Origin of the sequence: Cryobacterium sp. TMT2-17-1, from assembly GCF_004402765.1 — a bacterium.
GTDB classification, from domain to species: Bacteria; Actinomycetota; Actinomycetes; order Actinomycetales; family Microbacteriaceae; genus Cryobacterium; species Cryobacterium sandaracinum.
In genome coordinates, this window is record NZ_SOGC01000009.1 from 227,752 (window position 1) to 277,394 (window position 49,643).

General features: G+C 68.2%; 47 protein-coding genes and 2 pseudogenes. 22 read left to right on the forward strand and 27 right to left on the reverse strand.

Annotated elements, in window-relative coordinates; translation table 11 throughout:
• Positions 1-133: 133 nt before the first annotated feature.
• From E3O47_RS02455 to E3O47_RS02475, 5 genes and pseudogenes are all read right to left on the reverse strand, one after another.
• Positions 134-742, reverse strand: coding sequence for a hypothetical protein (locus E3O47_RS02455; protein WP_241986050.1), 609 nt, complete (start codon positions 740-742; stop codon positions 134-136).
• Between the two features lie 91 nt (positions 743-833).
• Complete coding sequence (locus E3O47_RS02460) at positions 834-1,523, reverse strand: CoA transferase subunit B (RefSeq protein ID WP_104101388.1); 690 nt, start codon at positions 1,521-1,523, stop codon at positions 834-836.
• A gap of 2 nt (positions 1,524-1,525) precedes the next feature.
• Entirely contained in the window at positions 1,526-2,344 is an 819-nt protein-coding gene (locus tag E3O47_RS02465) for a CoA transferase subunit A (RefSeq protein ID WP_134419433.1), read from the reverse strand.
• Between the two features lie 99 nt (positions 2,345-2,443).
• Positions 2,444-2,692 (reverse strand): annotated as a pseudogene (locus E3O47_RS16760) (carboxymuconolactone decarboxylase family protein); the annotation flags it as partial.
• Between the two features lie 164 nt (positions 2,693-2,856).
• On the reverse strand, positions 2,857-3,186 hold the full coding sequence (locus E3O47_RS02475) for a hypothetical protein (RefSeq protein ID WP_206750120.1): 330 nt from the start codon (positions 3,184-3,186) through the stop codon (positions 2,857-2,859).
• 213 nt (positions 3,187-3,399) lie between these two features.
• Between E3O47_RS02475 and E3O47_RS16845 the strand changes: the two genes are divergently transcribed.
• Positions 3,400-5,649 (forward strand): 3-hydroxyisobutyryl-CoA hydrolase, encoded by a 2,250-nt coding sequence (locus E3O47_RS16845; RefSeq protein ID WP_347232575.1) that lies wholly within the window; start codon positions 3,400-3,402, stop codon positions 5,647-5,649.
• 124 nt (positions 5,650-5,773) lie between these two features.
• Here E3O47_RS16845 and E3O47_RS02490 read toward each other — a convergent pair whose 3' ends face one another.
• Positions 5,774-6,889: an AI-2E family transporter gene (locus tag E3O47_RS02490; RefSeq protein WP_134342360.1), complete on the reverse strand. Its 1,116-nt coding sequence runs from the start codon at positions 6,887-6,889 to the stop codon at positions 5,774-5,776.
• Between the two features lie 162 nt (positions 6,890-7,051).
• Between E3O47_RS02490 and dnaE the strand changes: the two genes are divergently transcribed.
• Both dnaE and E3O47_RS02500 read left to right on the forward strand, forming a co-directional pair.
• Positions 7,052-10,456, forward strand: a complete 3,405-nt coding sequence (dnaE, locus tag E3O47_RS02495) for a DNA polymerase III subunit alpha (RefSeq protein ID WP_134419436.1) — start codon at positions 7,052-7,054, stop codon at positions 10,454-10,456.
• A 21-nt stretch (positions 10,457-10,477) separates the two neighbouring features.
• Positions 10,478-11,020, forward strand: a complete 543-nt coding sequence (locus E3O47_RS02500) for a heme-binding protein (RefSeq protein WP_104101402.1) — start codon at positions 10,478-10,480, stop codon at positions 11,018-11,020.
• Positions 11,021-11,134: 114 nt separating this feature from the next.
• Here the strand turns inward: E3O47_RS02500 and E3O47_RS02505 are convergent, their stop codons facing one another.
• From E3O47_RS02505 to pflB, 3 genes are all read right to left on the reverse strand, one after another.
• Positions 11,135-12,013: a transglycosylase domain-containing protein gene (locus tag E3O47_RS02505; protein WP_166785307.1), complete on the reverse strand. Its 879-nt coding sequence runs from the start codon at positions 12,011-12,013 to the stop codon at positions 11,135-11,137.
• Between the two features lie 107 nt (positions 12,014-12,120).
• Complete coding sequence (gene pflA, locus E3O47_RS02510) at positions 12,121-12,978, reverse strand: pyruvate formate-lyase-activating protein (RefSeq protein WP_104101408.1); 858 nt, start codon at positions 12,976-12,978, stop codon at positions 12,121-12,123.
• Between the two features lie 40 nt (positions 12,979-13,018).
• Positions 13,019-15,277 carry a formate C-acetyltransferase gene (pflB, locus tag E3O47_RS02515; protein ID WP_134342363.1) on the reverse strand — a complete coding sequence of 753 codons (2,259 nt, stop codon included), beginning with the start codon at positions 15,275-15,277 and terminating at the stop codon, positions 13,019-13,021.
• Positions 15,278-15,503: 226 nt separating this feature from the next.
• Here pflB and E3O47_RS02520 point away from each other — a divergent pair, with 226 nt between their 5' ends.
• From E3O47_RS02520 to E3O47_RS02535, 4 genes are read left to right on the forward strand one after another with little or no spacing between them, the layout of a single operon-like run.
• Complete coding sequence (locus E3O47_RS02520; protein WP_104101413.1) at positions 15,504-16,187, forward strand: GntR family transcriptional regulator; 684 nt, start codon at positions 15,504-15,506, stop codon at positions 16,185-16,187.
• Between the two features lie 41 nt (positions 16,188-16,228).
• Complete coding sequence (locus E3O47_RS02525; RefSeq protein ID WP_134419438.1) at positions 16,229-17,431, forward strand: MFS transporter; 1,203 nt, start codon at positions 16,229-16,231, stop codon at positions 17,429-17,431.
• A 25-nt stretch (positions 17,432-17,456) separates the two neighbouring features.
• Positions 17,457-17,972 (forward strand): GNAT family N-acetyltransferase, encoded by a 516-nt coding sequence (locus E3O47_RS02530; RefSeq protein ID WP_134419439.1) that lies wholly within the window; start codon positions 17,457-17,459, stop codon positions 17,970-17,972.
• A gap of 4 nt (positions 17,973-17,976) precedes the next feature.
• The gene (locus E3O47_RS02535; protein WP_104101420.1) at positions 17,977-19,404 is read left to right on the forward strand and encodes a phosphotransferase; all 1,428 of its coding nucleotides are present in this window, start codon (positions 17,977-17,979) and stop codon (positions 19,402-19,404) included.
• A gap of 17 nt (positions 19,405-19,421) precedes the next feature.
• On the opposite strand, the gene E3O47_RS02540 is transcribed toward E3O47_RS02535, so the two are convergent.
• The 4 genes from E3O47_RS02540 to E3O47_RS02555 form a co-directional block, all read right to left on the reverse strand.
• Positions 19,422-21,134, reverse strand: coding sequence for an AMP-binding protein (locus E3O47_RS02540; RefSeq protein ID WP_277613279.1), 1,713 nt, complete (start codon positions 21,132-21,134; stop codon positions 19,422-19,424).
• A 129-nt stretch (positions 21,135-21,263) separates the two neighbouring features.
• A complete protein-coding gene (gene malQ / locus E3O47_RS02545) occupies positions 21,264-23,411 on the reverse strand; it encodes a 4-alpha-glucanotransferase (protein ID WP_134419440.1) in 2,148 nt (715 codons plus the stop codon).
• Between the two features lie 54 nt (positions 23,412-23,465).
• The gene (locus E3O47_RS02550; RefSeq protein WP_104101427.1) at positions 23,466-24,197 is read right to left on the reverse strand and encodes a glutamine amidotransferase; all 732 of its coding nucleotides are present in this window, start codon (positions 24,195-24,197) and stop codon (positions 23,466-23,468) included.
• A gap of 139 nt (positions 24,198-24,336) precedes the next feature.
• On the reverse strand, positions 24,337-24,753 hold the full coding sequence (locus tag E3O47_RS02555) for a VOC family protein (protein WP_134419441.1): 417 nt from the start codon (positions 24,751-24,753) through the stop codon (positions 24,337-24,339).
• Between the two features lie 96 nt (positions 24,754-24,849).
• On the opposite strand from E3O47_RS02555, the gene E3O47_RS02560 reads away from it, so the two are divergent.
• From E3O47_RS02560 to E3O47_RS02570, 3 genes are read left to right on the forward strand one after another with little or no spacing between them, the layout of a single operon-like run.
• Entirely contained in the window at positions 24,850-25,809 is a 960-nt protein-coding gene (locus E3O47_RS02560; protein WP_174721871.1) for a 1-phosphofructokinase family hexose kinase, read from the forward strand.
• On the forward strand, positions 25,806-26,114 hold the full coding sequence (locus E3O47_RS02565; protein WP_104101432.1) for a hypothetical protein: 309 nt from the start codon (positions 25,806-25,808) through the stop codon (positions 26,112-26,114). Before E3O47_RS02560 ends, E3O47_RS02565 begins: the two co-directional genes overlap by 4 nt.
• Positions 26,111-26,557: a hypothetical protein gene (locus tag E3O47_RS02570; protein ID WP_134342369.1), complete on the forward strand. Its 447-nt coding sequence runs from the start codon at positions 26,111-26,113 to the stop codon at positions 26,555-26,557. Before E3O47_RS02565 ends, E3O47_RS02570 begins: the two co-directional genes overlap by 4 nt.
• 230 nt (positions 26,558-26,787) lie before the next feature.
• Here E3O47_RS02570 and E3O47_RS02575 read toward each other — a convergent pair whose 3' ends face one another.
• From E3O47_RS02575 to E3O47_RS02590, 4 genes are all read right to left on the reverse strand, one after another.
• Positions 26,788-27,345: a hypothetical protein gene (locus tag E3O47_RS02575; protein WP_134342370.1), complete on the reverse strand. Its 558-nt coding sequence runs from the start codon at positions 27,343-27,345 to the stop codon at positions 26,788-26,790.
• A 72-nt stretch (positions 27,346-27,417) separates the two neighbouring features.
• A complete protein-coding gene (locus E3O47_RS02580) occupies positions 27,418-30,798 on the reverse strand; it encodes an SbcC/MukB-like Walker B domain-containing protein (protein WP_134419443.1) in 3,381 nt (1,126 codons plus the stop codon).
• Positions 30,795-31,496, reverse strand: a complete 702-nt coding sequence (locus E3O47_RS02585; protein ID WP_104101444.1) for a DUF4194 domain-containing protein — start codon at positions 31,494-31,496, stop codon at positions 30,795-30,797. Before E3O47_RS02585 ends, E3O47_RS02580 begins: the two co-directional genes overlap by 4 nt.
• A complete protein-coding gene (locus E3O47_RS02590) occupies positions 31,489-32,991 on the reverse strand; it encodes a DUF3375 domain-containing protein (protein ID WP_104101447.1) in 1,503 nt (500 codons plus the stop codon). The genes E3O47_RS02585 and E3O47_RS02590 overlap by 8 nt, the downstream gene beginning before the upstream one ends.
• 115 nt (positions 32,992-33,106) lie before the next feature.
• Between E3O47_RS02590 and E3O47_RS02595 the strand changes: the two genes are divergently transcribed.
• A complete protein-coding gene (locus E3O47_RS02595; protein ID WP_134342372.1) occupies positions 33,107-33,412 on the forward strand; it encodes a hypothetical protein in 306 nt (101 codons plus the stop codon).
• A gap of 187 nt (positions 33,413-33,599) precedes the next feature.
• Here E3O47_RS02595 and E3O47_RS02600 read toward each other — a convergent pair whose 3' ends face one another.
• The 4 genes from E3O47_RS02600 to E3O47_RS02610 all read right to left on the reverse strand — a co-directional run bounded on the left by E3O47_RS02600 (position 33,600) and on the right by E3O47_RS02610 (position 36,684).
• Complete coding sequence (locus E3O47_RS02600) at positions 33,600-34,064, reverse strand: isoprenylcysteine carboxylmethyltransferase family protein (RefSeq protein WP_134401466.1); 465 nt, start codon at positions 34,062-34,064, stop codon at positions 33,600-33,602.
• Between the two features lie 9 nt (positions 34,065-34,073).
• Complete coding sequence (locus E3O47_RS15810) at positions 34,074-34,232, reverse strand: hypothetical protein (protein ID WP_166784718.1); 159 nt, start codon at positions 34,230-34,232, stop codon at positions 34,074-34,076.
• 42 nt (positions 34,233-34,274) lie between these two features.
• Positions 34,275-35,729: an HNH endonuclease signature motif containing protein gene (locus E3O47_RS02605; protein WP_134419444.1), complete on the reverse strand. Its 1,455-nt coding sequence runs from the start codon at positions 35,727-35,729 to the stop codon at positions 34,275-34,277.
• A 79-nt stretch (positions 35,730-35,808) separates the two neighbouring features.
• The gene (locus E3O47_RS02610) at positions 35,809-36,684 is read right to left on the reverse strand and encodes a transglycosylase SLT domain-containing protein (RefSeq protein ID WP_241986051.1); all 876 of its coding nucleotides are present in this window, start codon (positions 36,682-36,684) and stop codon (positions 35,809-35,811) included.
• A gap of 379 nt (positions 36,685-37,063) precedes the next feature.
• Here E3O47_RS02610 and E3O47_RS02615 point away from each other — a divergent pair, with 379 nt between their 5' ends.
• The 5 genes from E3O47_RS02615 (at position 37,064) to E3O47_RS02625 (ending at position 39,345) form a co-directional block, all read left to right on the forward strand.
• Complete coding sequence (locus tag E3O47_RS02615; protein WP_241976840.1) at positions 37,064-37,879, forward strand: alpha/beta fold hydrolase; 816 nt, start codon at positions 37,064-37,066, stop codon at positions 37,877-37,879.
• A 119-nt stretch (positions 37,880-37,998) separates the two neighbouring features.
• A complete protein-coding gene (locus E3O47_RS16370) occupies positions 37,999-38,574 on the forward strand; it encodes a glycosyltransferase family 2 protein (RefSeq protein ID WP_241986052.1) in 576 nt (191 codons plus the stop codon).
• Positions 38,534-38,947 (forward strand): glycosyltransferase family 2 protein, encoded by a 414-nt coding sequence (locus E3O47_RS16375; RefSeq protein ID WP_241986053.1) that lies wholly within the window; start codon positions 38,534-38,536, stop codon positions 38,945-38,947. Before E3O47_RS16370 ends, E3O47_RS16375 begins: the two co-directional genes overlap by 41 nt.
• Positions 38,923-39,111 carry a hypothetical protein gene (locus E3O47_RS16380; protein WP_241986054.1) on the forward strand — a complete coding sequence of 63 codons (189 nt, stop codon included), beginning with the start codon at positions 38,923-38,925 and terminating at the stop codon, positions 39,109-39,111. Before E3O47_RS16375 ends, E3O47_RS16380 begins: the two co-directional genes overlap by 25 nt.
• A 6-nt stretch (positions 39,112-39,117) precedes the next feature.
• Positions 39,118-39,345 carry a hypothetical protein gene (locus tag E3O47_RS02625; protein WP_241986055.1) on the forward strand — a complete coding sequence of 76 codons (228 nt, stop codon included), beginning with the start codon at positions 39,118-39,120 and terminating at the stop codon, positions 39,343-39,345.
• An 18-nt stretch (positions 39,346-39,363) separates the two neighbouring features.
• On the opposite strand, the gene E3O47_RS02630 is transcribed toward E3O47_RS02625, so the two are convergent.
• Both E3O47_RS02630 and E3O47_RS02635 read right to left on the reverse strand, forming a co-directional pair.
• Positions 39,364-40,314, reverse strand: a complete 951-nt coding sequence (locus E3O47_RS02630) for an arginine deiminase-related protein (protein WP_198411465.1) — start codon at positions 40,312-40,314, stop codon at positions 39,364-39,366.
• 5 nt (positions 40,315-40,319) lie between these two features.
• Positions 40,320-41,351 carry an ornithine cyclodeaminase gene (locus E3O47_RS02635; RefSeq protein ID WP_104171237.1) on the reverse strand — a complete coding sequence of 344 codons (1,032 nt, stop codon included), beginning with the start codon at positions 41,349-41,351 and terminating at the stop codon, positions 40,320-40,322.
• Positions 41,352-41,476: 125 nt separating this feature from the next.
• On the opposite strand from E3O47_RS02635, the gene E3O47_RS02640 reads away from it, so the two are divergent.
• Both E3O47_RS02640 and E3O47_RS15815 read left to right on the forward strand, forming a co-directional pair.
• Complete coding sequence (locus E3O47_RS02640) at positions 41,477-41,944, forward strand: Lrp/AsnC family transcriptional regulator (RefSeq protein ID WP_134342377.1); 468 nt, start codon at positions 41,477-41,479, stop codon at positions 41,942-41,944.
• Positions 41,945-42,023: 79 nt separating this feature from the next.
• A complete protein-coding gene (locus E3O47_RS15815) occupies positions 42,024-42,179 on the forward strand; it encodes a hypothetical protein (RefSeq protein WP_166784717.1) in 156 nt (51 codons plus the stop codon).
• An 18-nt stretch (positions 42,180-42,197) separates the two neighbouring features.
• On the opposite strand, the gene E3O47_RS02645 is transcribed toward E3O47_RS15815, so the two are convergent.
• Positions 42,198-43,439 carry an alkaline phosphatase PhoX gene (locus E3O47_RS02645; RefSeq protein ID WP_241972981.1) on the reverse strand — a complete coding sequence of 414 codons (1,242 nt, stop codon included), beginning with the start codon at positions 43,437-43,439 and terminating at the stop codon, positions 42,198-42,200.
• A 173-nt stretch (positions 43,440-43,612) separates the two neighbouring features.
• Between E3O47_RS02645 and E3O47_RS15820 the strand changes: the two genes are divergently transcribed.
• Genes E3O47_RS15820 through E3O47_RS16385 form a run of 3 tightly spaced genes read left to right on the forward strand, consistent with a single transcriptional unit; the run spans position 43,613 to position 47,060 of the window.
• On the forward strand, positions 43,613-44,155 hold the full coding sequence (locus E3O47_RS15820; RefSeq protein WP_166784716.1) for a hypothetical protein: 543 nt from the start codon (positions 43,613-43,615) through the stop codon (positions 44,153-44,155).
• Positions 44,155-46,164, forward strand: coding sequence for an ATP-binding cassette domain-containing protein (locus E3O47_RS02655; protein WP_241986057.1), 2,010 nt, complete (start codon positions 44,155-44,157; stop codon positions 46,162-46,164). Before E3O47_RS15820 ends, E3O47_RS02655 begins: the two co-directional genes overlap by 1 nt.
• On the forward strand, positions 46,161-47,060 hold the full coding sequence (locus E3O47_RS16385; protein ID WP_241986059.1) for an ECF transporter S component: 900 nt from the start codon (positions 46,161-46,163) through the stop codon (positions 47,058-47,060). Before E3O47_RS02655 ends, E3O47_RS16385 begins: the two co-directional genes overlap by 4 nt.
• Here E3O47_RS16385 and E3O47_RS02660 read toward each other — a convergent pair.
• The 3 genes and pseudogenes from E3O47_RS02660 to E3O47_RS02665 form a co-directional block, all read right to left on the reverse strand.
• Positions 46,978-48,081, reverse strand: a pseudogene (locus tag E3O47_RS02660) (vitamin B12 dependent-methionine synthase activation domain-containing protein); the annotation flags it as partial. The gene E3O47_RS16385 and the pseudogene E3O47_RS02660 overlap by 83 nt on opposite strands.
• Positions 48,075-48,203, reverse strand: coding sequence for a hypothetical protein (locus E3O47_RS16765; RefSeq protein ID WP_255409034.1), 129 nt, complete (start codon positions 48,201-48,203; stop codon positions 48,075-48,077). The pseudogene E3O47_RS02660 and the gene E3O47_RS16765, both read right to left, overlap by 7 nt.
• An 82-nt stretch (positions 48,204-48,285) precedes the next feature.
• Complete coding sequence (locus E3O47_RS02665; RefSeq protein ID WP_134342381.1) at positions 48,286-48,612, reverse strand: antibiotic biosynthesis monooxygenase; 327 nt, start codon at positions 48,610-48,612, stop codon at positions 48,286-48,288.
• A gap of 114 nt (positions 48,613-48,726) precedes the next feature.
• Here E3O47_RS02665 and E3O47_RS02670 point away from each other — a divergent pair, with 114 nt between their 5' ends.
• Complete coding sequence (locus tag E3O47_RS02670; protein WP_134342382.1) at positions 48,727-49,368, forward strand: histidine phosphatase family protein; 642 nt, start codon at positions 48,727-48,729, stop codon at positions 49,366-49,368.
• The last annotated feature ends 275 nt before the right edge of the window (positions 49,369-49,643 follow it).

A 49,643-nucleotide genomic window follows, 5' to 3' on the forward strand; every position in this document is an offset into this window, starting at 1 on the left:
AACCCGTGCGCGAGACAGGCTCCCTACACCCGCTCGAAGATGGCGGCGAGCCCCTGGCCGCTGGCGTTTCCGGCGGTGACGGTGGCGTCGGCGTCCGTCTCCAGCAGGATCGGGCGGAGGCCGGCCAGAGCCGTCAGGCTGCTGTCGGCCCGCGGAGTTTCGTCGGCGGAGTTTCGTCGGCGGAGACCACGACCGGGCCCGTGCGGCCCGGCACCGTGACCGGCACGATCTCGTCGTCGAACCGGCCCTCGGCCACGGCGACGCATGCCCGCGCCTGCGACCGGAGAGCCAGGTCGTCCTGTTCGGTGCGGCCCATGCCGTACTCGCGGCGCAGGTTCTCGGCGGTTTCGAGCATGCCGCCGGGTACCGGGTAGCGGCGCCCGCCGGCGGTCTCGCGGCCGCGGCTGAGCGCGTCCCGGAGCAGGATTCCGGCGACGCCGCCCACACCGAAGCGGGAGTCGACGGTGTAGAACGGGGCCTGGCTCATCGATTCGACCCCGCCGGCGACGACGACGTCGCTGACACCGGTCTGCACCTGCACAGCCGCGTCGAGGATGGCCTGTAGCCCTGAGCCGCATCGCCGGTCCACCTGCACGCCGCCGACCGTCACGGGCAGGCCGGCGTTCAGTGCGGCGACGCGCGCCACGGAGGCGGCCTCCGCGGTGGGATAGCCCTGGCCGAGGATCACGTCGTCGACCACGGCCCCGTCGATTCCGGTGCGTTCGATCAGCGCCGTGATCACGGCCGCGTCAGGTCGGCCGGCGCGACCGCCCCGAAGACGCCGCCGAACCGGCCGATCGGGGTGCGTAGCGGTTCGTAGATGACGACGTCTCTCACGATGCGGCCACCGTGTTCGGAGCGGAGAGGAGCGTGTGGATGACGGTCGGCGTCCCCGGCACGAGCAGCGGCACCTCGGTGGCGGCCTGCACCTCGGCCACGGTGAGTCCCGGCGCGATCTCGCGCAGCAGAAGACCCTCCGGCGTCACGTCGATCACGGCCAGGTCGGTGATGATGCGGGTCACGACGCGCTTGCCGGTCAGCGGCAGGCCGCACTCGTTCACAATCTTGAAGTCGCCGTTCTTCGCAGTGTGCTCCATCACGACGATCACGGTGTCGGCGCCGTGCACGAGATCCATCGCACCGCCCATACCCTTGATCATCTTGCCGGGCACGGCCCAGTTGGCGATGTCGCCGGTGGCGGAGACCTGCATCGCGCCAAGCACGGCCACATCGATCATTCCGCCGCGGATCATGCCGAAGCTCTGCGCGGAGTCGAAGTAGCTGGCACCGGGGTTGACCGTGATGGTCTCCTTGCCGGCGTTGATCAGCTTCGGGTCCTCCTCGCCCTCCCACGGGTACGGTCCCACCCCGAGCACCCCGTTCTCGGAATGCAGGATGACGTCCACCCCCTCCGGCAGGAAGTTGGGGATCAGCGTGGGCAGCCCGATCCCGAGGTTGACATAGCTGTCGGGGGTGAGCTCCTGCGCGGCGCGCGCGGCCATTTCATTGCGGGTCAACGGCATGATCAGCTGTCCTTTGCGACGGATGCGACGGATACGACGGATGCGACGGGCCGCGGCCGGGTGGTGGTCTTCTCGATCGGCAGGTCGGCGGCCTCGGCGCCGGAGAGCGCCACGATGCGGTGCACGTAGATACCGGCGAGGTGGATGGCCTCCGGATCGAGCTCCCCCGGCTCGACCAGCTCGTCGACCTCGGCGATGGTGATGCGGCCGGCCATGCCGGCGACCGGGTTGAAATTGCGGGCCGACTTCTCGAACACGAGGTTGCCGTGCCGGTCGCCCTTCGCCGCGCGAACGAGGGCGAAGTCGGTGACGATGGCCTCCTCGAGCACGTACTCCTTCTCCCCGCCGCGGAGCGACGCGAAGGTGCGGGTCTCCTTGGGCGGCGACGACACCGTCACCGACCCATCCGGCCCGTAGCGCCAGGGCAGCCCGCCCTCGGCGACCATGGTGCCGACGCCGCTGGCGGTGTAGAAGGCGGGGATTCCGCTGCCGCCGGCCCGGAGCCGCTCGGCCAGGGTGCCCTGCGGGGTCAGTTCCACCTCGATGTCACCGCCGAGATAGCGGCGGGCGAAGTCCTTGTTCTCGCCGATGTAGGAGGCGATCACCCGGCTGATCCGCCCTTCCCGCAGCAGTTCGCCGAGCCCCCAGCCGTCGACGCCGCAGTTGTTGGATGCGACCCGGAGGTCGGTGCTGCCCTGGGCCAGGAGCGCCCGGATCAGCAGGATCGGGACGCCGACCAGGCCGAAGCCGCCGACGGCGAGGGAGGCCCCATCCGGGATGTCGGCGACGGCAGCCGCGGCGGAGGAGTACGTCTTGTCCATGGAGTGGTCCTTCAGCTTCAGTTCGTGGTGCCGATGTCGATCGTCTTGAAGGTATCGCGTGCCACCGCCAGAGCGGAATTCGCCGCCGGCACCCCCCGCGTAGATCGCGGTGTGCAGGATGGCCTCGCTGATCTCCGCGCGGGTCAGCCCATGGGTCAGGGCCGCGCGCACGTGCATGCCCAGTTCATGTTCGTGGCCGCCGGTCACCAGGCAGGCCAGGGTCAGGAAGCTGCGGGTGCGCCGATCGCGGCCGGGCCTGGTCCAGATCTCCCCCCAGGCATAGCGGGTGATGAAGTCCTGGAAATCCGCCGTCTCCGGGGTGGTGCAGGGCCAGTTCGAGTCCGACAGCGCCGCCGAACGACACCCCGGCGTAGTGGAAGGCTCCCCCGCCGACCAAGTCGACCAGGGTGATCACAACGTCGGCGACCTCAGCGACGGTGACCGGTTGCCGGGCGGCGGGGCTGAGGCCGGTGCCGGTGCCGGCGTGACCGTGCCGCGGATAATGGGCTGGGTCATAGTGAGGTCCCCTTGCTCGCGGTGGATTCGAGGTACCGGGCGAGCACCCGGTCGATTCCGGCGCCCGTCTGCCTGAGGCTGAGGTCGTCATCGAACGCGGACCAGGCCCGCGATCGGAGCTCCTCGGGATGTCCCCCGGCGGTGATCAGGGCGGAGAACACCACCCGCAGCGGGCGGTTGGTGCGGTAGCACTTCTCCGACGCGCGCTGCACGAGGGCGAACGCGGCGGCCTTGCCGAGGGCCTCTGCGAGCAGGGTGGTCACCCGTTCGCTGAACACCAGGCCGTCGGTGAGGTCGAGGTTGCTGCGCATCCGTTCCAGGTCCACGTCGAGCCGGGCCGCCAGCGAGGCCGCGCCCGCGACGTCAACGCGAACGTGCTCACGATCAAACTCGCCATGGCCATCGCCCGGGCCGGCGCGCCACGGGGACCGTCACCGACGCCGAATTCGACGCCAACAAGGCGGAGCAGCTCGCCCGCTTCTGAGTCGCTGCGGAGTCGCTTCCGAACGATCTGAGTCTGTGCCGGTAGCGTGGGGTCCATGCTCGAGCTCATGGATGACCGGCCGGACATTCTGCTGCGCCGCGACGGGCGGCTCGCCCAGATCATCCTGAACCGCCCGGCGGCCCTGAACGCCCTGACCCACGCGATGATCCGACGGATGTCCGCGGTGCTGACCGACTGGGCCGTCGACGGTCAGGTCGAGACCGTTCTGCTGACCGGTAGCGGCGACCGGGGCCTCTGCGCCGGGGGCGACATCGTGGCGATCTACCGCAGTGCGGACGCGGGCGCGGACGATCGAGCGGACGCTGACGCCGAGGCCGCCCGGTTCTTCGCCGACGAGTACCATCTGAACGCGCAGATCCACCGGTTCGCCAAACCGTACCTGGCCGTGATGGACGGCGTCGTGCTCGGCGGCGGGGTCGGCGTCTCCGGCCATGCGAACACCCGGATCGTGACCGAGCGCACGCGGCTGGGGATGCCGGAGACCGCGATCGGCTTCGTACCCGACGTCGGCGGAAGCTGGCTGTTGTCCCATGCCCCCGGTGAGCTCGGCACCCACCTCGCCCTGACCGCCGCCCTGGTCTCCGGGTCCGACGCCATCGCACTGGGCCTGGCCGACCACTTCGTGCCGAGCGACCGGCTCCCTGCCCTGGTCCGCACCCTGGCCGAGACCGACGCGGCCGAGGCGGTGCGCGCCCTGGCCGAGACTCCCCCGCCCTCCGTCCTCCTCGCCCAGCGGCACTGGATCGACGAGTGCTACGCGTCCGATGACGTGGGCGAGATCGTCGCCGCCCTGCGGCGTTCCCCGGTGGAAGCCGCACGCGACGCCGCCGCCCTCATCCTCACGAGGTCGCCGACCGCACTCGCGGTCACCCTGGCCTCGCTGCGCCGGGCCCGGCGGCTCCCGAGCCTCGACGAGGCGCTCGATCAGGAGTACCGGGTGACGCTCCGTTTCCTGCAGCGGAGCGAGCTGCAGGAGGGCATCCGGGCCCAGGTGATCGACAAGGACCGCAGCCCCCGGTGGTCGCCGGCCGGCCTCGGCGAGGTGACGGAGGCATCCGTCGCCGCGTTCTTCGCGCCGCTCGGCGAGCAGGAGCTGGGGCTCGGAATGGGGCCCGGGCTGGGCGAGGTGCCCTACGTCGACGCCGACCTGATCTTCGTCACCGATCTGCTCACCACGGGTGAGCGCGCGCGGCTGGCCGCGGCGCGATCGTTCTATCAGGCCGAGGTGCGCCCTCTCGCCGTGGACTACTGGAACCGCGCCGCGTTCCCGTTCGAGCTGCTGCCCCGCCTCGCCGCGCAGAACCTCGCCGCGACCGGTGCTGCCGCGACCAGCCATCTGCTCACGGGGCTGCTGCAGATGGAGCTGACCCGGGCCGACACCTCGATCTCCACGTTCTACGGCGTGCACCACGAGCTGTTCGCCGCCGCCATCGACGAGCTCGGCTCACCCGAGCAGCGGGAACGTCTGCTGCCGGGCCTCCTGGCCCTGGATAAGATCGGGGCCTTCGCCCTGACGGAACCGGAACACGGCTCGGACATCTCCCGCATGATGGAGACCACGGCCACCCGCAGCGGCGACGAGTGGGTGCTCAACGGCACCAAACGCTGGATCGGCAACGGCGCCATGGCCGACTACGTGCTGGTCTGGGCCCGGGACACCGCGGACGGGCAGATCAAGGGATTCATCGTCGAGACGGAGCGGCCCGGGTTCACGGCCACCCCGATCGAGAACAAGATCGCGGTGCGGATCGTGCAGAACGCCGACATCACCCTCACGGAGGTGCGGATCCCGTACACGAACTGGCTGCCGGGCAGCCGGAGCTTTCAGGACACGAACGTGCTGCTCCGGAACTCGCGGATCTGGGTGTCGTGGCAGGCGGTCGGCCAGCAGCTCGCCGCCTTCGACGTGGCCCGCGCCTATGCGCTGGAGCGGCGCCAGTTCGGCATGCCCATCGCATCCTTCCAGCTGGTGCAGGAGCAGCTCTCCCGCATGATCGGCAACGCCACCTTGTCGCTGTCGCTGATGGTGCAGATGGCGCGACTGCAGGAGAGCGGGCGGCTCACGATGGACCAGGCGGCCCTCGCGAAGGCGACCTGCACGACCCGGATGCGCGAAACGGTGGCCCTGGGCCGCGGTCTGCTCGGCGGCAACGGCATCAGCACCCGGTACGAGATGGCCAAGATCTTCGCCGACGCCGAGGCGATCTACTCCTACGAGGGCAGCTACGAGATCAACGCGCTGTTGGTCGGCCGGGCCGTGACCGGCATCTCCGCCTTCAGCTGATCACCGCTCGCCCGAACGAATTCGACGGAGATTCTGCCCGAATCGGCCCTGAAAACTCCGAAAAGGCAGTTGTGAACGAGAATCTCCGTCGAATTGGTTCAACACCGAACCTGGCGCGCATCGGCTAGGGTGTCGCGCCGGCCGCCCCGAGCGGCGGGGCAGGCGGGGCCGATTCAACCGGCGCGACCGGAACTGGCGGCGTGGGAGCGTTCCAGGCCTTGATGACGGCCCAGCCCACGGCGGCGATCGGCACCGAGATGACCGCGCCGACGATGCCGCCCAGGATCGTGCCGGCCGTCAGTGCCAGCAGGATCACCAGGCCGTGCAGGCGCAGTGACTTGCCGAGCACCACCGGGGACAGGAAGTTGCCCTCGAGCTGGTTGACTGCGACCACGATCGTGACCACGATGATGGCGGTGGTCAGGTCGTTCGTGACGAGGGCCACCAGTGCGGCCAGGATGCCGGCGGCCGTCGCCCCGACGATGGGGATGAAGGCGCCGACGAAGACGATGACGGCGAGCGGCAGCGCCAGCGGAACCTGCAGGATCCACAGTCCGATCCCGATGAACAGGGCGTCGACGAACGCGACGATCGCCGTGCCGCGCACGTAGTTGCCGAATACCTCGACGCTGCTCACGCCGACGCGTACGGCCCGCTCGTGCCGCTTGCCGGCGAGCGGCTGGATGAGGAAGCTCCAAATGCGGGGGCCGTCCTTCAGGAAATAGAAGAGCACGACGAGGCCGAGCACCACACCGGCCACGATCTCGGCGGCCACGGAGACCCCGACCAGGGCCCCGGACCCGAACTGGCTGCTGGTGGCGAAGTCGATGACCGACTCGCGCACCGAATCGATCTGAGCGGAATCGATCGGCAGCGTGCCGCTGGTGAGCAGTTCCTGCAGGCTGTCGAGCCCCTCGCTGGCCGAGGTGAAGAGGGTGTCCCACTCGCCGCGGATGCCGAACACCACGAGGGTGACGACGCCACCGAAGACCGCGACGCTCAAGATCAGGGTGATCGCCGCAGCAAGGGATTCGTTCGCCCCGCGGGCCAGCAGGAACCGCATGAAGGGGCGCAGCGCCGACGCCACGATCAGGGCGATCAGGAGCGGGGTGAAGACCAGTTTGAGCTGCGTGATCCCGTAGATGGCCACCACCAGCAGGGCGAGGACCAGCAGGGCCTGACCGGAGCGGATGGCGGCCCGGCCGAGATAGTCCGTCCAGGACGAAGTGGGCGTGGTCATGGGGATCTCCAAACGAGGCGAACGACGGCTGAGCCACCAAGCCTAGCCAGACTGCCTCGCCAGACTGCCGGTAGCGCGTGTCGGCCGTGTGACGTACACTCCCTACATCGAACATTTGTTCTATCTATCACCCGTCGACCTGCCCGCCAGAGGAGTACACACATGTTCGCACACCTCCACGTCGCGAGCGCCTACTCCACGCACTTCGGGGTCACACTCCCCCAGGCGCTGGTGGAGCAGACGCAGGCGCAGAACGGCTCCTTCCTGGCCCTCACCGACCGGGACGGTCTCTACGGCGCGGTCAAGCACGTGCGCGCCTGCGCGGCCGCGGGTATCCGGCCGGGGCTGGGCGCCGACCTCGCGGTGCACGACGACGACGGGCATCCGTTGGGCCGGATCGTGGTGCTCGCCCATGGTGATCTGAACGGTCGTGGCTATGCGGCCCTCTGCCGCGCGGTCAGCGCCGCCCACAACAGCGCCGCGCACAGCGCGTCGGGGCGCCCCAGCATCGCCCGCTCGCACCTCGCCGAGCTGGCCGGACTGCGCTGCCTCACCGTGCTGCTCGGCCCTACCTCCGATGTGGGCCAATCGGTCGAGCGCCGCGACACCGACGCGGCCGGCGCCTGCCTCACCGCGTGGCTGCGCGCCCTGCCGCCGCAGTCGGTGGTGGGTGAAATCGTCTGCCATCTGGCGGCGCCGGGGACTCCCGGCAGCGTGACGCCGGCCACCCGCATGCTCGCCCTCTTCGAGCACGCCGCGCTGCCCGCCGTGCTCACCAACGCCGTGCGCTACGGCACCCCCGACGAGGCCGTCACCGCCGACCTGGCCGACGCGGCCCGCACCCTGACGGCGCTGGCGAACCTGGAGCAGCTGCAGACCAACGGCCAGGCCTGGCTGAAACCCGAAGTCGCCATGAGGCAGGTGGCGCGCATGGTCGTCGACGCCGGGCTGCACGACGACGGCGCCGTCGACCGACTGTTCCGCGACACCGAGCAGCTTGCCGAGCGGTGCAGCCTCGACCCGGACTCCGACATCGGCCTGGGTCGCCCGCGCATGCCGGAGGCACGCATCATCGGCGTCAGCGGCGACCCGCTGACCGAGCTGCACGCCCGGGCCCGGGCCGGCATCGACGACCGCTACCCCGTCACGTCGCCGGCGGGCCGGTCGCTGGCGGATGCTGCGCACGCACGTCTTGTGCATGAGCTGAAGACGGTGGAGCACCTCGGTTTCGCCGGCTACTTCCTCACCGTCGCCCGGGTGGCGGACATCATCCGGGAGATGGGCATCCGCATCCAGGCGCGCGGGTCCGGGGTGGGCTCGGTGCTCAACTACGCCCTGCACACCTCCTCCGTCGAGCCCATCTCCAACGGGCTGCTCTGGGAGCGATTCCTCTCCCCCGAGCGGCAGACCCTGCCCGACATCGACCTCGACGTCGAGTCCGCCAGAAGGCACGACGTCTATCGCACGCTCTTCGACACCTTCGGCAGCGATCGGGTGTCGCTGATGTCCATGACGAACGCCTACCGCGGCCGCGGAGCCGTGCGCGACGCCGGCCTGGCCCTCGGCATGAATCACGAGCAGGTGGCCGCGGTGGCCAAGCAGATGTGGCGCTTCAACGCGCGCGACTTCCGCCGCGCCCTGGCCGAGAAGCCCGAGCTCGAGCCGTTGGCCGCCGAGGTGCGCGCCTCCTCGCAGCTCGACCTGCTGGTCGACCTGACCGCCAAACTCGACCGGCTTCCCCGGCACATCTCCGTGCACCCCTGCGGCGTCATCCTCTCCGACGCCTCCCTGCTCGACCGCACCCCGGTGCAGGCGTCCGGCATGGGGCTGCCCATGTCCCAGTTCGACAAGCACGACATGGACCCGATGGGCCTGATCAAGCTGGACATCCTCGGTGTGCGCATGCAGTCGGCCATGGCCCACGCCGTCGAGGAACATCACCGATTGTCGGGCGAGACCATTGACCTCGACCGAATCCCACTGAACGACCCGGACACCTTCGAACTGATCCGCTCCACTCGCACCCTCGGCATCTTCCAGATCGAATCTCCCGGCCAGATGGAGCTGGTCGGCAAGCTGCAGCCCGAGGTGTTCAACGACCTCACCGTGGAGATCTCCCTGTTCCGGCCCGGGCCGATGCAGAACAACATGCCCCTGAAATACCTTCAGGCCCGGCATGGGGAGGTGATGCCCGACTACATCCACCCTCGGTTCGAGCCGTTCCTCCGGGAGACCCAGGGTGTGGTGATCTTCCACGAGCAGGTGATGCGACTGTTCGACGAACTCACCGGCTGCGGGCTCGGCCGAGCGGATGTCTTCCGCCGCCACCTTGGCAAACCGGAGCAGCTTGCCCGGATCGAGGAGTACGTGCGGATGCGTGCCCTCGAGCGCGGGTTCACCCCCGCCGTGATCGACCGCGCCTGGAGGGTGCTCGCCGGGTTCGGTAGTTTCGGTTTCGCCAAGGCGCACGGGGCGGCGTTCGCCCTGCCCACCTACCAGTCCGCCTGGCTCAAGACCCACCACCCCGCGGTGTTCCTGGCCGGACTCCTCACCCACGCCCCCGGTATGTGGCCGAAAGACCTGATCGTGGCCGAGGCTCGGCTGCTCGGCGTGCCGGTACTGGGCCTGGACGTGCAACACAGCGCCCTCGACTACCGGGTGGAGCAGATCGACGGCGAGCAGTCCGACGGCGGCCGGCGCGGCATCCGTCTCGCCCTGCCGGAACTCTCCGGCTGCACGGCCGCCGAACGCGCCCGCATCGTGCGCCACCAGCCGTTCACCTCGCTGCAGGACTTCCGGGACCGGGTGCGCCCGCGGCGCAGCACGTTCGAGGCGCTCGCCCGGGTGGGAGCGCTCGACAGCTTCATCGGGTACGACCGCACCCGTCGGCACGAGCTGCTCGCCCACATCCAGTCTCTCCGCGGCACAGCGGTCACCATCCACGACGACCAGCTCGCCTTCGACGTGCCTCTGCCGGTGCTCGAATACGAGGGGTCCCGGTTCAACGCGGTGACCTCGCTCGAGCTGCGCGGCCGCAGCCAGACCGACCTCGAACTCAGGGATCTGGGCCTGGCGGTGTCCGGGCACCAGATGGCCCGGTTCTACCCGCTGTTCACGGAGCTGGGCGTTACGCCGGCCTCCGAGCTGATCAACCTGCCCGGCGGCACCGAGGTGCTCCTGGCCGGGGTGCGCCGAGCCACGAACACGCCGCCGATGCGAAACGGGCGCCGGGTGGTCTTCGTCAGCCTCGACGACGGCACCGGACCGGTCTCGAACGTCGTGTTCTTCCACGACGCCCAGGAGCGCATCGGCGGCCCGGTGTTCCACACCGGCCAACTGCTGGTGCGCGGCCGCACCCGTCGGTCCGGCGCGAAGGGCGTCTCCGTCACGGGCGAGAACCTGTGGGATCTCACGGATGTCGCCCGCCGGGTCAAGCTGCGTCACGCGGGCGAGGCGGCCGCCCGGAACGCCGACCGCGCCCACGACCTGGCCGACGAACTGGCCGAGGACCTGGCGGCCATGGCGACCACGAATGTGCACCATCTATGGCCCCGACGCACCGCCTGACCCGCGCTTACACTGGTGTCCATGACCGAGAAACAGCGCTACGACGTGCTTCGTCAGTACGCCGACTTCGAACTGCGTCACTATCCCCGCACCGTGCTGGTGCAGGTGGAGGTGGCCGGGGACTTCTCCGCGGCCGGCAACCGCGGCTTCGGGCCGCTCTTCCAATACATCAGCGGCAACAACCAGACCTCGACACGCCTCGCGATGACCGCGCCCGTGATCCAGGAGACCACGACCCCGCAGAGCCACACCGTCAGCTTCGTCCTCCCCGACGGGATGCCGCCCGCGGAGGTGCCCGTGCCCCGCGACGCGCAGGTCAGCACGAAGGAGGTCCCCGAGCGCACGGTCGCCGCCCGCCGCTTCAACGGCGGCTGGAGCGAGGAAAGGTTCGCGCAGAACGGCACCCTCCTCGTCGACGCGGTGAGCCGCGAGGGTCTCCTGCTCGCAGGCCGACCCTATTTCGCCCGCTTCGACCCACCCTGGAAGCCGGGCTTCCTCAGGCACAACGAAGCGCTCATCGCCGTCACCGTCACCGGTTCCGGTTCCGGTTCCGGAATCTCCTAGTCGTCGGAATTGTCCGTCGAGCTGCCGTGTTGTCGGTCATCACCCGACGCGTCGCGTAGACCATGCCCGCGAAGGCACCGGCCATGGTCAGCGGAGCCACCTCATTCGTTCCGATCACGGCCGCCGCGGTCTGCACGAGCGGGCTGCCGTCGGCGCGATGCACTCCGAAAGCCGCGGCCGTCTGAAGGATGCCGCACAGGTCCAGTTTCTTCGCCATCCCGATGAAACCCGTATTGATCGAGCCGAGGGTGGACTCGAGCGCGCTGGAGTTTCCGCCGCTCTCCCCGGCGTCGTTTCTCGGGTTTCGGTTCTGAAAATCATAGTTCTGCGGCCCCGACAACTGTCGTTGAACGTGCCCTGGATGGCCGGTTGAACCGGTGTGGCCACGGCAGCCTGGAATTCCGCTGCGGTGATCTTCTCGTGCTCGACCATCTCGCGCGGGATGTAGTCCCGGCGTGCCTTGTTGACTGCGTAGCCGTTGGTCTCACTGCCGGGATTGTCGAGGCGGAACTTGGCCGGGTTGTCCACGATCTCCACCAGGTTTGCGGCCTGCGGCAGGGTGAGCTCTGCGGCCGTCGTGCCGAAGTAGTAGTTCGCCGCGGCCTCGATGCCGTAGACGGTGCCGCCGAAACCGGTGATGTTGAGGTACTGGCGCAGGATGTCGTTCTGGGGGAATTTCTTCTCCGCCCCGATTGCGAGGCGCATTTTCTTGATCTCGCGGGCGGGGGTGGCGGCGATGACGGCATCCCGGGCGTAGGGGCTGATCTCGTCCCAGTCGACCTCGATGCGGTTCTGATCGTAGAAAGAGGCCAGCAGCACGGACGTGCCGTCGTTCTGGGCGGCGTAGGTGTTGCTCTTCTGGGAGAGCGGTTCTATGTCCGGGTAGCCCGGCAGACTCTCGAACACGGTGATCGAAACCACGAGGCCCAGCCCTCCGATGAGCAGAAATGCGAGTCCGCCACCGAGCCCGCAAATGCCGATCAGTCGAACCACTCCGGCTTTTCCGCGGTTGGCAGGGGGCATCCTCTGGCTTACTGCGCAGAAAAGGCGTGGCACCGCTAGAGATGCCACGCCCCGTCTGGTTCGAGTGTGATTCGCGTCTAGAAGACCGTCAAGCCCCGCGCCTCGAACTGGGCCCTCACCCGCACCAGCAGTGCCTCATCCGGAGGATGAGAGCCGTGCAGCGGGTATGGAATGTTCAGCCGGTCCCATTTGTCCTCCCCCATCTGGTGGAAGGGCAGAACCTCGACGCGCTGCACGTTCGGCCAGCGCGACACGATCTCGGCGACGGCGTCGACGTTGTCGACGGCGTCGGTCAGACCCGGGACGAGAACGAAACGCGCCCAGACGGGAATGTTCCGCTCGCTCAGGCGGTCACCGAATGCGATCGTCGGAGCGAGGTCTCGGCCGGTCACCTCTTTGTACGTCTCGGGGATGCCGGACTTGACGTCGAGCAGCACGAGGTCGAGGTTGTCCAGCAGCGTGTCCGACGCGCTCTTGCCCAGGAACCCAGAGGTGTCCAGGGTGGTGTGCACGCCGAGCTTGTGGCACTCCTCGAAGAGTCGAGTCACAAAGGCAGGCTGCATGAGCGGTTCGCCACCGGAGATGGTCAGCCCTCCGCCGGTCGAGTCGAAGACGCCCTTATAGCGCTTGACCCTGGCGACGAGGTCGTCCAGCGTGGTGAGCAACCCATCCTTCATCTTCCAGGTGTCCGGGTTGTGGCAGTACTGGCAGCGCAGCAGACACCCGGAAAGGAAGAGTGTCATTCGCGTGCCGGGACCGTCAACGGCGGTGACCAGTTCCCATGAGTGGACACTGGCGACCGATCCGTTGTGAATCGCCTCCATTTCGAGGTGGTGGAGTTCAGCCAGTTCGGCTTGTTCACTGCTTACGGATGAACCGTCCACCAGGGCGATCGCCGCGCCGGCGCTGGGCAGACCGAGGTTTACTGCTGGCATTGTCTCGTCCTACTCAGCGTCGCCGCGTTGATATCAGTGATCAGTGCGAGTGGAACGTGCGGCTGATGACATCCATCTGCTGCTCGCGGGTCAGGCGGACGAAGTTCACCGCGTAGCCGGACACGCGAATCGTCAGCTGCGGGTAGTTCTCCGGGTGCGCCATGGCGTCTTCGAGAGTGTCGCGGTTGAGCACGTTCACGTTGATGTGGTAACCGGTTGCCGACGTGAACGCGTCGATGAGGCCGACCAGGCTGGTGATCTGCTCTTCCTTGGTGTGGCCGAGACCACTGGGAACCACCGTGTTGGTCAGCGAGATGCCGTCCTGCGCTTCACTGTAGGGGAGCTTGGCGACGCTGAGCGCCGACGCGAGCATCCCGTGGGTGTCGCGGCCGTTCATCGGGTTGGCACCCGGAGCGAACGACTCGCCCTTGCGGCGACCATCCGGCGTGTTGCCGGTGGCCTTGCCGTAGACCACGTTGGACGTGATCGTCAGGATCGACTGGGTGTGGATGGCGTCGCGGTAGGTCGGGTGCTTGCGGATCATTTTCATGAACCGCTCCATCACGTCGACGGCGATGGTGTCGACGCGGTCGTCATCGTTGCCGAACTGGGGGAACTCGCCCTCGATCGTGTAGTCGACGACCAGGCCGGTCTCGTCGCGCACCGGGCGGACCGTGGCGTACTTGATGGCCGACAGGGAGTCGGCGACCACACTCAGGCCGGCGATTCCGCAAGCCATCGTGCGGATGATCTCCTTGTCGTGCAGCGCCATTTCGAGACGCTCGTAGGCATACTTGTCGTGCATGTAGTGAATACAGTTCAAAGCCGTGACGTAGGTCTCGGCGAGCCACTCGAGCGTTTCCAGGTAGGCCGGGAAGACGGTGTCGTAGGAAAGCACCTCGTCGGCGTTCGGCGTGGTGGCCGGGGCAACCTGCTTGCCGGACACCTCGTCTTTTCCACCGTTAATCGAGTACAGCAACGCCTTGACGGCGTTGACGCGTGCACCGAAGAACTGCATCTGCTTGCCGACGCGCATGGGCGAGACGCAGCAGGCGATCGCGGCGTCGTCACCCATCTCGGCGCGGATGATCTCGTCGGACTCGAACTGGATGGCCGAGGTGTCGATCGACACCTGCGCACAGAAACGCTTGAAGCCCTCGGGCAGGGCGTCGCTCCAGAGAACGGTGAGGTTCGGCTCGGGCGCTGCGCCGATGTTGTAAAGCGTCTGCAGGAAACGGAACGTGGTCTTGGTGACGAGCGGGCGGCCGTCTTCACCGATGCCGGCGAGCGACTCGGTGACCCAGGTCGGGTCGCCGGCGAAAATCTCGTCGTATTCGGGGGTGCGCAGGAAGCGCACGATGCGCAGCTTGATGACGAGGTCGTCGATCAGCTCCTGGGCGCCCTCTTCGGTCAGGGTGCCGGCGACGAGTTCGCGCTCGATGTAGGTGTCGAGGAAGGCCGCGTTGCGGCCGAACGACATTGCAGCACCGTTTTGTTCCTTGACGGCGCCGAGGTAGGCGAAGTAGAGCCATTGCACGGCTTCGCGCGCGGTGGTGGCCGGCTTGGAGATGTCGGAGCCGTAGGAGGCCGCCATCTGGATGAGTTCCTTGAGGGCCCGGATCTGCTCCGAGTTTTCCTCGCGGGCGCGAATGATGTCCTCGGTCGAGGGCTCCATGTCGAGCTCGGCGCGGTCGTTCTTCTTGCCCGAGATGAGGGCATCGACGCCGTAGAGGGCGACACGGCGGTAGTCGCCGATGATACGGCCGCGGCCGTAGGCGTCGGGCAGTCCGGTGATCAGGTGGCTGTTTCGTGCACGACGGACCCCGGGAGGGTAGACGTCGAAGACGGCGGTGTTGTGGGTCTTGCGGTAATCGGTGAAGACTTTTTCAAGTTCGGGAGACACGGGGTAGCCGTAGGTCTCGAGCGAGGTGGCAACCATGCGCCACCCGCCGAAAGGCATAATGGCACGCTTGAGCGGAGCATCCGTCTGCAGTCCGACGATTACCTCGTTTGCCTGGTCGATGTAGCCCGGAGCGTGGGCCGTAATGGACGACGGCGTGGTGGCGTCGACGTCGTAGACGCCTTTACGGCGTTCCTCGGGGAACATCTCGGACAGCTTGGCCCAGATCCCCGTGGTGCGTGCGGTCGCTCCGACAAGGAAGCTCGAGTCACCCAGGTAGGGGGTGTAATTGCGCTGGATGAAGTCGCGCAGATCGATCGAATCCTGCCAGGGGCCGGAGGCGAAGTCAGTCCGACCGGCATCATCCGTTCCGCTGCGAACACCTTCAGTGATTGTCATGTAGATTGCTCTCCTCGTGGGATCGAGACACCCTCCGCGAAAGTGTCTCTCCCGCAGTCGGGCCGAGAGAGCAGGACCACGAGGCTCCGGCTAATGCAACGATGCACCGTGTGACTTGCCCTCTTTTCCAACACTACTCCCGTCAGACCCACCCGAACGCGAAATTTATAAGATTGCATCCATTGATGCATTTATAGATAGGTGCATGTGTGACTAAGGTTGAGGCATGAGCTTCCTCCCGATGTCCCGCGGAGCCGCCAGGCCCCCCGCCGCGGCCCCCTCCGCCGTCGACCGGATCTACACGACCGTCGCCGACGCCATCATCTCCGGCACCTTGGCCGCAAGCTCGCTGATCACCGAGGGCGAAATTGCCGAGGCCCTCTCCACCAGCCGCACCCCCGTGCGGGAGGCCTTCCTCGAACTCCAGGCCCACGGGCTCCTGACGCTCTTCCCCAAGAAGGGCGCGGTCGTCACAGCCCTGGGCGACACGGAGACGGCCGAGCTGCTGCAGGTGCGCGTCATGCTGGAGAACACGGCGGTGACCCTGCTCAGCGAGCGGCCGGACGACATCCCGGGCGTCGACGCCGAGTTGCAGGACCTTATTCGGGTCCAGTCCGACGCCGCCCTGGCCGGCGACCTGCTCACGTTCGCCCGCGCCGACCACCGGTTCCATGCCCGCATCGTCGACGAGACGCATAACCGGGTCATCGACGGGATCTACACCCGGCTCGGCCCCAGGCTTGAGCGCCTCGTGCACCGGGCAGCCCTGCGCGACCCGCGCAACCTCGACCGTCTGGTGGCCGAACACCGAATCCTTGCCCACCACCTGCGCGGCGGCGACACCCTCGCCTACGAGGTCGCTCTGCGCCAGCACGTCGAAGACGGTCATCACGCGCAGCTGGCGCCCTGACCGTCCCCCACCTTCCCGCACCTGCTTTTCAGAAAAGACCCATGACTTTCCGCCGCACCGTTCCCGCCTGGCAGCTCGCCGCTCCTGCCCTGTTCGTCATGGCTTGGGGTGGGAACCACTTCACGCCCCTCCTGCACATGTACGAATCGCTCGGCCACTATTCCGTCGTCATGACCGACCTCTTCCTCGGCTTCTACGTGGTGGGCCTGGTCCCCGGGCTGCTGCTCGCCGGCGCACTCTCGGACCGCTACGGGCGCAAACCCTTGACCTTGGCAGGCGTCGTCCTGGGAATTCTCGCCAGCATCCTGCTGGGTCTGGGATTCTCAAGCGGGATCATGCTCTCCGCCGGGCGCCTGCTGGCGGGGCTGAGCGTCGCCGTGGCGATGGCGGTGGGAACCGCGTGGCTCAAGGAACTGTCCAGCCCGCCGTTCGACAACCAGGCCGGCCGCACGGCAGGGGCACGGCGGCCTTCACTCACCCTCACGGTCGGGTTCGGGCTCGGGGCCGGGGTGGCCGGAGTGCTCGCGCAGTGGGGGCCGATGCCGACCCTCTCCCCTTATGTCGTGCACATCGTGCTCAGCCTGCTTGTGCTCCCCCGCCTGCTGAGGGCCCCGGAGACCGTGCCGCGCTACCGGGCACACCGGCCCTTCTGGCAGGACCTGGCGGTTCCGCTGGCCGGACACCGCCGCTTCGTGCGCGTGATCATTCCGTCAGCTCCCTGGGTCTTCGGCGCCGCCGGCATCGCCTACGCGATCATGCCCACTCTGGTCCAGGACCAACTCGGCAGCCTCAACCTCGCCTACGCGACCCTGCTCACGGTTGTGACCCTCGGCACCGGCGCGCTCGCGCAACCGCAGGTGGCTCGGATCAACCGGGTCACCGATGGGCGTGCACTCATGGTCGGGATGTCCGTGATGCTGCTGGGAGTGGGTCTCAGCGTGGCCACGGCGATCGTGCTGTCCCCGGTGCTCGCGTTCCTCACGGCCGTCGTGCTCGGCGCCGCCTACGGTGTGAGCATCGTGGCCGGGCTCGTGGAGATCCAGAAGATCTCCACGGCGGCCGACCTGGCGGGTATCACCGGGGTCTACTACAGCCTCACCTACATCGGCTTCCTGCTGCCGGTCGCCTTCGCCTGGCTCAATGCCGTGGCCGGTTACCCGGTGCTTCTGAGCATTCTGTTCGTGGTCTGCGCGCTCTGCCTGGCCCTGGTGGCGAACGGGATGCGCCGGCGCGTCACCGAGTAGGCGGCACCTGGATTATCGTCATCCCATGCCCTATTCGCTCCGCCATCTCCTTCCCGCCGACGCCGCACCGGTGCTCGGACTCAACAACGCCGCTGTGCCTGCCGTCAACGCCCATGACGAGGCGAGCCTCTCCGCCCTGCTCGCGGCCAGCAGCCACGCCCTCGCGGTCGTGCACGACGACGCGCCGGAAGAGGTGCTCGGCTTCGCCGTGCTGTTCGGGGCCGACGCCGACTACGCGAGCGAGAACTACCGATGGTTCTCCGCCCGGTCGGAGTCCTTCCTCTACGTGGACCGCATCGTGGTGTCGGACCAGGCCCGCAACCAGGGTCTCGGCGCCCTGCTCTACACCGCGATTTTCGCGGCGGCCCGCGCGGCCGAGGTCGGCCAGGTCTTCTGCGAAGTGAACATCGCACCTCCGAACCCTCGGTCGCTGGCGTTCCACTCCCGGCTCGGCTTCGAGCCGATCGGCGAGCAGTCGACGAAGGGTGGCACCGTCGTGGTGTCCCTGCTGTCGGCTCCCGTCGGCGCGGGCGTACGCTGAGGCCATGACTGTCGACGGTCGCGCAATCCCACTTCCGGATTACCTCAACCACTGGGTGGCGACGCAGCGATGGTTCGCCGACAAGGGCCGTGTGCCGAGACTGGTCAGCATCGGGCGCTGGGTGCTTCCGAGCGAGGAAGCCGAGGTGGACATCCGCACTGAGCTCGTCTTCGATGCCGCAGCCCCGACCCGCACCCTCTACCAGTTGCCCCTGACCCAGCGGACCACTCCCCTCCCCGCAGGCGGGCAGGGCCTCATCGTCACCCTCGCCGACGGCAGCGCGGTCTACGACGGCACCGCCGACCCGGCCTACGGGCGCGCTCTGCTGGGTTTCATCCTGCGCCAGGCCTCCTCACCTGAGCCCGAAAACCTCGGCGCGCGGGCTCGCGGCGAACTCCACTCGAGCGCAGATCCCGCCGAACGGCCGGCCCGGGTTGTCGCCGGCCGTCTGCTGCGCGGAGAACAGTCGAACACCTCGATCATCCTGGACTGCGTCGACGCCGCCGGGCGCCCGGCTCGTCCCGTCATCTGCAAGGTGTTCCGGATGCTGCATCCCGGCGAGAATCCGGACGTGTCCGTGCAATCGGCCCTGGCCCGGGCCGGCTCACACTTCGTGCCGGAACCGGTGGGCTGCGTGGTCGGCGAGTGGACCGAGCCGGAGCAACCGCGGGTCACCCTCACGGGCCATCTCGTCTTCGCCCAGGAGTTCCTGCCGGGCGCCCCGGATGCCTGGCGGGCCGCCCTGGCCTCGGCCGGGGCCGGGGAGGACTTTAGCGAACAGGCGCGGGCGCTGGGCGTGGCGACGGCAGCCGTGCACGCCGACCTGGCCGCCGTGATGCCCACTCACGACGCCACCCCCGCGGTCATCGCCGCCGAACTCGGCCGGATGCGCGAGCGCTATCGCAGCGCCGCCGCCGAGGTGCCCGCCCTGACCGGCTACGATACGGCCGTCGAGGCGATCTTCGAGCGGGCGGAGAGGGCTTGCTGGCCCCGGCTGCAGCGCATCCACGGCGATTTCCACCTCGGCCAGGCCCTCGAGGTCCCCGGCCGCGGCTGGGTGCTGGTGGATTTCGAGGGCGAACCGCTGCGCCCCCTCGACGATCGCACCCAGCCGGATGTGCCGTTGAAGGACATCGCCGGGATGCTGCGGTCCTTCTCCTATGTGGCCGGCACGGTGGAGCGGTCCTCGCCCGGCGACCAGACGGCGTCGGCCGAAGCGTGGGCCGCGGCGTGCCAGCACGCGTTCCTCGACGGCTACACGCTGCGATCCGGCCAGAGCCTGGCCGGTCAGGAGCCCCTGCTCGACGCGTTCGAGCTGGACAAGGCCCTCTACGAGGCCGTCTACGAGACCCGCAACCGACCCTCCTGGCTGCCGATCCCGCTCGCGGCCATCCGCGGCCTCGTCCTGGAGGTCTCCGCCGGATTGCCGTGAGCGGCCGGAACGGCCGGTCAGCGCTTGAGCTCGGGGAATTGGTCGTCGCGCCACTCACCGGGGAGCCGGGTGTTCTCGGCGGCCGCGGCATCCTCGCGCATGCGCAGTTCCACCCGGCGGATCTTGCCGGAACTGGTCTTGGGCAGCTCGTAGAACTCGACCCGCCGCACCCGCATGTACGGGGGCAGACCGGTGCGGGCGTGGCGCAGCACCGAGAGCGCCGTTTCGCCGTTGGACTCCCAGCCCGCCGCCAGGGCGATGTAGGCCTTGGCGATGTTCAGCCGGGTGTCGTCGGGCGCGGGCACGACGGCCGCCTCGGCCACGGCCGGGTGCTCCAGCAGCACGCTCTCGACCTCGAACGGGGAGACCTTGTAGTCGGAGGACTTGAAGATGTCGTCGGTGCGGCCGATGAACGTGATGTAGCCTTCGGCGTCGCGGCTGGCGACATCACCGGTGTGGAAGTAACCGTCCCGCACGGCCTCCCGCGTGCGTTCGGGATCCCCGTGGTAGCCGGCCATCAGGTTGACCGCGGTGCGGGACAGGTCGAGGCAGATCTCGCCCTCGTCGCTCTCCTCACCGGTGATGGGATCGAGCAGCGTGATCGCGACGCCCGGCAGGGGCATCCCCATCGAACCGGCCAGAAGTGCGGAACCCGGGGCGTTGCCCACGATCGCCGTGGTCTCGGTCTGGCCGTAGCCATCCCGGATGGTGAGTCCCCAGGAACGCTGGATCTGGTGGATGACCTCCGGGTTGAGCGGCTCGCCGGCCGAGATGATCTCGCGCAGGCCTACCGGCTTGGCGCCGACGTCGGATTGGATCAGCATGCGCCACACGGTCGGCGGGGCGCAGAAGGTGGTCACTTTCGCGCGGTGCAGCTGGTCGGCGAGGGCGAACGGGTCGAACCGGGCGTAGTTGTAGACGAAGACGGTGGCCTCGGCGATCCACGGGGCGAAGAAGCTGCTCCAGGCGTGCTTGCCCCAGCCGGGCGAGCTGATGGCCAGGTGCACGTCGTCCGGGCGGAGTCCGATCCAGTACATGGTGGTCAGGTGCCCCACGGGATAGGACGTCTGGGTGTGCACCACCATCTTCGGCTTGCTGGTGGTGCCCGAGGTGAAGTAGATCAGGGACGCGTCGTCGGAGGACACGACCACGGCGGGCTTCTCGGCCGCGACGAGCGCGGCATCCGCGTAGTCGGCCCAGCCGGGGGTGGCCGCACCGACGCAGACGCGCGAGAAGTCGCCGGGCACCGCGTCGAACTTGGCGGCGTCGCCGGCGTTGGCGATGACGTGCTGCACACCGCCGCGCAGAACCCGGTCGGCCAGGTCGCCGGTCGCAAGCACCGTGGACGTGGGCAGGATGACCGCGCCCACTTTCATGATGGCGAGCATCAGCTCCCAGAGCTCGACCTGGTTGCCCAGCATCAGCATGACGTGGTCGCCGTGCCCGACGCCCCGGGAGATCAGCCAGGTGGCCACCTGGTCGGAGCGCGCCGACATCTCACTGAAGGTCACCGTCAGTTCGCGACCATCTTCCTCCACGATCCACAGGGCGGTCTTGTCGTTGCCAGCGGCGATGACGTCGAACCAGTCGACGGCCCAGTTGAAGTTCGCCCCCACATCCGGCCACTCGAACTCGGCCTGGGCGCGCGCATGATCGTCTCGCAGCTGCAGAAGGTGGTCGCGCGCGCCTCGAAGGGCGGTGGTGCTCTGGGGGGTGGTCATCCGTCCCATCTTCCTCGGTTCAAATGCCCAAAACGGAATACGACACCCGGCCGCGGGGCCGGCAGGTCCCGCAGGTTCCGCAGCTCGGCGCCGTTCGGGCCGACAGCGCGAAGATCTTCCTCGGCGTGATAAAGCGCTTCAGGGAGTGGCGCGGATCGCGTCCACCAGGGCGGCGAAGCGGGCGTTGCCGGGCAGGTCGTCGATGAGCACGGACTTTCCGTCGGGGCCGGCCAGCGGGATGCGCCAGTTCGGGTACTCGTTCGAGGTCCCGGGCTGGTTCTGGGTCCGGCGCTCGCCGACCGCATCCACCAGAGCCACGCCAAGGAGCGACGAGGGCGTCAGTGCGGTGTACGCGTAGAGCGCCTCAACCGTTTCCTGCACGGTCGGGGCTGGCTCGGTGCCGAGCGGCGGCAGCAGGCCGCGTTCGCGAAGCGCGGCCAGCATGGCGGACTGCTCGGCAAGGTCCGCGGTGCGCTCTTCCTCGACCGATCGCCCGAGCAGACCGAGCGATTCGCGCAGGGCCACGTGGTCGCCGGCGAGATAGCCGGCCGTGGGAGGCAGATCGTGGGTGTTCACACTGGTCAGGCAGGCCTGGCGGTACCGTTCGGGGGCCAGCGGCACGCCGTTGTCTCGTTCGAACCAGAGGATCGAGGTTCCGAAGATGCCGCGTTCGGCGAGGTAGTCGCGCACCCAGGGCTCGAAGACGCCGAGGTCTTCGCCGATCACCACGGCGCCGGCGCGCTGGGCCTCGAGGGCCAGGATGCCGATGAGTGCCTCGTGGTCGTAGTGCACGTAGGTGCCCTCTCCCGGTCCGGCGCCGACCGGGATCCACCACAGGCGGAACAGACCCAGAATGTGGTCCACCCGGATGCCGCCGGCGTGGTGCAGGATGCTGCGGAGCATGTCCCGGTAGGCGACGTAGCCCGACTCGGCCAGCCGGCCGGGGTGCCACGGCGGCTGCGACCAGTTCTGGCCCTGCTGGTTGAACATGTCCGGCGGGGCGCCCACGGTCATGCCCGGGGCGAGAACGCCCTGCAGGGTCCAGGCGTCGGACCCGGTGAACTGCACCCCGACCGCGAGGTCGTGCACGATGCCGATGGCCATCCCGGCATCCGTCGCCGCGCGTTGAGCGGTCTCCAACTGCTGGTCGCAGAGCCACTGGAGCCAGCTGTGGAATTCTATGCGGTCCGCGAGCTGCTTCCGGTGCTCGGCGGCGAAGGGACCGCGGGGGCCGCGCGGCTCGATCGACCATTCCGGCGCATCCGCCGGGAACAACTCGGCCAGGGCGCACCAGAGCGCGAAGTCGACCAGACCCTGACCCTGCTCGGCGCAGAATTCCTCGAACCGGTGGGCACGGGAGGGGCTCGGCCGCACCTTGTGCACGGCTTCCAGCGCGGTCAGTTTGGCGGCATAGGCGCAGTCGCGGTCGAGGTGGTCCGCCTCCAGGTTGGCCGAGTGCTGCCGGTCAGCGAGGGACTCGACAACGGCTCGTGCCGCCGGGGCGAGGTAGGCGTATTCGGGCACGTCCTCGACCCGAATGTACAGCGGGTGGAAAAAGCGCCGGCTCGACGGCAGGTAGGGGGAGGGCTCGACCGGCGGGGCGGGCTCGGACGCGTGCAGCGGATTGACCAGGACGAAGTCGGCTCCGTACTGGGAGCCGGAGATGGCGGCCAGGTCGGCAAGGTCGGCGAAGTCGCCGATCCCCCAGCTCCGGGAGGAGCGCGCCGAGTAGAGCTGGGCCATCAAACCCCAGTCGCGATGCCCGGCCAGGTTGCGGGTGGTCTCGAGCCGGGGCGGGGTCACGACGAGGCCGCAGCGCGCCGTGTGGTCTCCGCTCTCTGCGTGCAGGGTATGCCAGCCCAGAGGCAGGCCGGCCGGAATTTGGAACATCGCCCGGCTCGTCGGCCGACCGTCGACGGTGCGGGGTTTCTCCCAGAGCCCGGTCTGCAACACCTCGTGCCGGGTGCCGTCCTCGGCGACGATCCAGACGAGGGCCGTCGAACCTGCGCCGGCGTGCACGGGCACCTCGGCCTCGCCGCCCGCGCGGAGCACCACGACGGGAGGCAGGAGCCGGCGCCAGGGCGCGAGGCTCTGCTCGGTCAGGGCCGCATCAACCTCGGCAGGCGTGCCGGCGGGAACGCCGAGGGCACCCAGGACCTTACGCAGGGTGCCGAAGTCGACCGCCCGTGAAGCACCGTCCCAGCCGGTGAAAGAGGTGTCAACCCCGAGTGATCGTGCCAGTTCCAGCAGCGCCGCCGCAGAACGGTCGGTTGGTTCGAGTTCCATGGGACCACTCTAGATCCGGGACCGGTTCCGGACCCGCGCCGGACCCCGCCGGCTCTACCTGCCGAAGCGCGAGACGAAGGCCTTCATCAGCTTGGCCGGCTCGGTGACGATGGATGCGTCGATCGCCGCGATGACGTCGTCCAGGGCGTCGGGATCGAAGTAGCCGGACTCGCGGTAGATGCGGATGCGGGTCAGGATGCCGGCATTGGTCAGTTCCGGATGGAATTGCGTCGCGTAGACGTTGTTGCCGACCCGGAACGCCTGCACGGGACAGTTCTGCCCGGTCGCCAGCAGGACGGCGCCGGGCGGCAGCTCTGAACAGGCCTCCTTGTGCCCGACGAAAGCCTGGAAGGTGGGCACGAGCGCGGCGAACAGCTGGTCGGCTGCGCCTGCCTCGGTGAGGGAGATCCAGGTCGGCCCGGCCTCCTCGGACCAGGTGCGGTCCAGCCTGCCGCTCAGATGGCTGGTGAGCAGTCCGACACCGTAGCAGGCACCGAGGAAGGGGAAGTCCCGGGCCAGCACCTGGTCGAGGAGGGCGGCCAACTCGGCCTCGACGCGGCGTTGCACGGACGACTTGATCTCGGCGGAATCGCTCGCGTTGAAGGGGCTGCCGCCCACGATGATGCCCGAGTATCCGTTCAGGTCGATCGGCGGCATCGGCGCAGCCTCGAGCCGCACCCGGTGGAGCTGGTCGGGTTCCAGATCGCCGGCCGCGAGGAAGCCGGCGTACTCGTCATCGGCGGCTTCGTCCTCAGAACGGGTGGCGAGCAGCAGGAAGGGCTTCACAGCATCATCGTAGTGGCGGGCCTCGGTAGACGCGGCTCCGGCTTCGACCTGGCTGTGAGCGCGTCGAAGACCTGGTCTCCCCCTGCACCAGGAGCTGCTGCATCTGCGCGGCGTCGAATGCGAACCCCCCACCACCGACCTATGCGGGTGCGCCGGCGATGTTGACCATCCAGCTCACGCCGAATCTATCGACGCACATGCCGAAGCTGTCGCCCCACGGCGACGGCTCGAGCGGCATGACGACGGTGCCCCCGGCCGCGAGCTTGTCCCAGTAGCCGCGCAGCACCGGTTCGTCGTCGCCGCTGAGCGACACGGAATAGTTGGTGCCCGGACGGTACTCCATCCGGTTCGGAGTGTCGGAAGCCATCAGCACCAGGCCGTCGTCGGTGGTCAGCATGGCGTGCATAATCTTGTCCTGCTCAGCCTTGTCGTCGCTCGCCTCGAACTCGTCGAACGTGCTCAGCGTCAGCTCGCCGCCGAACACCGTCCGGTAGAACTCCATCGCTTCCCGGGTCGTATCCCGGAACCCCAGGTAGGGATTGAGTTGGGTCGTCATGGTGGAGCCTCTTTCTGTCATGGGGCGAATGCTCCGATTATCGGCTCAACCCCGCGCCAGCACGAGGCGTGCGGGGAAGTCTCCTACGCTGGAACCATGGACTCCCCCAGGGCCGCCCTGCTGCGGCCGATTCTCACCCTCACCATCAACCCCGCTCTCGACGTGAGCACGTCAACCGAGCACGTGGTCAGCGAGCACAAGATGCGCTGCGGCCGGTCCCGCCTCGACCCGGGCGGCGGCGGCGTGAACGTGGCTCGGGTAGTGCAACGTCTCGGCGGGCAGGCCCTGGCCGTGTACACCGCGGGCGGCCCTACCGGGGAGGCCTTCCGCCGGCTGATCGAAGCCGAACGCATCCCGACCATCGCGGTGCCGATCCATGGCAGCACCCGCGAGAGCTTCACCGTCGACGAGACTGGCACCGGCAAGCAGTTCCGTTTCGTGCTGGAAGGCCCCGAGCTCAGTGAAACCGAGTGGCGGGCCTGTCTCGCGGTCGTCGGAGAGTCGATTCCGGTCGGCGGCTATTTGGTCGCCAGCGGCAGCCTGCCGCCGGGAGTCCCGGATGATTTCTACGCCCGGGTCACCCGTCTGGCGCACGGGCACGACGCCCGCTGCATCGTGGACACGTCCGGTCCCGCTCTCGCGGCCGCGCTCGACGAGGGGGTCTACCTGGTCAAACCGAGCGGGCGTGAGCTGGGAGAGCTCGTCGGCGCAACCCTCGACACCGAACAGAGCAAGATCGACGCGGCCGCCGAGCTCGTCGCCCGCGGGTCCGCGGAAGTCGTCGCGCTGACGCTCGGCGGAGCGGGAGCCGTGCTCGCCTCGGCGAGCGGGATCATCCGTCTGGGGGTGCCGCAGGTCACGGTGCAGAGCACCGTCGGGGCCGGCGACAGCTTTCTCGGTGCGTTCGTGCTGCGGATCGCGCAGGGGTTCCCGGTGGACCGGGCGTTCCGGGCCGCCGTCGCCGCCGGCAGCGCCACCGCGATGACACCGGCCACGGAACTCTGCCACCGGGTCGATGTGGAACGCCTGGAGGCCGAACTGGTGGCACTCGCGTGAAGCTCACCGACATTGACCCGCCCAGCCGTAGCTTTTCCCGGTGGCTCACCGACGAAGAGGTGGGGCAGGTGCTCGCCTCCAGCCGCGGCTGGAGGCTTGCGCCGGACGGCGGCGTGATGGCCGGCAAGATTCGCAAGACCCGGATCGCGCCGTCTCTGACCGCGCTCGGCGCCACCGCGGCCGCCGAGCGTTGGATCAGCCGCGCGGCGGCGCCCGGCAGGGACGGCAGCGGCCCGACGCACATCATGTGGGGTATCTTCAACGCCCGAACGGACGCCGAGATCGCGGCTAAAGTCGATTCATGACCGCTGACCCTGCCACCGGCACCCGCACCCCCCGCACCTCGATCCCCCGCTTGATCGGCCGATTGGCTCTGGGGGCATTCCTGCTCTTCGCCGGGATCAGCCACCTCGCCTGGAACCGTGAGGCGTTCCTCGCCCAGGTGCCCACCTGGTTGCCGCTCGAGGGTGATTTCGTCGTGGTTGCGTCGGGCCTGGTCGAGATCGCTCTGGGCCTGTCGCTGCTGCTGCTGGCCAGGCGCAAGGTGCAGGTGGGTTGGGTCGTGGCCCTGTTCTTCCTGGCAATCTTCCCCGGCAACATCTCCCAGTTCGTCACGGCCACCGATTCGTTCGGCCTGGATTCGGACCTGTCCCGTGGCATCCGCCTGCTCTTCCAGCCGGTGCTCGTGGCGTGGGCGCTGTGGTCGACCGGTGCGTGGCGCGCCTGGCGGGCACGCCGTGCAGCATAAGTGATACCCCATGGGGTATGTTGGGCGGACGAGTTCAACGAAAGGGTTCAACGGATGTGCCGTCAAGTCACGTGTAAGAAGTGTGGAAAAACGACCTGGGCCGGGTGCGGCCAGCACGTCGACCAGGTGATGCGAGGCGTTCCGGGTGCACAGCGGTGCCGCGGACACGAGAAAGACGCCCCGACCCCCGGCTTCTTCGCGCGGCTCTTCACCCGCAACTGAGTCCGGAGTCAGTAGTCGCTGGCGGACAGGTCGGACGCGGCGTCGTGCTTGAGCTTCAAAAGGGCGAGGTCGATGTGCAGAAACACCTCGGTGCGGGCCTCCCGCCGTGCCTCGTAATCGGGGTCATGCCAGTCGATGTTCAGCCTGATCAGGCGTGACGACACCGCGTCACTGACCTCGTCGCTGGCGGCCCGCTGGGCCCGCCGCACGAGACGCGCGACCTTGTCGTCGTCGGCGGCCACGGCCTCGAGGGCCTCGGCGAGCTTCTCATGCACGCGTCGGCGCAGTTTGAGCTGAATGATGTCGTGGTGCTGGTCTTCCGTGAGATCGGAGGTCCACCGTGACCTGGTCAGCTCTGTGCGCAGGTCCTTGACCCGGCGGGCGTACTGCTCGTTCTGCCGGGTGAGCAGGTGCAGCTCGTGCCGGGCGGTCGCCGCGTAGCGTTCCGGATCGTAGTCGGCGTGATCACCGAGAGCGCCCACGATGATGTCGTTCTTCACCGCCATTCGGACGGCGGAAAGCGCGATCTTGAGCCCCTCGTCGACGATCACCTTAATTGCGGCCACGCTACAAAATCTTACTGTGCAGGCCTGCCGAAATCAGGGCTCCCCCTGTCGCGGTAGGGTCCTGCGCGGAGCTTAATGCGAGCGCACCGGCGACGAGAGCGGCGTGATGTAGGAGAACCCGGTGCTGTTGTTCTTGGTCATCGAGAGCACCAGCTCCATGTGCGGCTCAAGCGCGGTGACCTTGTCGAGCGGGGAACCGATGATGAGCTGGAAGCCCAGCCCCTTCCACGCCGACACGGCACGGCCGGCGAACTCGGAGTCCGATTTCACGAAGCCCTCATCGAGGAAGACCGGCGCGAAACGCGGGCGGGTGCGACTCTCGTCGCCGAGCTGGAACCGCAGGGCGGCTCCCACGACGAACGCCACCAGTTCCTGGGACTCGCCACCGCTCTTGCCGCCGAGCGACGAGTAGGTGCTGACTTCCACGCCCTCCGGGGTGGTGCGCACGGCGGTGATCTCCACGTGCCGGCGCACGTCGAGCAGCAGATCGCGCTGGGATTCCTGGCGCGGACCGTCGGCGGACTTGCGGATCAGGTTCATGAACGCCTGCAACCGGGTGAACCGGCTTTCGGTCTGCTCGTCGGTGAAGGCATCCGTGGATCCGGAGGACAGCACCTTGAGTTCCGTGCGAAACGCGGTGGCGTCATCGCGGTGGAGGCGACGCAACGCGATCTTGAGGCGGTCGCGCCCGGCTCCGAACGGCAGTGTGGTGAGGATCTCGTTGATGGGACGGAGACGATCTTCGATTTCCTCGATGGAGGAGGTGAATGCCCCGACCAGGGGAACCAGGTCCTGGCCGCTCCAGAGCGCGAGGCGGCGCTTCCACTCCTGGCGCCGATCGTGCAAGCCGAGTGTGTAGACGGCGTCAAGGATGTCCCGGTAGCTCGGGTAGGAATCGAGCGAGACGCCGATGTTCGGGTCGGGCCAGCGGCTCTGAAAGGTCTCGAAGATGCCGATCAGGGTGTTGCGGGCGCCCGCGGCGCTGTCCCGGTCCTGACTGGACTGCTCGGTGAGGCGCTCGCGCAGCCGCCTGATGGCCCCGTCGAACGCGTCGAGGTCGTGCTGGTCGGCGACAGCCGCGAACTGGGCGTCGAGGTGGGCGGCGTGTTCCTCCGACAGGGACAGCGCGGCTTCCGGATCACCGTCGATGCGGTCGAGGCGGCTGCTCACCGCATCCTGCCGGTCCACGAAGCGGCCCTGCTCGGCGACGAGGGTCTGCAGGGCAACCTCCGTGGCGTGCTTCAGCTTCTGGGCTGTTTCCAGTTCGGCGGCCAGACGCTCTTCCTCGTCTTTCAGGGCGCGCAGCACGTCACTGTCGGCGAGCACGCGCTCGCGCTCGGCCCGCTTGTCAGTGATGCGGACATCCGCGGCTTGCACGTCGATGGCCGGCCAGGCCGCGTCGACGACGAACTGGTGTGCGGCCCTGCGGGCCCGGAGGTCGGCGAGGCTCGCCCCGTGCGCAAAGGCTTCACGCGCCAGGCTGTCGGCCTCCAGCCGCAGGCGGGCCAGCTCCTCGTCGATGTCGTGCAGGCGGGTGCGGCTGGAGAAGCCGATGATCGACTTCTGGTCGCTGTTCCAGCCATGGGCGCCGCGGGAACCGTTGCGGGTCTGCCCACTCGGGGTGACCCTCGGGCCGTCCCCGACGAGGTCGGCGGCCGTGGCGACGCACTCCGCGTCGAGGTTCGCGGCCTGTACCCGGTCCCGCACCCAGCCACTGAAGGGCGAGTCCTTGAAGACGAGCTTTCCCGACACGAAGCGCGGGTCACCGTCGATCTGCTCGTGCGAGCGCAGCGGCACCCCGTCGAAGTGGATGCGCACGGGGATGCGGAGCGGGTCGATGGCCAGGCTGAGCGCGCGCAGACGAGTCTCGTCGACGAGCAGGACGCGCACGACGGAGGCCAAGGTGACCTCGGCCGCCTGGCGCCAGGCGTCCTCGCCGGGGGCCAGATCGATCAGTTCGGCGACAAAGGGCAGCTCCTCGGCGGGGATGCCCGACGCCTCGGCGATCAGCAGGCGTGCGCTGTGCAGGTGCTGGGGAACCAGACTCGCCCGCCCGGACAGGAACTGGTGCTCCTGCCCCAGGGTGCGGAGGTTCTCCTCGACCGGATAGGCCGTGCGTTGCAGCGCGCTTCTCTTGTTCTCGAGGTCGATTTCGGCAGTGGGAAAGCCGGACAGGAACCCGTCGGCCGCGGCGCGGGCCCGATCGAAGTCGTCGCCGGAGTCGATGGAGAGGCCGAGAGGCCGGATGCGCTCGTCGAACTTGGAGCGCTCGGCGGCCACGTCGTCACGTTTGTCGGTGAGCTGGCCAAGCTCGTTCTGCAGGCTGACGAGCACGTCGCCGCCGTTGTCACGCTGCTGGCGCTGCAGGTCGGCGACACGCGCTTTCAACGCGGTCTCGGCATCCCGGGCCGTCGTGGAGCGAAGCTGGGTGTCGCGCCGCTGCACCCGGTTGACGTCGGCGGCTTCCTCGAGCAGGCTCTGCTCCGTGCGGAGCTGCCACAGCACGAACGGCGTGTCGCCGGAGCGGTGCACGCCGAAGGTGTCGATCAGGTCGGCCTTATCGGTCGCCGTCTCGTAGACGCGGTGCAGGACGGGCAGGCGTTCCAGCACCTTGGCCTTCTGCGCCTCGGCGACCATGGCGCCGTAGGACCGTTCGAGGTCTTCGAAGTGGGCAACGGCCTTGTCGGCGGCCCCGTAGGTGGACGGTTCCTCAAGCACCATCGACTTGTAGAGCCCGTCGACCGTCTTGACCTGCTGGCCGGCCTGGATGCGTGCGAGCAGCCTGAGCGCCTTGCCGCCCTCGCCGTTGGCGCCGATGCCCAGGCGGGTGTACAGGGTCTGGGCGAACGCCGCATAGGTGTCGAAGACATCCAGTTCGGGGAACCGGGATTTGAGGGCGCGCTTGTCGAACCGGGACTCGGTCACGTCGGCCAGGTCGCGCAGGTCGAGGTATCCGTCGATCGTGGCCATCTTCATGGTGATGTCGGCGAACCGGGTGGCGCCACGGGGCACGAAGTAGGCCCGTAACACTGTGAAACGGCGCTGGTTGTCGTCGATGAAGGTCATCGACACGGCACCCCAGGTGGACTCGTGGGCACCGCGGAGCACCTGGTCCTGCAGCTCCCCCGTGCCGGCCTCCCGGTTGGCGTCGGTCTTGCCCTTGAGGTAGGTCATCAGGCTGCGCTGGTCGGCGCTGCGCGCCCGCCCGGAGCCGGCGTCGTTGGAGGCGCCGTTGAAGGGGGTGTCCGACGGCATCATCAGGGCGAGGTAGGCGTCGAGCAGGCTGCTCTTGCCGGTTCCGGACGCGCCGGACACCAGGGTGGCGCTGGGCGCGAACGCAACCTCGTGGTGGCCCTGAAAGCCGCCCCAGTTCACCATCTGGAACGACTCGGCGCGCCACTGCGTGGTGCCTTCGGTGAGGCCGTCGACATAGAAGAGCGGGGAATCGTTCATGACAGGGCCTCCGGCAGGGCTTCGGACAGAAGAGGCAGATCGTCAAGATCGGTGGCATCCGGGCCGGGATCAGCGTTCTGGGTGACCAGCCACTCCAGCAGTTCGCTCAGCCGTTCCACCGGCAGCAGCACCTCGATCACGGCGGAGATGCGGAATCGGTCGGGGTCGCTGGTCTTCAGCAGCACCCGCGCCTTCGCGAGGCTGTCGACGGCGGCCGTGGCCTTTCGGGCGTCGCCCCACCGGTCGGTGGCGTGTTCGGGCCGGAAATGGCCGACGTTCTCCACCAGGTTGTCGCGGTCCACGATAACGATGTCGTGGCCGTTGGCACGCTCGCTGCGGAACCGCTGCCGCAGCAGCACGAGCAGAATGGTCTCCTCCCGCGTGTAGGACACGTCGTGCAGCAGGGTCGGGAACCGGTCTCCGCCCTCGGCGACCGCCTGCCGTTTGAATGCCACCTCGTAGTGCAGGTCGACGTGCAGATCGAGGAACATGTCGTTCAGGCGCGATTTGAGCAGGCTCTGGGAGCGCAGCAGCGTCTGCCATTCGGCCGGCTGCAGCGCGGCGGAGATGTAGCGGTGCTTCAGCAGCAGCACCAGGGTGCGACGCTGCTCCACGGTGAGTCCGCCCTCGTCGCCCTCGAAAAGGGAAAAGCTGGGCATATCGATGTCGGGGTGCTCGGCGGTGGGCTCGTCAGTCATTGTCGGATCCGTAGTTCAGGGCGGACAGCGCCGCAGTTTCGTCGTCGCTGAGCATGATTCGGGGCACCTCGAAGCTGCGGGTGGAGCCGTCGGGTCGCACGGTTTCGAATCGTTCGAGCGTCTGGGACCGGCTGACCGCATCGATCTGGGTGGCGATCTGAAGCATCCCCAGAATCTCGACCGGGCGGCGCAGGGTGACGTCGAGATCGTTGAAGGCGTCACCGACGGATGCGGCGTCGCCGTGGTTGAAGGCCGTCACGATCGCGTCGCGCAGCTCCCCCAGCAGCGGGCCGCCCTGCGTGCGCATCTCGTCGAGACTCGGTGGCGGCGGGGCGTCGTCGGAGACATCCTGCAGCTCGGGCGGCGCGCGGTGGGCGCCCGGGTCGTAGAAGCGTTCGCGGAGGTGCGGGGCGTCGAGGGTTCCCGGCATGAGTTCGGCGGTGACCGTGGAGCGGGGCCCGGCGGTCTGCATCCAGGTCGCGAGTTCCTTGTTGATCTCGCGCAGCAGGCGTTCGAGTTCGCGGTCCTTGACCACGTCGTGGTTGACGATGTGCTCGCGCAGGGTGGTCGTCAGCCCGTTGCGCTGGGTGAGCACGTCGTCGATGCCCTTGCGGATCAGGCGCACGGTGCCCATGAAGCTGCGGCGGTCGGTGGCGCTGAGTTCGAGGGCGAACGGATGCAGCAGGATCGTCTCCAGGTCGTCCCCCAGCTCCCGCAGCAGGTCGTCGTTGCGCAGCAGGGTGAAGGCCCCCTCGAAGGCGCGACCTTCCGGGGTCGAGGTCATCAGGGCATCCGTTTTGGCGAGGTACTCGTCGAGTACCTCGCTGATCGGGCGTTCCTCACCGCGGAAATCGTTGACGATCTGCCGGTGCATGGCGGCGACGGATTCCTCGACGCGTTTGAAATCGCTGGGCAGCTGGCCGATCAGGTCGACCAGGTCGGCGTAGCCCTCACGCATCTGCTCGTTCGAGACGGGCGCGATCTCGCCGCCGGCTGCGAGGCGGTCGCGCTCGGCGGCGTTCTCGGCGATCGCCCGGTCGAGGCGACGGATGCGCTCCTCCCGATCAGGGTTGGCCTGCGTGGCGCGGTGACGCACCGTGTCGACGATCGTGGTGAGACGGGATTCGCTGATTAAAGCCCGATCGCGGGACAGACTCTCGACCAGGAGCAGCGCCTCGAGTGCGTGCGAGGTGAGCGAGTAGTGTTCTTCGTCGCCCTCCCCCGTTTCGCGGTAGAGCCACTGGTCGTTCATCCACTGCACGCAGAGGGCCCGACCGGTCTTGCCCGGCACATCGCTGCCGACCGAGCGCAGGTCGGCAAGGTAGGCGTCGACCTGAATGTGCAGCAGATCGGCCCGCACGCTGCGCCGGTCGCGGCTGAAGGAGGACTTGAACACGAAGAGCACGAACGGCGCCCACTTGCGGTCCAGCAGGCGCAGGGTGGGTTTGTCGAAGGCTTCGCGCACCCGCGCCAGTTCACCCGCAAGCTCGCTCATATAGAAGTTCCTTCCCGGGCCTCCTCAAGGGTAACGGTCCTCGCGTGCGGGCCGACACGCGGGCAGGCGCTCGTGGCGCGTGTGAGACTGTCAGGACAAGCTGAAGGAGCGACACGTGACCGACCCGCGCGCGAATATGGAGGGCAACAACCTGCTCAATCTCGGTGCGCCCCACCTGGACTGGTCGAAGACGCCCGGCCGGGTGCCGGGTTTCTGGATGTCGGTCGTCAGCGTCGTCCTCGCGGTGCTGCTGCCGTTTCCCGCGCTGTTCGTTGCCCTGATCGGGCTTTCCCTTTCATTGCGGGCTTTCAGTGTGATCCCGGCCGGCGCCCGAGGGCGAGGGCTGGTGCTCGCGTCGCTGGCCCTGTCGGGAGTCGCGATTCTGGCTGTCGTCGTGCGGCTGGTTCTGGTCTTCGTCTAGCCGTCGTGTTTCAGCCGTCGTGTTTCAGCCGTCGTGTTCCAGCCGTCGTGTTTCAGCCGTCGTGTTCCAGCCGACGTGTTCCTCTCCGCGTCCTGAACGAATTCGACGGAGAATCTGGCCGAAATGTCTCAAAACCCGGCCGAAAAGCACTTGTGCTCCAAAATCTCCGCCGAATTGGTTCACCACGTCACGGCTTCAGCCGGCCCATCCCGGGGAGGAAGCGGCCGGCGCGGGCGCCGTAAGCGGCGTAGTCCGGGTGCTCGGCGACGAGCATCCGCTCTTCCCAGCGTGCCTTGCCCGCCAGCAGCAGAACGAGGGCGAGCCAGGCTACGAGATGCCAGACCGATGCACCGAGCAGCACGAGCCCAAGGCCGCAGATCATCAGACCGGTGTAGATGGGGCTGCGCACAAGACCGTAGACACCAGTGGTGACCAGAGGCGCGTGTTCCCGCGGAATCGGGCTCGCGGTGAGGGCCGGTCCGAGGCCGAGCATGCCGAGCACGGCGAAGACCGCGCCGGCGACAGCAAGCACGATCGCGCCAAAGACAACGGCGAGGTGCACCGGCCACAGTGTGCCGTGGGGCAGGAGGGACAGGGCCAGGAGCAGCAGGAACTGGGCCGACACCAGGGCAATTGCGAGCGCACGCTTCATGGCTTGAGGCTACGCCCTGACCTGCCTCGGCTTGCACGTATTCGCGACCCCGGAGGAGATCGCGGATGTCACGAACACTGCGGCCGTTACGATCCCGGCCAGCTTCTTGTCCTCCTCGTAGCCGGCCAATGCCCAGCCGCCCTTGTCGGTCTGGGCTCCCGCGAGCACGAGAGGGAGCTTCAGCAGACATTGTGACCCTGGACGCCGGCCCTAGAAGGGCGGTGGGTCGTCGACGGCGCCCGGAGGCTCGAAGGGTATTGCCGGATCGGACCTGTAGTGGAGACCGCTGGGCGCGGTCCAGTGGAGCTCGCCGCGCGGCGACTGGGTCACCGTCCAGTTGGTTTGGGTCTTCAACCGGTGGTCGGGCGCGCAGAGGCTGGCGAGGTTGTCGTACCGAGTGATGCCGTCTTCTTGCCATTCGTGGCTGTGGTCCAACTCGGCGCGGGCCGCCGGTCGGTTGCAGCCGGCGAATCGACAGGTTTCGTCTCGAATCACAAGGAGCCGCCGGAGGTCCTTCGGCACCCGGTACTGATCTCGGCCGACCGACAGCATCACGCCGGTCTCGGGATGGACCAGGATGCGAGTAAAGCTCGGCGCTCCGGCCGCCAGTTCCCGGGCCGTCTCGGGGTCGATCGGCCCGCACCCCTCAAGGTGACCCGGCTCGTCGCTGCGGCCGAGGAGGGTGAGCACCGGCACCGTCACGTTCACGGTGGCGCGGATGCCCCGGCCGAGCCCCGCGGGGGTGACGCCGTCGACCACCAGTGCCGCGAAGGCATCCGCTCGGAGCTGGGCCAGGGTGCGGTGCTCGTCGGGGCCCTGCAGACTGGCCGCCATGTCGTTGACTCGGTGGAAAATCGCCTGGGCAACCGGCAGCTGCTGGTAGCTGTGCAGCCACCCCATGCCGTCTGCGGCCGGCTCGAACATGAGGGTGCGGTCGGCCTGGCTCTTGCTGCGGCGCACGGTAATCGACTCCGGATGCGACTTCTCCCGCAGGCGGCGGGCCGTGCGGTCGAACTGGGGCACGGTGAGCCGTTTCGCCTGGGGCAGCATCTCGGCCTCGAAGGCGGCGCGGGCCGCCGTCGGAAGAGAATTGGCGTGCTCGATCAGGACCCGCACGTGCGCGTAACTGATCTGGCCGGCCGCGAGGGCATTGCGGCTGGCGGTGAACGTGCCGGTGAGCGCCTCGCTCTGCGCCATCAGATTGGAGGCCGAAGCCTGGGAGATGTGCAACGCACAGGCGAGTTCGGAGATCGCGGTGCGGTAGGCGATCTCAAGGGCGTTCCACCGGGAACCGGCCACGCCGGCCAAAACCGAACCGCTGTCGACCGCGCTGTCGGCCGCGCTGTCGGCAGGCGGCGTGAGCCCCTGTTCGACGGCCTCGGCCCGAGCCGTCCGGCGGGCGCGATCACGTTCGACGGCAAGCTCATTGGACAGGCACCAGGCCCGCACCTCGTCGACCGCCTCGGCCCGCGCCGCCGACGCCGCGGCGAGCAGTCGGTCGGCGGCCGCGGCCGCGGAGACCAGCTCGGCCAGGACACTCATCCTGCGATCGAGGGAAGCCGCATCACCGGACGTTTCGGCCGTCACGACGCCGAGCGCGCCGCCGTCGTCAAGCTCTTCGATGTCGAAGTTCTCGATGTCGCTGAGATCGGCCAGGTTTTCCATACCCTGATTTTAGCACTGATGGAATCTCAGTTCTAGAAATACGCAGAAAATCTACATGACTTTTCGAAGATGTTGACCATCAGTACCAGCCCGAGGCCACCGACTTGTACCACGCTCCACAGGGATCGCCGTAGCGCTCCGCGATGTAGTTCAGACCCCAGGAGATCTGGGTGGCCGGGTTGGTCGCCCAGTCGGCGCCGGCCGAGGCCATCTTGCTGCCGGGCAGGGCCTGCGGGATGCCGGTGGCACCGCTCGAGGCGTTGTAGGCGTTGACGTTCCAGCCGGACTCCTTGTTCCAGAGACTGACCAGGCATCCGAGCTGGTCGGCGCCCCAGCCGTACTTGGACGCCATCATGTCCCGGGCGATCGCCTGGGCTCCGCTGGGGTTCGTGGGGGCGGCGGGGCGGGGCGGTGCCGGGGCGGGCGCGACCGGCTTGGGTGCTGCCGGCTTCGGAGCCGCCGCCTGGGCCGCGGCCTGCGCCTGGGCATCCGCGGCAGCCTGAGCAGCTGCGGCGGCCTGAGCAGCTGCGGCAGCCTGACCAGCAGCCGCGGCCTGCTCCGCGGCGATGCGATCGGCCTCGGCGGTCGAGGCCTTCACGACCTCGGCTTCGGCAGTGACCTGCTCCACAAGATCGAAAACTCGTTCGGGAGCCAGAAGCGAGTACTCGCTGAGCGAGGCGACGGTGCTCGAGAGCGCCGAGACATCCGTCTTGCCCTGGGCCGCCGCGATCACGCCGGTGGCACCGGCAAGGGCGGTGCGGGCGCTCGCGGAGGCGTGGGCCGGGACGACTCCGTCGAGACTGCCTGCCTGCTCGGGATGAGGGCCGGTGGCGGCTGCCAGAGCTGCGGTGGCAATGATGCGTTTCTTTTGCTCGTCCGCGGCAGCCTGCGACGCAGACTGGGCGGAGAATCCACTGCCCGCGATGGCGCCAACGGCGATGACGGCGCCGGCCACGAGTAGGCGGCTTCGTCCACGCCGGCGACGCGTTTCCTGATGGCGGGTGAGTCCGACGTCGGTGCCGATCGCGGCTGCCGCACGGACCGGAGTGGCGTCTGATTCAGGGTTTGAACTGGGGAAAAGGACGGACAAAGGGGAAGACGAGTCTGAGTTTGGCATAACTTTCACTGGGCGAATCGCGCGCGGCTGCGCTCACGCTTCTTTTTCGACGTTCCTCGGTCGGGGACCCGGCCGGGCGAACCTTCAAGACTGCCCGGGATTTCTGGACATATCCTCATTTTTAGCTGGCAAAGCACTGGCAAAGCAGGGTGGCGGGATTGCCCAAAAGTCGACCTGGTGGGCCGAAATCCGGATGGTCGTGATGCAATGGTCCGTGATGTCACAACGCACCGCCCCACCGCACCGCTTCGTCTATTCGGCCGATGGAGTCAACCTGGCCACCTACGAATTCGGAGATTCGAGCGCCCCCACCGTGCTCGCCGTGCACGGCTTCGCCTCCAGCGCCGTCGCCAATTGGCACGTCACCGGCTGGACGCGCGATCTCATCCGCGCCGGCTTCCACCTGATCGCGATCGACCAGCGCGGGCACGGCCTGAGCGACAAGCCCCGCTCCCCCGCCGACTACACGATGGAGGCGTTGGTCGACGACGTGTTGCAGGTACTCGACGCCTACCTGCTCGACGAGGTCGCCTACGCGGGATACTCCCTCGGCGCCCGCGTGGGCTGGCAGGCCGCCCGCGAACTGGAGGGACGCATCTCGCGGGCCGTGCTCGGCGGCATACCCGACGGCGACCCCCTCAGACGCTTCAAGGTCATGGATGCCCGCGCTCATATCGAGCACGGCACCGAGGTCGCCGACCGCCTTACCGGGGCATACCTGACCATGGCCCGCGCGCTGCCCGGCAACGACCTCAAAGCCCTCGTGGCCCTCGTCGAGGGAATGCGCGGCGGCCCCCAACCCGGCGCCGACAACGCGCCGACTCAGCCCGTGCTCTTCGCCACCGGGACCAAAGACAGCATCCTCGAGGCCTCCAAGGTACTTGCCGCGGCCACGCCGAGCGGAGGATTCTTCGAGATCCCCGGGCGCAATCACTTCAACGCCCCGACGTCACGCGCGTTCCGGGAGGCGGCGATCGAGTTCTTCCGGAGCGGGAGCAGCAGCGGGAGGGTCGAGGTCCCCCTGCTCTGCTGATCTGCGCTCATCGGGGCAAAGACTTTCGATCGCGGCGTCGGCGTCGTCATCGGGCTTGTGGCTGGAGGTGCAGCGGCCCTCCTCTGGTTTGTTGGTTTGTCGTCGCCGCAGGAATTGCGATGCTCGAACGAGAAACGTCGAGCAAGGCCCGTCGGTCTTTGAACCAGCGCACCACTCCCCTCTCGGCGGGAATCGCGATGGCAAGAACGCGCGGAGTCTTCGCCGGCGCCGTGACCGTGACCGTTCTGGTGCCCGCGCACAACGAAGAGACATCGATCTTCGCGACACTGTCATCGCTGCTCGCCCAGTCGCACCGCCCGGAACGCGTCGTGGTCGTGGCGGATAACTGCACCGACGGGACCGTCGACATTGCCCGATCGCTGGGGGTGGAGATCTTCGAATCTCGCCGGAACACATTCAAGAAAGCCGGGGCGCTCAATCAAATCCTGAAGGTGCTCTTACCGGGCCAGGGCGACAACGACCTCATCATGGTCCTGGATGCCGACACACGTCTCGACGACGGCTTTCTGGAAGCCGCCGTTGGTCGCTTCACCAGCGATCGTGCGCTGATGGCGGTCGGTGGGTTGTTCTCCGGAGAGGAAGGTTTGGGGCTTCTCGGTCAGTTCCAGCGCAACGAGTACATTCGGTACTCCCGTGACAGTCGCCGTCGCCGGGGCCAGCGGGGATGTCTATGACACCGCCGCGCTCACGGAAGACAACGAACTCACCATTGCCCTGAAGTCGCTGGGAGCGCTCATCATCTCTCCCTCAAAGTGCACGGTGGTCACCGAGGTAATGCCAACCGTTCGCACTCTGTGGGTACAACGCCTGCGCTGGCAACGGGGCGCGTTGGAGAACATCGGGGCATGCGGCGTCTCACCCTTCACCTTCCGGTACTGGGCCCAGCAGTTGGGCCTGGGCTACAGCTTCATCGCGCTCAGCGCGTTCCTGCTGCTCATGCTTGTGACGCTTCTGGCGATCGATTCGTGGGTCTGGTTTCCGTTCGGGCTGGCCTCGGTCTTGTTTTCATCGCCGAACGTGTCGTGTCGGTCTGGGCGGGCGGTCTAGGGGCACGCCTGCAGGCGCTCACGCTTTTCCCCGAGCTGATCTTCGATGTGTTCCTAGACCTCGTCTTTGTCAAGGGGATCATCGACATCACCCTGGGCCGGCAGGCACAGTGGGGCCATGTCATCCGCTCCGCACCCAACGACGAACTGCAAAGGGTGGCCTGATCCATCATGGTTGATGCTCTCCACGCCCTGGTTCCGGTCGGAATCCTCCTTCCGTCAACGGTGTTCCAATCGGACGAATTCGCCATCCTTGCGGCGTTCGTCGCCATCAATACGGTCATGTTCGCCGCACTCGCGGTCGCGAAGATCCTCCCGAAGCCACACCCCACGGATTGGTTTCGCGTACGCAACCGCCGGGCTTCAACCAGGAGCATCCATCCGGACGAATGCCTCTAGCGTCGAACGCCTGAGCCCTCAGGCGGCCGCGGCCGCCTGACTGGTGAACGCAGCACGACGGTCGAGGTGGATCCCGGCGAGCATGCACCGCACTGAGCCGCCGGCGAGTTCGATCGTGGGCACGTCAAGCGGCAGGATCGTGCAGCTCTGCTCGATGATCCGGCGCTGCTCGGCAGTCAGACTGCCGAGGGCGCGGCGGGAGAGCGCCAGCATTCGTCCGTTCCGTCCGTGCAGTTCGATCGCGTTGCCGGCGTAGTTGCGGATCTGATCGCGGTCGAGGGCGAGCACCTGCCGATCCTGCGCCGCCAGGCGCTCCACGACGTGGCTGCGCCGGGCCGGCGACTCGATCAGGTCGAGACCGACCAGGGCGAAGTCCGTGGCGATGCACATCATGACGTTGGTGTGGTAGATCGGCGTGCCGTTCTCGTCAGACGCGTCGAAGACGATGGGCTCGTAGCCGAAGTTGGTGCAGAACCGTTCGAGCGCGATCGGGTCGGCCCGCCGCGACCGGGCCACATAGGCGATGCGCGCCGCATGGTCGAGAACCATGGCGCCGGTTCCCTCGAGGAAGACGTCGTCGAGTTCGAGACCGGAGTAGTCGACGACATCCTGCACGCGGTAGCGCTGCTTGAGCATCTCGACGATGTCACCCCGGCGCTCGGTGCGCCGGTTCGGCGCGTGCATCGGATAGAGCGCCACGTGCCCCCCGGCGTGGGTCGAGATCCAGTTGTTGGGGAACACGCTGTCGGGGCGGCCCGGCCCGTCGTCATCGAACAGGTGCACCGCGATGCCCTGCGCCTCCAGGGTGCCTGCTACCTGGGTCACCTCGGCGTAGGCGGCCTCGGCCACCAGGGCGGCGTCGTGCCCGGCGTCCCGTGACTGGAAAGCGTTGTCATGGGCCGTCTCGGGGTTCGGCGAGAAGAAATGTGGCCGGATGAGCACCACGGCCGATGGGGCCTGCACGGACACCGGGGTCAGACGAGGACGGGCGCGCCCGCGGTGACCAGACCGAAGAGGTCTTTCGGGTCATCGGGGTCGGCGACGAGGTCGATATCGGTGTAGAACGAGGTCTGGTCGACGGCATCCTGCAGGAAGCGGAGCGCCGAGAAGTCCTCGATGGCGAAGCCCACGGAGTCGAAGACCGTGATCTGCTCTGCCGAGGTGCGGCCGGCGGCCTCGCCGAGGAGCACCTGCCAGATCTCGGTGACCGGGAATTCGGGGTGCATCTGCTGGATTTCGCCCTCGATACGGGTCTGCGCGGTGAATTCCACGAAGACGTCGGCGCGGTGCAGGATGCCCGCGTCGAGCTCCGTCTTGCCCGGGCAGTCGCCGCCGATGGCGTTGATGTGCACGCCGGGGCCGACCATGGCGTCGGTGAGTACGGTGGCATTCGCCTTGTCCGCGGTGCAGGTCGTGATGATGTCGGCGCCGGTCACGGCATCCGTCGCCCCGGTGGCGACCATGATCTCGAAACCGAGCGGAGCCAGGTTGCGCACGAATTTGGCGATGGCATCGGGATCGGTGTCCCAGACGCGGAGCCGGTTGATGCCGAGGAGCCCACGGAAGGCGAGCGCCTGGAACTCCGACTGGGTGCCCGTGCCGATCATGGCCATGGTGTGGGCGTCGGGGCGGGCGAGCGCGCGCGCGACCATGGCCGAGGTCGCGGCGGTGCGGAAGGCCGTGAGCACGGTCATCTCGGACCAGAAGGTGGGGTAGCCGCTCTGCACGTCGGCGAGGACGCCGAACGCGGTGACGGTCTGCAGGCCCCGCGACGGGTTCGACGGATGACCGTTGACGTACTTGAAGCCGTAGGTGACGCCGTCGCTCGTGGGCATGAGTTCGATCACGCCGAGCGGTGAGTGGCTGGCCACGCGCGGCGCCTTGTCGAAGGTAGGCCAGCGGCGGAAGTCCCGTTCGAGGTACTCGACCATGTCCGTGAGGATGCGTTCCACACCCGTCGCGGCGGCCCAGCGGTTGATGTTTCCTACGTCTACAAAGCGCACCACGTGCGTCTCCCCTCGTTCAGGTTTACAACCATATGCATGGGCGATGTGCAGCCGCCATTTGATTATTGCCGCATTCTGTCCAGATGACTATGCATTGTGCGCTCAATATACATACACTATGTGCAATGTATCCCCTCGATGACCTCGACCGCCGCCTGCTCTCCGTCCTCCGCGTGAATGGCCGCGAGCCCGTGGCCAGCCTCGCCCGCGACCTCGGTGTCACCCGGTCCACGGTCAACAGCAGGCTCAAGAGGCTGACCGATTCGGGAACCGTCGTGGGTTTCGGCGTGCGGATCAGGGAGGACCGCGACCCGAACTCGATTCGGGCCATCACCCTGATCGAAGTGGAGGGGCGCGCAATCACGAAGGTGATCCACGCCCTTCGCGGCTTTCCGGAGGTGAAGGCCCTGCACTCGACCAACGGCGGTTGGGACCTCGTCGCCGAGCTGCGCACCGACACCCTGGCCGACTTCGACCGGCTGCTCGGGCAGGTGCGCTCGATCGAGGGCGTGCTCAACAGCGAGACCAGCCTGTTGCTCAGCTCGGTGTCGAGCGAGGAACTGCCGGGCACCCGCGGGTTGTCGCAGAACTGAGGCTGCCAGCACCTCCGCGCCTCACCCGCGCTACATTCATGCCGGCTTCTTGACGACGCGGCACTTCGATACTTCCCTGATGGTGCGTGGGCGCACGTTCGTTGACCGGATGCGGGAGGTGGAGGCAGGCTACCGGAAGGTGAGCCGGGAGCTGACGTTGTCGGACTGGAACAACGAGCCCCACAGCAAGACCGTGCTCGACGGCCTCGCGCAGCTGACCTCGGCGCTGCAGTAGCCTGCCTCCGGGGTGAGGCTAGTCGCGCGTGATCTTCCAGATGCCGTCGGCGAGGTCCTTGTCGGGGTGCTGCACCGTAGCGAACAGCTCCTTCGGGTTCTTGCCGAAGTAGATCCCGGTGGTCTCGGCGCCTTCATCCGTCAGCGAGGCGAAGAGCTCGACGCTGTCGGACGCTCCGTCGTGGTCTCGGTCCTTTTCGGCCCGGAAGATGTCGCTGAAGCTGTTGTCTTCCGTGATCCAGAGGGCGCCGTCGGGGCCCTCGGCAAGGTTGTCCGGGTTGTTGAACCCGGTGACCCCGGCGGCCTTGTCCTCGACCGGCACGTTCACGCCGGCCTCGACGAAGCTGCTGACGGTGAGCTTCGACAGGTCGATCGCGACCACACGCTCCTCGGAAGTGTTGGCCACGTAAAGGGTCTGGCCGATGATCTCGACGTCTTCCGGGCGACCGAATTCGGTGGCGCTCACCGCGTTGGCCGCGGCATCCGCGTCGACGCGCACCTGCGCCTGGTCGAGGGCCACCCATTCGAAGGCGCCGACCTTCTCGGTGAAGGTGGCCTGGTTCCACTTTTGCGCGGCATCCGTCAGCCCGGTGATCTTGAGGGCGTGCAGCCGGCCCTGGGAGAGGTCGCCGCGAACGGTCGGCACGAACTTGAAGATTGAGCCGCCGTTGAGTTCGTCGATGACGATGACGGAGCCGTCGGCCGTGACGTCGATGCCCTCGTGACGTTGCGCTCCGAGCTCGGTGCGCTCCTCGATACGCTCGACCGTGGTCGGGTCGTTCTTCGCGAAGAACAGTTCGAAGACCTTGCCGCCGGTGGTCTCTTCCGTGACGAGGAGGCTGCCCCAGGGGGTCCAGCGGATGCCATCGAGACGGTTCCAGTCCGCGCGTTGCGCGATGACGCTGACCGCACCGGTCTTCAGGTCGGTCACAGAGACGGCGCCGTTCGAGCCGACCTCGTAGGTGTTGTAGAGGAAGCGGCCGGCCTGAGCACCGGTCTCGTTCTGGGTGTTCATGTCATGCAGGTCGTCGACGCCGGGGTAGACGTCGAGCACGGTTTCGTCGTGCACGAGGGTCTGGGTGAAGCCCTCCGGTAGCAGGTACGGCTGGGTCCAGTCGGTGCTGCCCATGCCGTAGGCGGAACCGGCGAGAGGCACGAAATCGAACGGGCCGGTCGCGGCGAGCGCGGCAGGGGCGATGCCGACGACTGCGGTGGCAGTGGCGGTGGCGGTGAGGGCAAAGACAGCGATCTTTTTGCGCAAGGCGCGACTCCTTCATAGGGGGTAGGTACAACGCCATCGAATCTATGAGCCTCATGCTGACGCCCGGAGGTCTCCCGGTCTCCAGCCGGTGTCGGCCCGGTGAACACTCGGTGCCCCCGTCTCAGCGCGTGACAAGAACCAGACTTCACCCGCCGCTGGGTATTCTGGAGCACATGAAGCTGACAGCACTGGCCACCCTGACCCTGGTGGGGGCGCTGGCCTTGAGCGGATGCACCACCGGCGCGCCCGAGACCGACACCACCCCTGCCGCCGCCTCCGCCACCGCCGCTCCGGCCGACGGGGCCTGTGCCGGCGTGAGCGTCGTCGTCGACTTCGGCGCGCTCGACGCCCCCGAGATCACGGACTGCGTCGACACCGCCACCGCCACCGCCGGGACGATCACGGCCAGCACGGTTCTGGCGACCGCCGGTGTGGAAACCGAGGGCACCGTGGAGTGGGGCGACCAGGTGGTCTGCCGCGTGGGCGGCCGCCCGGCCGCCGACGAAACCATCAAGGTGGCCGGCGAAACCCCGTTCACCGAAACCTGCGCGTCCATGCCCGCCGCTGCCGCTTACTGGGCGCTCTGGGTCAAGCCCACCGCCGACGCGGAGTGGGAGTACGCCCAGGAGGGCCTCGGCAGCCTCGAGCTGGAACCGGGCCAGTCCGTCGGCCTCATCTTCACGACCGGCACCGAGACGCCCACCCCCGGAAGCTAATGCTGCGCTTCCGGTTTCCCCCCCTGCGCTCGGCGGCGCTGCTTGCCGGAGCGTTCGTGGGCATCCGGGTGCTCTACCGGGTGGCCTTCAGCAGGGCATCCGGCGGCGGCCTGTTGCTGCTCGACCTCCCGCGCCTGCCGCTCGATGGGCCGTTCAACCACATCGCGTTGTTCGGGCCCGTCACGACCGGAGGCCTCGGCAATGCCGCCCTGAGCGCGCTGCCCTTCGCTCTGGTGATCCTCGGGTTCGGAGTGCTCAACGCGCTCGTCGACGTGCGCCGCTTCTTCGCCCGGGGCGCTAACCGGGGCCCGCTGCGCGCCCTGTCGCGGTCGCTCGTGATCGCCTGGGCGACGTTCCCGGCACTGATCGACGCGGTGCGCCGGGTGCGCACGGCCAGTGCGTTGCGCGGCGAACGGTCGGCACCGGCCCTGCTGGTGCCGGTCTTCGAGCAGACCGTGGAACGGGCGCTCGGCCTGGCTGCGTCCATGGAGTCCCGCGGGTTCGCCGCCACGCGGGCGGCAGCCGGCGAGTGTGAGAAGCCGGTCGTGATGACGGATGCCGCACTCGGCTTCGAGGGTGAGCGCTGGCACCTCGAGGGACTCACCCTCGACCTCGCTCCCGGCACGCTGACCGTGATCGCCGGTTCGACCGGATCGGGAAAGACCAGCCTGCTGCACAGCATGAGCGGTCTCTTCCAGCACTTCGCCGAAGGCACCCAGCACGGTTCGATCGAGGTGGGCGGCGCCGACCGCGCCGCCACTCCCCCGCGCGAAACGGCCGGCTTCGTCGGACTTGTCACCCAGAACGTGCGGCTCTCCTTCGTGGCCGAAACCGTGCCGGACGAGATCGGCTTCGCCCTCGCGGTGCGCGGCATCGCACCGGTCCTCGTGGAGCAGCGGGTGCGCGACGTGGCCGAGCGGCTGGGGATCGAGCATCTGCTCGGCCGCGGCACCTCGGAGCTCTCGGCGGGCGAGGCCAGTCTCGTCGCCATCGGCGCCGCCCTGGTCAACCAGCCGATCCTGCTGCTCGTGGACGAACCTCTGGCCGATCTCGACACCCCGGCCCGGGAGCGCGTGGTGCAGGTGCTCGACCGCCTGGCCCACGAGACCCAGGTCTGCGTCGTGGTCGCCGAGCACAACACCCGGGAGTGGTCGAATTCGGCGGATGCCTGGCTCGAGCTCCGCGGTGCGCGCGTGCATGCGCTCGGCCCGGGCGAGCGGCCGAGTGCGCTGGTCGCGGCGGAGCAGGCGGCGGAGCAGGCGGCGGAGCAGGCGGCACAGCAGGGTCAGAGCACCCTGACCACCCCCGCCACCGGGCCTGCGGGGCCGCTCGCGAGTATCCGTCACCTCACGGTTCTGCACGGGAGCGAGCGGGCGGTCGACGATGTGTCGCTGGACCTCTACGCGGGCGACCTGGTGGCGCTCGAGGGTCGGAACGGCGCGGGCAAGAGCAGCCTGCTGCGCGCGATCGCCCTTTCGGCGACGCGAGGCAGCGTGCTCGTGGCCGGGCGGGACGTGGCGCAGCTGCGCCCCCGATACCGCCGCACGGCTGTGGCCCTGGTGCCGGAGAATTTCGACGATCTGCTCTTCGCCGTCACGGTGGCCGAGGAGTGCCGCCGGGCCGACCGCCGGCTGAAGCCCCCGGCCGGGAAGGGAACCGGGATCGGAACCGCGCTCCGGTTCGCGAACCTGCTCGGGCTTGGCACCATGGCGGAGGCGGCGCACCTGATGCGGCGGCATCCGCGGGACCTCTCAGCCGGCGAACGCCTCTGCCTCGTGATGGCCATCCAGCTGGCCGCCGAGCCGCGGGTGCTGCTGGTGGACGAACCGACGCGCGGCCTCGATCCACAGGCCCGGGCGATCGTCGCCGCCGCGCTAGTGCGCGCCTCGAGTGACACGTCGGCGGTCCTGTTCGCCACCCACGACCGCGACTTCGCCCGGTCCCTGGCGACGAAGACGGTCATCATGGCCGCCGGCCTGCTCACCGAACCGGAACCGGTGCGGTCATGAGGCGCACCGGCTGGACGGGCTGGACCGCCTGGGTGCTCGGCGGCGGGAGTATCCTCGCCGCCGCCGGCTTCGCCTGGCCGTTCTTCGTCTCGGCGCTGCCGGAGAACGCCCAGTCGGCCGCGCCGGTCGTGGCCTTCGCGCTCGTGCCGGCCCTGATCGTGGCCCTCGCTCTCACCCTCGACGGGGAGATGTACACGGCCAAGACCGTGGCCCTGCTGGGGGTGCTCTCCGCGGTCGGCGCCGCCGTGCGCATCGCGGGCACCGGCGTCGGCGGCGTCGAGGCCGTGTTCATCCTGCTGATCCTGGCCGGTCGCGCCTACGGGGCCCGCTTCGGGTTCCTGCTCGGCCTGCTCACCATCGCGGTGTCCTCGGCCCTGTGGGGTGGGTTCGGCCCGTGGACCCCGTTCCAGATGTTCGCGTGCGGCTGGGTGGGAGCCGGGGCGGCGCTGCTGCCGCGCATCCGTTCCGCACATATCGGCGCGGCCCGCCTCGAGATCGCGATGCTCGTGGCCTACGGCATCGTGGCGTCCTACCTCTTCGGACTGGTGATGAACCTCTGGTTCTGGCCGTTCGCGGTGGGCTCGGGCACCGACATCTCCTATGCGGCCGACGCCACGCTCGGCGAGAACCTCGCCTCCTTCGCCCTGTACACGCTCGTGACGTCGACCCTCACCTGGGACACCGTGCGCGCCATCACCACCACGGTCGGGATCGTGCTGGTAGGCCCGGCCGCACTGGCCGCTCTCCGCCGAGCGAAGCTGGGCCGGCCAGGCAGGGCCGCCCGACCACCCCAGGCCGAACCGGCTACACCGGCTACACCGAGAAGTACTTCCCTTCCGGGTGGTGGAACACGAACGCATCCGTCGACTGCTCCGGGTGCAGCTGCAGCTCCTTAGACAGCACCACACCCATCCGCTCGGGCCTGAGTAGTTCGACGACCGTGCGGCGGTCCTCCATCTCGGGACAGGCCGGGTAGCCCAGCGAGAACCGGGTGCCGCGGTACTCGAGCTTGAACATGCCGGCCAGTTCGACCGGGTCTTCGGCACCCAGGCCGAGCTCCTCCCGCACCCGGGAGTGCCAGTATTCGGCCAGCGCCTCGGTGAGCTGCATGGTCAGCCCGTTGAGCTCCATGTAGTCGCGGTATCTGTTCTCGGCGAAGAGCTTTGCCGTGACCGTGTCGACGTCCGCTCCGGCCGTGACCAGTTGGAGGGCGACGACATCCGTCTGGCCGGATTCGCGTGGGCGAACGAAGTCCGCCAGGCACAGGTGCCGGTCGCGCCGCTGCTGGGGGAAAACGAATCGCAGGCGTTCGGAATCCACGGTGCCGCCGGAGCCGCCGTCGGGGGCGGGCAGGCCGGCGACCCCCAGCACGCCCGACGGGTCGTCGCCGTGGTGCAGCACGACGAGGTCGTTGCCCTCGCTTGAGGCCGGGAAGTAGCCGTAGGCGACGGAGGCGTCGAGTATGCCCTCGGCGAGGATGCGGTCGAGCCAGTAGCGCAGCCGGGGTCGGCCCTCGGTGTCCACCAGATGCTGGTAGCTCTTGCCGTCGTCGCCGCGGCTGGGCTTCAGACCCCACTTCCCCATGAACGTGGCCCGCTCGTCGAGGAACGTGGAGTACTCGGCCAGCGCGATCCCCTTGACGATGCGGGTGCCCCAGAACGGCGGAACGGGCACGGGGTTGTCGGCGACCACATCGGAGCGGGCCGGCATGGCGTCCGGCTCCGTGACGGTGAGCAGACTGCGCTTGTGGATGCGCTTTTTGAGCGGCGGCAGACCCACGGATTCCGGGTCGGCGCCCCGCGCGACGGCGACCAGCGGCTCCATCACCGCCAACCCCTCGAAGGCATCCCGCGCGTAGCGCACCGTGCCGTCGAACAATTCGGCACGGTCCTCCTCGACGTAGGCCCGTCCTACAGCATGGTGCCCATGGCGCCGTCGGCGATGACGACCCGGACGTTCAACGCATCCAGCAGAGCCTGGGCCCGCATCGGTCGCACGGCGTCGGTGTGCAGGGCATCGTGTGCACGGGGTTCGCTCATCGACCCAGCTCGACCGGGCCGCCCGCCGCGCAGCTCCGTGTTACCCGCCGTGGCCTCGGGCACCGCAGGGGACGCGACTGCGTCAGGCCGGCGAGCCGCCGGCGATCTCGTAGGACCACAGCTCACTGCTGATGCCCATGGGCCGGGCCGGTGCTTCGCCCTCCGTCGGGGCGTCGCCGCGGTGACCCTGCGCGAAAGACGGCGAGGTCAGCCAAGCCTGGAAGGACTCCTCGTCGGCCCAGCGGGTGACGACCAGCCAGGTGCTGCGACCATCCGTCGGCTTGAGTAGTTCGAAACCCTCGAAACCCGGTCGGTCGTCGACCGCACCGGCTCGGGCGGCAAACCGGAGGGCCAGCTCGTCGCCGTTGTCGCCGGGCACCGTGATGGCGTTGATTTTGATGATCGTCATGGGGTTTCTCCCTCTCGTGGATGCACTGTTTACTCCTCCCATGCTGTCACCCTCGGCGGCGACGATCTCACCCTGCGGGCTCTCGCCAGGCCCGATGCCTATGCTGGTGTCACAATGCGACTCTTTCTGATCCGTCACGGCCAGACGCCCGCCAATGTGCTCGGTCAGCTCGACACCGCTCACCCTGGCCCCGGCCTGACCGAGCTCGGGTTCCGGCAGGCCTCAGTGATTCCGGATGCCCTGCGCCTCGAGTCAATCGACGCCATCTTCGCGTCGACGCTCGTACGCACCCGGCTCACGGCCGAGCCGCTGGCGACCGCGTTGCAGCTCGACGTTCAGGTGGCCACCGGGCTGCACGAGATCGAAGCGGGCGCGCTCGAGGGACTTAGCGACCGGGCATCCATTCGCACCTATTTTGAAACCGTGCTGACCTGGGTCACCGGGGACCTCGCGGCCAGGATGCCCGAAGGCCTGGACGGGAACAGCTTCTTCTCCCGGTTCGACGCCGATATCGCTTCTGCCGCCGCCGGTGCCGACACGGCGGCGGTGTTCAGCCACGGCGCGGCGATCCGCGTGTGGACCGCGGCCCGCGCCAGCAATGTGTCGCCCCTGTTCGCGGGCACGACCGACCTCGAGAACACGGGGATGGTCGAGTTGTCCGGCTCTCCCGAAGACGGTTGGACCCTCGTTTCGTGGGCCGGCCTCAGCGTGGGCTCACCGGGCGGACCGCAGCTGCTGTCGCTCAAGGTGCACTGAGTCCTCCGCCATTGGTTGTCTCGCGCGGTTGTGTCGCGCGGTTGTATCGCGCGGTTGAATTACGCCCGGAGGGACGAACCAATTCGACGGAGATTTTAAGGAAAAATCCGGTTTTCGGGCTGTTTTGGGGCAATTTGGGCAGAATCTCGGCTCCCCTGCTGTATCCGTGGGTGTTTCGGAGCGCCTTAACGGCCGCACGCCGCTTCCTGTCTAGGTTTCTGACTGTCTAGGAACAGAAACTCAAGGGGCAGGAAAACGGCGTGCGGTCTCTAACT

Coding starts and splice junctions, on each gene's coding strand:
- E3O47_RS02460 (WP_104101388.1), bottom strand. CDS start 1,523: ATGCCGTTGACCCGCAATGAAATGGCCGCGCGCGCCGCGCAGGAGCTC.
- E3O47_RS02465 (WP_134419433.1), bottom strand. CDS start 2,344: ATGGACAAGACGTACTCCTCCGCCGCGGCTGCCGTCGCCGACATCCCG.
- E3O47_RS16845 (WP_347232575.1), top strand. CDS start 3,400: ATGCTCGAGCTCATGGATGACCGGCCGGACATTCTGCTGCGCCGCGAC.
- E3O47_RS02490 (WP_134342360.1), bottom strand. CDS start 6,889: ATGACCACGCCCACTTCGTCCTGGACGGACTATCTCGGCCGGGCCGCC.
- dnaE (WP_134419436.1), top strand. CDS start 7,052: ATGTTCGCACACCTCCACGTCGCGAGCGCCTACTCCACGCACTTCGGG.
- E3O47_RS02500 (WP_104101402.1), top strand. CDS start 10,478: ATGACCGAGAAACAGCGCTACGACGTGCTTCGTCAGTACGCCGACTTC.
- pflA (WP_104101408.1), bottom strand. CDS start 12,978: ATGCCAGCAGTAAACCTCGGTCTGCCCAGCGCCGGCGCGGCGATCGCC.
- pflB (WP_134342363.1), bottom strand. CDS start 15,277: ATGACAATCACTGAAGGTGTTCGCAGCGGAACGGATGATGCCGGTCGG.
- E3O47_RS02520 (WP_104101413.1), top strand. CDS start 15,504: ATGAGCTTCCTCCCGATGTCCCGCGGAGCCGCCAGGCCCCCCGCCGCG.
- E3O47_RS02525 (WP_134419438.1), top strand. CDS start 16,229: ATGACTTTCCGCCGCACCGTTCCCGCCTGGCAGCTCGCCGCTCCTGCC.
- E3O47_RS02530 (WP_134419439.1), top strand. CDS start 17,457: ATGCCCTATTCGCTCCGCCATCTCCTTCCCGCCGACGCCGCACCGGTG.
- E3O47_RS02535 (WP_104101420.1), top strand. CDS start 17,977: ATGACTGTCGACGGTCGCGCAATCCCACTTCCGGATTACCTCAACCAC.
- E3O47_RS02540 (WP_277613279.1), bottom strand. CDS start 21,134: ATGGGACGGATGACCACCCCCCAGAGCACCACCGCCCTTCGAGGCGCG.
- malQ (WP_134419440.1), bottom strand. CDS start 23,411: ATGGAACTCGAACCAACCGACCGTTCTGCGGCGGCGCTGCTGGAACTG.
- E3O47_RS02555 (WP_134419441.1), bottom strand. CDS start 24,753: ATGACGACCCAACTCAATCCCTACCTGGGGTTCCGGGATACGACCCGG.
- E3O47_RS02560 (WP_174721871.1), top strand. CDS start 24,850: ATGGACTCCCCCAGGGCCGCCCTGCTGCGGCCGATTCTCACCCTCACC.
- E3O47_RS02570 (WP_134342369.1), top strand. CDS start 26,111: ATGACCGCTGACCCTGCCACCGGCACCCGCACCCCCCGCACCTCGATC.
- E3O47_RS02580 (WP_134419443.1), bottom strand. CDS start 30,798: ATGAACGATTCCCCGCTCTTCTATGTCGACGGCCTCACCGAAGGCACC.
- E3O47_RS02585 (WP_104101444.1), bottom strand. CDS start 31,496: ATGACTGACGAGCCCACCGCCGAGCACCCCGACATCGATATGCCCAGC.
- E3O47_RS02590 (WP_104101447.1), bottom strand. CDS start 32,991: ATGAGCGAGCTTGCGGGTGAACTGGCGCGGGTGCGCGAAGCCTTCGAC.
- E3O47_RS02600 (WP_134401466.1), bottom strand. CDS start 34,064: ATGAAGCGTGCGCTCGCAATTGCCCTGGTGTCGGCCCAGTTCCTGCTG.
- E3O47_RS02605 (WP_134419444.1), bottom strand. CDS start 35,729: ATGGAAAACCTGGCCGATCTCAGCGACATCGAGAACTTCGACATCGAA.
- E3O47_RS02615 (WP_241976840.1), top strand. CDS start 37,064: ATGTCACAACGCACCGCCCCACCGCACCGCTTCGTCTATTCGGCCGAT.
- E3O47_RS16370 (WP_241986052.1), top strand. CDS start 37,999: ATGCTCGAACGAGAAACGTCGAGCAAGGCCCGTCGGTCTTTGAACCAG.
- E3O47_RS02625 (WP_241986055.1), top strand. CDS start 39,118: ATGGTTGATGCTCTCCACGCCCTGGTTCCGGTCGGAATCCTCCTTCCG.
- E3O47_RS02640 (WP_134342377.1), top strand. CDS start 41,477: ATGTATCCCCTCGATGACCTCGACCGCCGCCTGCTCTCCGTCCTCCGC.
- E3O47_RS15815 (WP_166784717.1), top strand. CDS start 42,024: ATGGTGCGTGGGCGCACGTTCGTTGACCGGATGCGGGAGGTGGAGGCA.
- E3O47_RS15820 (WP_166784716.1), top strand. CDS start 43,613: ATGAAGCTGACAGCACTGGCCACCCTGACCCTGGTGGGGGCGCTGGCC.
- E3O47_RS02655 (WP_241986057.1), top strand. CDS start 44,155: ATGCTGCGCTTCCGGTTTCCCCCCCTGCGCTCGGCGGCGCTGCTTGCC.
- E3O47_RS16385 (WP_241986059.1), top strand. CDS start 46,161: ATGAGGCGCACCGGCTGGACGGGCTGGACCGCCTGGGTGCTCGGCGGC.
- E3O47_RS16765 (WP_255409034.1), bottom strand. CDS start 48,203: ATGAGCGAACCCCGTGCACACGATGCCCTGCACACCGACGCCGTGCGA.
- E3O47_RS02665 (WP_134342381.1), bottom strand. CDS start 48,612: ATGACGATCATCAAAATCAACGCCATCACGGTGCCCGGCGACAACGGC.
- E3O47_RS02670 (WP_134342382.1), top strand. CDS start 48,727: ATGCGACTCTTTCTGATCCGTCACGGCCAGACGCCCGCCAATGTGCTC.